Annotated in this window: 50 protein-coding genes (1 of these 50 only partly in view); 31 read left to right on the top strand and 19 right to left on the bottom strand. The window is 61.9% G+C overall.

All coding sequences use genetic code 11. From position 1 onward, the window contains the following. Nucleotides 1-1,267 carry the 5' portion of a 30S ribosomal protein S12 methylthiotransferase RimO gene (rimO, locus tag AC07SI_RS00250; RefSeq protein WP_003231334.1) on the bottom strand. The gene continues 74 nt to the left of window position 1, outside the view, so the window shows 1,267 of its 1,341 coding nt (coding positions 1-1,267); the start codon lies at nt 1,265-1,267; its stop codon lies beyond the left edge, outside the window. 180 nt (nt 1,268-1,447) lie between these two features. Continuing rightward, nucleotides 1,448-1,783, bottom strand: a complete 336-nt coding sequence (locus AC07SI_RS00245) for an addiction module antidote protein (protein WP_495004884.1) — start codon at nt 1,781-1,783, stop codon at nt 1,448-1,450. A 498-nt stretch (nt 1,784-2,281) separates the two neighbouring features. On the opposite strand from AC07SI_RS00245, the gene AC07SI_RS00240 reads away from it, so the two are divergent. From AC07SI_RS00240 to AC07SI_RS00230, 3 genes are all read left to right on the top strand, one after another. Then, on the top strand, nt 2,282-4,183 hold the full coding sequence (locus AC07SI_RS00240) for a potassium transporter Kup (protein WP_065903251.1): 1,902 nt from the start codon (nt 2,282-2,284) through the stop codon (nt 4,181-4,183). 210 nt (nt 4,184-4,393) lie between these two features. Next, the gene (locus tag AC07SI_RS00235) at nt 4,394-5,500 is read left to right on the top strand and encodes an NADH:flavin oxidoreductase/NADH oxidase (protein ID WP_495004883.1); all 1,107 of its coding nucleotides are present in this window, start codon (nt 4,394-4,396) and stop codon (nt 5,498-5,500) included. A gap of 272 nt (nt 5,501-5,772) precedes the next feature. After that, complete coding sequence (locus tag AC07SI_RS00230) at nt 5,773-5,958, top strand: hypothetical protein (protein ID WP_106804989.1); 186 nt, start codon at nt 5,773-5,775, stop codon at nt 5,956-5,958. Nucleotides 5,959-6,010: 52 nt separating this feature from the next. Here AC07SI_RS00230 and AC07SI_RS00225 read toward each other — a convergent pair whose 3' ends face one another. The 9 genes from AC07SI_RS00225 to AC07SI_RS00185 all read right to left on the bottom strand — a co-directional run bounded on the left by AC07SI_RS00225 (nt 6,011) and on the right by AC07SI_RS00185 (nt 18,346). Then, nucleotides 6,011-7,636 (bottom strand): glucan biosynthesis protein D, encoded by a 1,626-nt coding sequence (locus AC07SI_RS00225; protein WP_106804988.1) that lies wholly within the window; start codon nt 7,634-7,636, stop codon nt 6,011-6,013. Between the two features lie 368 nt (nt 7,637-8,004). Next, complete coding sequence (locus AC07SI_RS00220; protein ID WP_495004882.1) at nt 8,005-9,867, bottom strand: NAD(P)/FAD-dependent oxidoreductase; 1,863 nt, start codon at nt 9,865-9,867, stop codon at nt 8,005-8,007. 119 nt (nt 9,868-9,986) lie between these two features. Further along, on the bottom strand, nt 9,987-11,411 hold the full coding sequence (locus AC07SI_RS00215) for a gamma-aminobutyraldehyde dehydrogenase (protein WP_282398213.1): 1,425 nt from the start codon (nt 11,409-11,411) through the stop codon (nt 9,987-9,989). Nucleotides 11,412-11,571: 160 nt separating this feature from the next. After that, complete coding sequence (locus AC07SI_RS00210; protein WP_065903232.1) at nt 11,572-12,381, bottom strand: ABC transporter permease; 810 nt, start codon at nt 12,379-12,381, stop codon at nt 11,572-11,574. Next, nucleotides 12,371-13,300: an ABC transporter permease gene (locus AC07SI_RS00205; protein ID WP_106804986.1), complete on the bottom strand. Its 930-nt coding sequence runs from the start codon at nt 13,298-13,300 to the stop codon at nt 12,371-12,373. The genes AC07SI_RS00210 and AC07SI_RS00205 overlap by 11 nt, the downstream gene beginning before the upstream one ends. Nucleotide 13,301: 1 nt before the next feature. Further along, a complete protein-coding gene (locus AC07SI_RS00200; RefSeq protein ID WP_065903225.1) occupies nt 13,302-14,336 on the bottom strand; it encodes an ABC transporter ATP-binding protein in 1,035 nt (344 codons plus the stop codon). A 207-nt stretch (nt 14,337-14,543) separates the two neighbouring features. Then, nucleotides 14,544-15,695 (bottom strand): putative ABC transporter substrate-binding protein YdcS, encoded by a 1,152-nt coding sequence (gene ydcS / locus AC07SI_RS00195; RefSeq protein ID WP_065903220.1) that lies wholly within the window; start codon nt 15,693-15,695, stop codon nt 14,544-14,546. A gap of 149 nt (nt 15,696-15,844) precedes the next feature. Then, a complete protein-coding gene (locus tag AC07SI_RS00190) occupies nt 15,845-17,302 on the bottom strand; it encodes a gamma-aminobutyraldehyde dehydrogenase (protein ID WP_065903215.1) in 1,458 nt (485 codons plus the stop codon). Between the two features lie 132 nt (nt 17,303-17,434). After that, nucleotides 17,435-18,346: a LysR family transcriptional regulator gene (locus AC07SI_RS00185; protein ID WP_065903213.1), complete on the bottom strand. Its 912-nt coding sequence runs from the start codon at nt 18,344-18,346 to the stop codon at nt 17,435-17,437. A 168-nt stretch (nt 18,347-18,514) separates the two neighbouring features. Here AC07SI_RS00185 and AC07SI_RS00180 point away from each other — a divergent pair, with 168 nt between their 5' ends. From AC07SI_RS00180 to AC07SI_RS00105, 16 genes are all read left to right on the top strand, one after another. Further along, entirely contained in the window at nt 18,515-19,222 is a 708-nt protein-coding gene (locus AC07SI_RS00180; RefSeq protein WP_120447764.1) for a tellurite resistance TerB family protein, read from the top strand. 211 nt (nt 19,223-19,433) lie between these two features. Next, complete coding sequence (locus AC07SI_RS00175; protein ID WP_065903210.1) at nt 19,434-21,056, top strand: methyl-accepting chemotaxis protein; 1,623 nt, start codon at nt 19,434-19,436, stop codon at nt 21,054-21,056. Continuing rightward, on the top strand, nt 21,056-21,568 hold the full coding sequence (locus tag AC07SI_RS00170) for a chemotaxis protein CheW (protein ID WP_065903208.1): 513 nt from the start codon (nt 21,056-21,058) through the stop codon (nt 21,566-21,568). Before AC07SI_RS00175 ends, AC07SI_RS00170 begins: the two co-directional genes overlap by 1 nt. Then, entirely contained in the window at nt 21,565-22,827 is a 1,263-nt protein-coding gene (locus tag AC07SI_RS00165) for a CheR family methyltransferase (protein ID WP_282397579.1), read from the top strand. Before AC07SI_RS00170 ends, AC07SI_RS00165 begins: the two co-directional genes overlap by 4 nt. Next, nucleotides 22,824-23,525, top strand: a complete 702-nt coding sequence (locus AC07SI_RS00160; RefSeq protein WP_262134502.1) for a chemotaxis protein CheW — start codon at nt 22,824-22,826, stop codon at nt 23,523-23,525. Before AC07SI_RS00165 ends, AC07SI_RS00160 begins: the two co-directional genes overlap by 4 nt. Beyond that, nucleotides 23,522-25,807 (top strand): hybrid sensor histidine kinase/response regulator, encoded by a 2,286-nt coding sequence (locus AC07SI_RS00155; protein WP_065903197.1) that lies wholly within the window; start codon nt 23,522-23,524, stop codon nt 25,805-25,807. Before AC07SI_RS00160 ends, AC07SI_RS00155 begins: the two co-directional genes overlap by 4 nt. Next, nucleotides 25,804-26,814 (top strand): chemotaxis response regulator protein-glutamate methylesterase, encoded by a 1,011-nt coding sequence (locus AC07SI_RS00150; RefSeq protein ID WP_106804980.1) that lies wholly within the window; start codon nt 25,804-25,806, stop codon nt 26,812-26,814. The genes AC07SI_RS00155 and AC07SI_RS00150 overlap by 4 nt, the downstream gene beginning before the upstream one ends. Nucleotides 26,815-26,865: 51 nt before the next feature. Further along, nucleotides 26,866-27,867, top strand: a complete 1,002-nt coding sequence (locus AC07SI_RS00145) for a response regulator (protein ID WP_065903189.1) — start codon at nt 26,866-26,868, stop codon at nt 27,865-27,867. Between the two features lie 264 nt (nt 27,868-28,131). Beyond that, nucleotides 28,132-29,227 (top strand): peptide chain release factor 2 gene (gene prfB, locus AC07SI_RS00140; RefSeq protein WP_098465888.1). Its coding sequence is split into 2 segments (ribosomal slippage): nt 28,132-28,203 and nt 28,205-29,227, totalling 1,095 coding nucleotides; the frame shifts between segments, so codons are not numbered across the junction. Nucleotides 29,228-29,320: 93 nt separating this feature from the next. Continuing rightward, a complete protein-coding gene (gene lysS / locus AC07SI_RS00135; RefSeq protein ID WP_106804979.1) occupies nt 29,321-30,820 on the top strand; it encodes a lysine--tRNA ligase in 1,500 nt (499 codons plus the stop codon). Nucleotides 30,821-30,972: 152 nt separating this feature from the next. Beyond that, the gene (locus AC07SI_RS00130) at nt 30,973-31,689 is read left to right on the top strand and encodes a TetR/AcrR family transcriptional regulator (RefSeq protein ID WP_065903180.1); all 717 of its coding nucleotides are present in this window, start codon (nt 30,973-30,975) and stop codon (nt 31,687-31,689) included. A 123-nt stretch (nt 31,690-31,812) separates the two neighbouring features. Further along, on the top strand, nt 31,813-32,361 hold the full coding sequence (locus AC07SI_RS00125; RefSeq protein ID WP_495004881.1) for a hypothetical protein: 549 nt from the start codon (nt 31,813-31,815) through the stop codon (nt 32,359-32,361). Nucleotides 32,362-32,381: 20 nt separating this feature from the next. Further along, nucleotides 32,382-33,659: a flavohemoglobin expression-modulating QEGLA motif protein gene (locus AC07SI_RS00120; RefSeq protein WP_065903174.1), complete on the top strand. Its 1,278-nt coding sequence runs from the start codon at nt 32,382-32,384 to the stop codon at nt 33,657-33,659. Nucleotides 33,660-33,797: 138 nt separating this feature from the next. Further along, nucleotides 33,798-34,703 (top strand): alpha/beta hydrolase, encoded by a 906-nt coding sequence (locus AC07SI_RS00115; protein WP_106804977.1) that lies wholly within the window; start codon nt 33,798-33,800, stop codon nt 34,701-34,703. Next, entirely contained in the window at nt 34,700-35,026 is a 327-nt protein-coding gene (locus tag AC07SI_RS00110) for a PA3694 family proteiin (RefSeq protein ID WP_064054946.1), read from the top strand. The genes AC07SI_RS00115 and AC07SI_RS00110 overlap by 4 nt, the downstream gene beginning before the upstream one ends. A gap of 170 nt (nt 35,027-35,196) precedes the next feature. Then, a complete protein-coding gene (locus tag AC07SI_RS00105; RefSeq protein ID WP_495004880.1) occupies nt 35,197-35,544 on the top strand; it encodes a hypothetical protein in 348 nt (115 codons plus the stop codon). A gap of 381 nt (nt 35,545-35,925) precedes the next feature. Here AC07SI_RS00105 and lptF read toward each other — a convergent pair whose 3' ends face one another. From lptF to AC07SI_RS00090, 3 genes are all read right to left on the bottom strand, one after another. After that, complete coding sequence (gene lptF / locus AC07SI_RS00100) at nt 35,926-36,711, bottom strand: lipotoxin F family OmpA-related lipoprotein LptF (RefSeq protein WP_065903166.1); 786 nt, start codon at nt 36,709-36,711, stop codon at nt 35,926-35,928. A 55-nt stretch (nt 36,712-36,766) separates the two neighbouring features. Beyond that, nucleotides 36,767-37,177: a DUF4398 domain-containing protein gene (locus AC07SI_RS00095; RefSeq protein WP_177343934.1), complete on the bottom strand. Its 411-nt coding sequence runs from the start codon at nt 37,175-37,177 to the stop codon at nt 36,767-36,769. 289 nt (nt 37,178-37,466) lie between these two features. Next, on the bottom strand, nt 37,467-37,811 hold the full coding sequence (locus AC07SI_RS00090) for a pilin assembly protein (protein WP_065903159.1): 345 nt from the start codon (nt 37,809-37,811) through the stop codon (nt 37,467-37,469). A 185-nt stretch (nt 37,812-37,996) separates the two neighbouring features. Here AC07SI_RS00090 and ppc point away from each other — a divergent pair, with 185 nt between their 5' ends. From ppc to AC07SI_RS00055, 7 genes are all read left to right on the top strand, one after another. Next, nucleotides 37,997-40,642 (top strand): phosphoenolpyruvate carboxylase, encoded by a 2,646-nt coding sequence (gene ppc / locus AC07SI_RS00085; protein WP_495004879.1) that lies wholly within the window; start codon nt 37,997-37,999, stop codon nt 40,640-40,642. 279 nt (nt 40,643-40,921) lie between these two features. Then, nucleotides 40,922-41,569 carry an adenylate kinase gene (gene adk / locus AC07SI_RS00080; RefSeq protein ID WP_065903153.1) on the top strand — a complete coding sequence of 216 codons (648 nt, stop codon included), beginning with the start codon at nt 40,922-40,924 and terminating at the stop codon, nt 41,567-41,569. An 89-nt stretch (nt 41,570-41,658) separates the two neighbouring features. Continuing rightward, nucleotides 41,659-42,345 carry a tRNA (adenosine(37)-N6)-threonylcarbamoyltransferase complex dimerization subunit type 1 TsaB gene (tsaB, locus tag AC07SI_RS00075; protein ID WP_120447768.1) on the top strand — a complete coding sequence of 229 codons (687 nt, stop codon included), beginning with the start codon at nt 41,659-41,661 and terminating at the stop codon, nt 42,343-42,345. A gap of 160 nt (nt 42,346-42,505) precedes the next feature. Then, entirely contained in the window at nt 42,506-42,808 is a 303-nt protein-coding gene (locus AC07SI_RS00070) for a hypothetical protein (protein ID WP_065903149.1), read from the top strand. Next, entirely contained in the window at nt 42,808-43,668 is an 861-nt protein-coding gene (locus AC07SI_RS00065; protein ID WP_065903147.1) for a DUF72 domain-containing protein, read from the top strand. Before AC07SI_RS00070 ends, AC07SI_RS00065 begins: the two co-directional genes overlap by 1 nt. Nucleotides 43,669-43,695: 27 nt before the next feature. Then, complete coding sequence (locus AC07SI_RS00060; RefSeq protein WP_495004878.1) at nt 43,696-44,523, top strand: isocitrate lyase/PEP mutase family protein; 828 nt, start codon at nt 43,696-43,698, stop codon at nt 44,521-44,523. Between the two features lie 27 nt (nt 44,524-44,550). Beyond that, nucleotides 44,551-45,225 carry an extensin-like domain-containing protein gene (locus tag AC07SI_RS00055; RefSeq protein WP_495005044.1) on the top strand — a complete coding sequence of 225 codons (675 nt, stop codon included), beginning with the start codon at nt 44,551-44,553 and terminating at the stop codon, nt 45,223-45,225. A 2-nt stretch (nt 45,226-45,227) separates the two neighbouring features. On the opposite strand, the gene AC07SI_RS00050 is transcribed toward AC07SI_RS00055, so the two are convergent. Then, the gene (locus AC07SI_RS00050; protein ID WP_495004877.1) at nt 45,228-45,848 is read right to left on the bottom strand and encodes an energy transducer TonB; all 621 of its coding nucleotides are present in this window, start codon (nt 45,846-45,848) and stop codon (nt 45,228-45,230) included. A 96-nt stretch (nt 45,849-45,944) separates the two neighbouring features. On the opposite strand from AC07SI_RS00050, the gene AC07SI_RS00045 reads away from it, so the two are divergent. Further along, nucleotides 45,945-46,727 carry a class I SAM-dependent methyltransferase gene (locus AC07SI_RS00045; RefSeq protein ID WP_065903133.1) on the top strand — a complete coding sequence of 261 codons (783 nt, stop codon included), beginning with the start codon at nt 45,945-45,947 and terminating at the stop codon, nt 46,725-46,727. A gap of 70 nt (nt 46,728-46,797) precedes the next feature. On the opposite strand, the gene AC07SI_RS00040 is transcribed toward AC07SI_RS00045, so the two are convergent. Continuing rightward, nucleotides 46,798-47,433: a TetR/AcrR family transcriptional regulator gene (locus tag AC07SI_RS00040; RefSeq protein WP_262134484.1), complete on the bottom strand. Its 636-nt coding sequence runs from the start codon at nt 47,431-47,433 to the stop codon at nt 46,798-46,800. A gap of 93 nt (nt 47,434-47,526) precedes the next feature. Between AC07SI_RS00040 and AC07SI_RS00035 the strand changes: the two genes are divergently transcribed. The 3 genes from AC07SI_RS00035 (at nt 47,527) to AC07SI_RS00025 (ending at nt 52,839) form a co-directional block, all read left to right on the top strand. Beyond that, nucleotides 47,527-48,627 (top strand): efflux RND transporter periplasmic adaptor subunit, encoded by a 1,101-nt coding sequence (locus tag AC07SI_RS00035; protein WP_065903129.1) that lies wholly within the window; start codon nt 47,527-47,529, stop codon nt 48,625-48,627. A gap of 6 nt (nt 48,628-48,633) precedes the next feature. Next, nucleotides 48,634-51,699 carry an efflux RND transporter permease subunit gene (locus AC07SI_RS00030; RefSeq protein WP_495004876.1) on the top strand — a complete coding sequence of 1,022 codons (3,066 nt, stop codon included), beginning with the start codon at nt 48,634-48,636 and terminating at the stop codon, nt 51,697-51,699. 546 nt (nt 51,700-52,245) lie between these two features. Beyond that, a complete protein-coding gene (locus AC07SI_RS00025; RefSeq protein WP_065903126.1) occupies nt 52,246-52,839 on the top strand; it encodes a LysE family translocator in 594 nt (197 codons plus the stop codon). 79 nt (nt 52,840-52,918) lie between these two features. On the opposite strand, the gene AC07SI_RS00020 is transcribed toward AC07SI_RS00025, so the two are convergent. From AC07SI_RS00020 to plsB, 3 genes are read right to left on the bottom strand one after another with little or no spacing between them, the layout of a single operon-like run. Further along, nucleotides 52,919-53,608, bottom strand: coding sequence for a DUF4197 domain-containing protein (locus AC07SI_RS00020; RefSeq protein WP_495004875.1), 690 nt, complete (start codon nt 53,606-53,608; stop codon nt 52,919-52,921). Nucleotides 53,609-53,648: 40 nt separating this feature from the next. Further along, nucleotides 53,649-54,050 (bottom strand): YbaY family lipoprotein, encoded by a 402-nt coding sequence (locus AC07SI_RS00015; protein ID WP_065903124.1) that lies wholly within the window; start codon nt 54,048-54,050, stop codon nt 53,649-53,651. 51 nt (nt 54,051-54,101) lie between these two features. Further along, the gene (plsB, locus tag AC07SI_RS00010; protein WP_065903120.1) at nt 54,102-56,606 is read right to left on the bottom strand and encodes a glycerol-3-phosphate 1-O-acyltransferase PlsB; all 2,505 of its coding nucleotides are present in this window, start codon (nt 56,604-56,606) and stop codon (nt 54,102-54,104) included. A gap of 181 nt (nt 56,607-56,787) precedes the next feature. Here plsB and AC07SI_RS00005 point away from each other — a divergent pair, with 181 nt between their 5' ends. Continuing rightward, nucleotides 56,788-56,997, top strand: coding sequence for a cold-shock protein (locus tag AC07SI_RS00005; RefSeq protein ID WP_003219353.1), 210 nt, complete (start codon nt 56,788-56,790; stop codon nt 56,995-56,997). The last annotated feature ends 105 nt before the right edge of the window (nt 56,998-57,102 follow it).

The following is a 57,102-nucleotide window of genomic DNA, read 5'->3' as shown; positions in this document are numbered from 1 at the left end:
TCAAACCGCTGGCATCGTCGATAAACACGTTACCGTCGATCTCCGGGGCATCGAAGAAGCAGCGGCCGACCGCGCCTTGCTCGTCGACTTCGTCGATCAGCACTTCGATTTCCTTGCCGATGCGCAATTGCAGGCGCGCCGAACTGATGGCCTGCTGGTGCGCCATGAACCGCTCCCAACGGTCCTGCTTGACGTCGTCCGGCACCACGGCCAGGTCCAGCAGGTTGGCCGGAGCGCCTTCCACCGGCGAGTACTGGAAACAGCCGACGCGGTCCAGTTGGGCCTCGGTCAGCCAGTCCAGCAGGTACTGGAAGTCTTCTTCGGTTTCGCCGGGGAAGCCGACGATAAAGGTCGAGCGAATGATCAGCTCCGGGCAGATCTCGCGCCAGTTCTTGATACGCGCCAGGGTCTTGTCTTCGAAAGCCGGGCGTTTCATGGCTTTCAGGACTTTCGGGCTGGCGTGCTGGAACGGGATGTCCAGGTACGGCAGGATCTTGCCGGCGGCCATCAACGGGATCAGCTCGTCTACGTGCGGATACGGGTAAACGTAGTGCAGGCGCACCCACACGCCGAGGCTGCTGAGGGCTTCGCAGAGTTCGGTCATGCGGGTTTTCACCGGCGCGCCGTTCCAGAAGCCGGTGCGGTATTTCACGTCGACGCCGTAGGCGCTGGTGTCCTGGGAGATCACCAGCAGCTCTTTCACGCCGGATTTGACCAGGCGCTGGGCCTCGTCCAGTACATCACCGACCGGGCGGCTGACCAGCTTGCCGCGCATCGAGGGGATAATGCAGAAGCTGCAGCTGTGGTTGCAGCCTTCGGAAATCTTCAGGTACGCATAGTGGCGCGGGGTCAGCTTGATGCCCTGCGGCGGCACCAGGTCGATCAGCGGGTTGTGGTCCTGGCGCGGCGGCACGACTTCGTGCACGGCGTTGACCACCTGCTCGTACTGCTGCGGGCCGGTCACGGCCAACACGCTTGGGTGCACGTTGCGGATATTGCCTTCTTCCACGCCCATGCAGCCGGTCACGATGACCTTGCCGTTTTCCTTGATGGCCTCGCCGATCACTTCCAGCGACTCCGCCTTGGCCGAGTCGATGAAGCCGCAGGTGTTGACCACCACCACGTCGGCGTCCTGATAAGTGGACACCACGTCATAACCTTCCATGCGCAGTTGGGTCAGGATGCGTTCGGAGTCGACCAGAGCCTTCGGGCAACCCAGGGAAACAAAGCCAACCTTGGGGTTGGCCTTTGCGATGGTGGTGGACATGTCTAACCTCGGTATTGAATGACGCCGCCAGTCGGGCACGACAGGGCTGCGGACGGGCACTTGGTGTGCCTCTGATCAAAAAGTGCGCAATTCTAGCGACGGGCAACGCACTTGACCAGCTTTATGCAGGGAAATGCGACGAGTGCTGCGTTGGGTAATTCGCAGAGCCCTTCCACGCTCTCAAGCCCGCACGTTCTGCTCCGTGCGGTGCGCGACGACTTTGGACATGCCCACCCCCAACGCCTGGAGCACTTTCAGCAGGGTGGAAAGTTTTGGGTCGCCGCCGACGGCAATGGATCTGTAGAGATTAGCTCTATTGAGCCCGGTGTTCTGCGACAAGCTGAGCATTCCGCCACGAGCTTCCGCCACTCGACGAATAGCGACAAGAAACGCGTCCTCACCCCCCGCTTCATCGATTTCCTCAAGTGCGACGGATAGATATTCCAGGGCAAATGCTTCGTCGTCTCGGAGCATTTCAAGAACACTCTCTTCATGAGAACGAGTACGAATGGTCATTTTTGCTGCTCCTTGTAGGATTTGCAGAGCGCCTTGGCCTGATTGATGTCTACGCCGTTGACTGACAGGACGTGTTTCACTTCGTACATAAGGAATGTACCTTAAAAGAGACAGGTCGAAGATTGAGTTTTTGTATCGACTGCGCGCCGCAGGGGCACGATTGATGGATCAGGTAAGCCGGTCAAGGAAACCCCGCTTGCACCGCTAAAGGCAGCATTGCTAAGCCGGGCCCAAAATATACGGTCGGCCGTGATGCGCTCAATGCAGGCAAATAGGCCCCAAAATGCCTTGATCTCTTTTAATGACGGCAGAAAACGCCACCCCTATCACTTGAGCAGGGAAATGCGACGAGTGCTGCGCTATGCTTCGCGCCGTTGCACATGGGTAGAACCCCTGGGTCAATAAAACGTCTGTTACGAGAAGTAAAACAGCGCATGCTAGGGTCAGCTTAGGCGCGTTGTTTATAAAAGACCTCAGGTCAAAGGGCAGGAGTGGTTGATGGGTCACGCGAGTAGTCAGGCAGCAGGTGCCGAGCATTCAAACGCCAAGCCGATTGGTATGCTGGTGGCAGCGGTCGGGGTGGTTTATGGCGATATCGGCACCAGCCCGCTCTACACCCTTAAAGAGGTGTTCAATGGGGGGTATGGGGTTCAGGTCAACCATGACGGGGTGCTGGGGATCCTGGCGCTGATCTTCTGGTCACTGATCTGGGTGGTGTCGATCAAGTACATGCTGTTTGTACTGCGTGCGGACAACCAGGGCGAGGGCGGCATCATGGCGCTGACCGCGCTGGCGCGTCGCGCGGCGGGGGAGCGCAAGAAGCTGCGCAATTTCCTCGTGGTCTGTGGCTTGTGCGGGGCTGCGCTGTTCTACGGCGACAGCATGATCACCCCGGCGATTTCGGTCTTGTCGGCCATTGAAGGTCTGGAACTGGCGTTCGATGGCCTGGATAAATGGGTCGTGCCCATCGCGCTGGTCGTGTTGGTGGCGTTGTTTCTGATCCAGAAACACGGCACCGACCGCATCGGCAAGCTGTTCGGACCGGTGATGGTGACCTGGTTCCTGGTGCTGGGTGGCCTTGGTGTGTATGGCATCACCCTGCACCCTGAAGTGCTCAACGCCTTGAACCCGATGTGGGGCGTGCGTTTCTTCGAGGCTCACCCAGGTATTGGCGTGGCGATCCTGGGTGCGGTGGTGCTGGCTTTGACCGGTGCCGAGGCGCTGTACGCAGACATGGGGCACTTCGGCCGCAAGCCCATCGCCCGCGCCTGGTTCATCCTGGTGCTGCCGGCGTTGGTGCTCAATTATTTCGGCCAGGGCGCGATGCTGCTCGGCGATCCGGAAGCTGCGCGCAACCCGTTCTACTTGCTGGCGCCGAGTTGGGCGCTGATCCCGCTGGTGGTGCTGTCGACCCTGGCCACGGTGATTGCGTCGCAGGCGGTGATTTCCGGTGCGTTCTCGTTGACGCGCCAGGCGATCCAGTTGGGTTATATCCCGCGCATGCACATCCAACACACGTCCAGTGCCGAGCAGGGCCAGATCTACATCGGCGCGGTGAATTGGTCGCTGATGGTCGGCGTGATCCTGCTGGTGCTGGGCTTCGAGTCCTCCAACGCACTGGCGTCGGCCTACGGTGTAGCCGTGACCGGTACCATGCTGATGACCACGATCCTGGTGTCGGCGGTGATGCTGCTGCTGTGGAAATGGCCGCCGATCCTGGCCGTGCCGGTATTGGTCTGCTGCCTGCTGGTCGACGGGCTGTACTTCGCCGCCAACGTGCCGAAGATCATCCAGGGCGGCGCCTTCCCGGTCTTGGCGGGGATCGTGCTCTTTGTGCTGATGACCACGTGGAAGCGCGGCAAGCAGTTGCTGGTCGAGCGCCTCGACGAAGGCGGCCTGCCGTTGCCGATCTTTATCAGCAGCATCCGTGTGCAACCGCCGCATCGCGTGCAGGGTACGGCGGTGTTCCTCACCGCGCGCCCGGACGCCGTGCCCCATGCGCTGTTGCACAACCTGCTACACAACCAGGTGCTGCACGAGCAAGTGGTGCTGCTGACGGTGGTCTACGAGGACATTCCACGCGTACCGGCCGCCCGCCGCTTCGAGGTGGATGCCTACGGCGAGGGGTTCTTCCGGGTGATCCTGCACTTTGGCTTTACCGATGAGCCGGACGTGCCTGAAGCGCTGAAGCTGTGCCACCTCGACGAGCTGGATTTCAGCCCGATGCGCACCACCTACTTCCTCAGCCGTGAAACGGTGATCGCCTCGCGCATCAAGGGCATGGCCCGTTGGCGTGAAGCGCTGTTCGCGTTTATGTTGAAGAATGCCAACGGCAACCTGCGGTTCTTCAAGCTCCCGGTCAACCGCGTGATCGAACTGGGCACCCAGGTCGAGATGTAAGCCTGTGCACGACGGGAGCCGGCAATCGGCTCCCGCTTTCGTTCTGAACCCTGTGCAATCCAACGTTGTCGACTAGGCTGTAGGAGCAAGCTTGCTCGCGAAAAACGTCAATTAAAACGCGTTGATCCTGAATACACGCGGCGCCGGTGAGTCTTTCGCGAGCAAGCCTGCTCAGTTAAAAGAGCCCAAAAAGCCCAGAAGAGGTGCGCCATGAGTCAGCTGCTCGAACCCTATACCCTGCGCCAATTGACCCTGCTCAACCGCATCGCCGTGTCGCCGATGTGCCAATACTCCAGTGTCGATGGCCTGGCCAATGACTGGCACCTGGTCCACCTTGGCAGTCGCGCAGTCGGCGGCGCCGGGCTGATCTTCACCGAGGCCACCGCGGTGACCGCCGATGGCCGTATCACTGCCGAAGACCTGGGCCTGTGGAACGACGAACAGATCGAACCGCTGCAACGCATCACGCGGTTTATCGCAGCCCAAGGCGCCGTGGCCGGGATCCAGCTGGCCCATGCCGGGCGCAAGGCCAGTACTCATCGGCCATGGATCGGCAAGCATGGCAGCGTCAAGCCGGAGGACGGCGGGTGGGTGCCGGTGGGGCCGTCGCCGATTGCCTTTGACCCCAATCACACGCAGCCCCGGCAGTTGGACGAAGGGCAGATCCAACAGGTGATCGCCGACTTTGTCGCCGCCGCCAAGCGCGCGCTCACGGCCGGGTTTGAAGTGGTGGAAATCCATGCGGCTCACGGTTACCTGCTGCATCAATTTCTCTCGCCGATCAGCAATCAACGCCAGGACCAATACGGCGGCTCTTTTGAAAACCGTATCCGCCTGGTGCTGCAAGTCACCGAAGCCGTGCGTGCGGCCTGGCCTCAGGACCTGCCGCTGTTTGTGCGGGTGTCGGCCACCGACTGGGTGGAAGATGGCTGGAACCCTGATGAAACCGTGGAATTGGCGCGCCGCTTGAGGGATTTGGGTGTGGACCTGATCGACGTGTCCTCTGGTGGCACCGCCGCCAATGCCGAGATTCCGACGGGGCCTGGCTACCAGACGCGCTTCGCCGAACGGGTACGCAAAGAGTCGGGCATCGCCACCGGCACGGTGGGCATGATCACCGAACCGGCACAGGCTGAGCACATCCTGCGCACCTGCCAGGCCGATATTATCTTCCTGGCCCGTGAACTGCTGCGGGACCCGTACTGGCCGCTGCATGCCGATGATGACCTCGGCGGGCGCAAGGCGACCTGGCCGGCGCAGTATCAACGGGCAACCCATCGAGACCAGCCGATTCATGAGTCTGACTTGAGGGATTGATCCGCTTCGCGCTGCACTCGAAACCCACCCTGAACCGGTGGGTTTTTTTTGCATGATGCTGTGGGAAAAGTCCGTAGGTGATTGTTACTCAAGAGATTTTTTAAGTGAATGCTCTAAAAAAATCCCACACGTGACCAGATTGTTTCTACGCTTAGGGTAAGTCTGATTTCTGGCCCAGGGAGTCAGTCCGTTTGTCCGCGCAGGCCTTGTGCTTAAGGGGATGCAGGTGATGGGCGCCAGGAGTATTTGATCGATATCAGGAGAAACAGTCCATGGCCAAGTCCTATGGTGTTGCGGGTGCAGTGGTGTCTTTTCTGGCCCGCAGGGTGTTCATGCGTGGCTGCAGGTTGAGTTCGGACGAGGCTGAATTACTCGCGCAGTATCGCGCCCTGAACGAGAGTGACCAAGTGGCGATGCGGTATCTGATTGGGGCAATGAAGAGTGTGTCGCGGTTCTGAGGCGGGCATTTGAGTCCTGTGGGAGCGAGCAACCTCGCTCCCACAGGTGGCATCACGTGTATTTACGCGCCTCGGGTGCCGGCGGGAAGTACTGATACAGCCAGGTTTCACTCAAGGTGCGGTCCTGGGTGCGGATGAACAGGCGCAGTTCCACCGGCTCGACGCTGTCGCTGGTCGGGTACCAGTCGAACAGGATCCGATAGCCCTTGATGTTGTCGAGCACCAGCACGCTGAAGTCTTTCACTTCGCCGTGGGAGCAGGTCACCACCGGCTCGATCCCGGTGCCGGCCGGCAGGCGATCGAGGCCGCCGCCCTTGAAGTCCACGGCAAACCGACGCGCCCACACCTCTGGGTAATGCTCGCCCGGTGCCCAACCTTCAGTGAAGCCGCCCATGCCCGAACGGGTCGCGTCGACCTGCGCCAACGGCGTGCTCACCGGTGGCAACGCGCTCCAGTAGAGCTTGTAGCCATAGTTGAGCGAATCGCCAGGCGCCACCGGTTTTTTCGGGGTCCAGAAGGCCACGATGTTGTCCAGGGTCTCGCCGGTGGTAGGGATCTCCAGCAGGTCGATCGAGCCTTCGCCCCAGGCGGTGGTCGGTTCTACCCACAGGCTTGGGCGCTTGCTGTACCAGTCCACGGTGTCCTGGTAGCTGGCGAACTCATGGTCGGTCTGCACCAGGCCGAAGCCTTTCGGGTCGGTGTCGGCGAATGCGTTGAACTGCAGCTTGGCCGGGTTGTTCAGCGGGCGGCAAATCCACTCGCCATTGCCACGCCACATCGCCAGGCGATCCGAGTCGTGGATTTGCGGGTGGATGGTGTCGCACATGCGGCGTTCGTGGGTGCCGCAACTGAACATACTGGTCATCGGCGCGATGCCCAGTTGTTCGATGGCGGTGCGCGCATTGATGTTGGCGTCGATCGCCATCACCACCTGGTTGGCCTGGCAGTCGATATCGAAGCGATAGGCGCCGGTGGCGCTCGGCGAGTCGAGCAGGGCGTAGACCACAAAGCGGGTGGCGTTCTTGTCCGGGGTCTCGAACCAGAACTGCGTGAAGTCGGGGAACTCTTCGCGCTTCTTCGCGTAGGTATCAATCGCCAGGCCCCGTGCGGAAAGGCCGTACTGGCCGGTGGAATCCACCGCGCGGAAGTAGCTGGCGCCGAGAAACGACAGCACGTCGTGGCGATCCAGTTCCGGTGCCTTGAACAGCTTGAAGCCGGAGAAACCCAGGTCGCCGGTCAACTGTTTGGTGTCGACGGTGGTTTTTTCATAGTTGAACAGTGACGGGCGGAAATGCACTTCGCGGGCTTCACGGGTCTTGGGGTCGACACTGTGCATGCGCACCGGCGTCTTGAACCCCATGCCGACGTGGAAGAACTGCACGTCCAGTTGGCCGTTCAATTCCTTCCACAGCGAATGGTTGCCGTCGTACCCGATGGCGTTGAAATTCTGCGGGGTCATGGTCGCCAGGGTGGGCGGGAGTACCTGTTTGGTGTCTTTATACGCGGTCCCGGCGAGCTGCTTGGCCTGGGCCTTGAGCGTTTCAAAATCAAACGCCACGGCCTTGCCATCGGCGGCGCGATTCCCGGCCCAGGCCTGCGCGGCGAGCAGGCCGCTGGCCGACAAACCGGTGTAAGCCGCAATGGCCATGGACGCTTTGAGCAAATTCCTGCGGTGCATAGAGACAACCTGTCGTGAGCAAATCCCGCGCCGTTCCTGGCACGTGCTGGATCAGAAAGTACGGTTCGGACATGCCTTCGGCCAAACGCAACGGACAATAAACAGACGTCGGATAGCTTAAGCGGTTCGATGACGTAGGAAAAATGATTGATAGCGGCGTGATGGCGTTGCATATGAAACAAGGTATTTCTCAGGAGCAGACAGTCCCCCTGTGGCGAGCGGGCTTGCCCCGCGTTGGGCTGCAAAGCAGCCCCAATACCCGACATCCGGTGTGTCTCAAAGAGCACCGCTGCCTCGAAGGGGCTGCTGCGCAGCCCAACGCGGGCCACGCCCTGCTTACCACAGGAAGCCTTCGCCACACGTGGCCTTCAACTCACCTCGCCGACCGCCCGGTACGCCTCATCAATTGCCGCATGGGCGTACGCACTCCATGCCGCATCCGAGTTGGCGATGCTCACGTGCCCCAGCGGCTTGCGCGCCAGGTTCATCAGCGCTTCGCTCTCGCCGGCGTTGTCGAACAAGCTGTTGGAAAAGTATGCATAGCCATGGGACCAGCGATTCACCGTGATCCCGAGGATATCGGTCTTGTGGTTGAACCCACCCGGGCCGAGCATGCGTTGCAGTTGGTCACGCAATTGCGTTTCCAGTTGCTCGAAGGTCTGCGCATACAACTTGCCGCGCCCGGCGCGTGCCTGGTCGCGGGCGTTCATGCCGCTGTTGGGGCTGGTGGGCACGTAGACCATGTGCAAGCCAATCGGCTGTGTCGGGTCGCGCGGGTGGTCGTAGCCGCCCATGCTCACCGGGTAGTCCAGTTTGATGCGGCTGTACGGTTGGGTGGCCGCGTAAATCTCATGCACGCCAAGTTTCTGGAACGACTGCCAGTTGCGGATCACCACCTTGGTGTACACCAGCGGGAATTTCACGTTCTGGCTCAAGGCGTGGGCCTGGGGGGCCGGCAGGTCCTTGAGCAGGTACGGGATCATCATGTTGTAGCAGGCCAGGATGCAGCGTTTGCCACGCACCTGTGTGAGTTGTCCGCCACGGCTGTAGCCGATATGCACGCTGTCGCCCACGTTGCGCACGCTGACCGCCGTGCTGTTCAAGCGCACCCGTACCGGCGCCTTGGGTTGATCGAGCTTGGCGTAGTCAAACGCTGCCAGCACGATATCGTCCATGGTGTGCCCGGGTGCCACGCCGGGGACCAGGCTGCGCACCAGCAGGCGTGCGAGTGACGCGTTGCCATCCGGGAAGTGGTAGATGTAGGGCTCTTCCATTTCGGCGGCGGCTTCTTCGCTGATTGGTGCCAGGTTCATGCCGCCGAAACCTGGGAATCCCACGTTATAGGCGTCGGACGATGCCACGGCATCGATGCTCAAGGCCATGAAGTCATTGGTGCGGCTCTGGAAGTACTTCACCGCGCCTTCCGATAATCCGACGTTCTTCAGCAGGAAATCGCGGTAACTGGTGACCGCCAGGTAGTCGGCCTTTTGCTCGGCCGTCTTGCCCGGCAGGTAATCCTTGGGCGCCGTGTGCAGCTCGATCAACGCCTGACGGTCGGCGGGTGGCAGCGGGAAGTCATTGATGAAATCGCTGATGGAGCGCGCATGCAATTGGTCGGGCGCGATGTCGTCGGCGACCATCGGCGTCGGGTCGCCGGTCACCAGTTTGTCTTCGCCAAAGTTCTCCTTGTCGAAGAACACCCCGCGCGACAGCCCCAGGCCCGGGTAGAACTGGCGGTTGAAGGCGGTCTCGAAGCGCTTGATGTTCACCCCGAGTTTTTTCAGCAGGCCATTCACTTGCTTGCTGTAGAGGTGGTTGGGCGACTGGAACGCCTCGCTGCCGCCGTAGCCGATGATCATGCGGCCGCCGGCCTGGAATTCATTGCGCTTGGCATGGCCGCCGAAGTCGTCGTGGTTTTCCAGGATCAGGATCTTCGCCTTGGGGTGCTTCTCGCGGTAGAACCACGCCGCCGACAGACCACTCAGGCCGCCCCCGACCACTACCAGGTCATAGTCCTCGGTGATCGGCAGTTTGTCGGTGTCGAAGACCTTCTTTTCCCAGCCCATCTGGTGCGCCACTTCGAACGAGCCGACATGGCTGCCGCGCAGGCCGGTGAGGGCGGGCGGGTAGTAGCGGCCGTCGGGCGCGGCCTGGAGGATTTGCAGCGGGGTCATGCCGGCGGCAATAGTGATGGCGACGCCGTTGAGGAAGTCGCGGCGGGTAATGTCCATGGGAACCTACGAATTATTTATTGTTATGAGGAGGTCCCCTGTGGGAGCGGGCTTGCCCGCGATAGCGTCGGCACAGACACGCCGCCATCGCGGGCAAGCCCGCACACAGGGGTAAAGCGTCAGTGCTTGAACATCACATGGCGTACGGTGGTGTAGTCCTCCAGCCCATACATGGACATGTCCTTGCCATACCCGGACAGTTTCTGACCGCCGTGGGGCATTTCACTGACGAGCATGAAGTGGGTGTTCACCCACGTGCAGCCATATTGCAAACGCGCGGCCAGGCGATGGGCGCGTCCGACATCGGCGGTCCATACGGATGACGCCAGGCCGTAGTCCGAGTCGTTGGCCCAGCCGAGCACCTGCGCTTCATCGGTGAATTTAGTCACCGACACCACCGGCCCGAACACCTCGCGGCGCACGATTTCGTCGTCCTGCTGTGCATCGGCCAGCACCGTCGGTTCAAAGAAGAAACCATTGCCTTCCACCGCCTTGCCGCCGGTCACCAGGCGGATGTGCGGCTGGGCCACGGCGCGTTCGACAAAGCCGGCGACGCGGTCGCGGTGCTGCGCGGTGATCAGCGGGCCGAGCTCGGTGGCCGGGTCATCCTGCAGGCCGTACTGGATGCTGGCGACTGCCGCGCCGAGCTTCTCGACAAACGCATCGTAGATGTCCGCCTGGGCATAGATGCGGCACGCCGCGGTGCAGTCCTGGCCGGCGTTGTAGAAGCCGAAGGTGCGAATGCCTTCGACGGCCGCGTCGATATCGGCATCGTTGAAGATGATCACCGGGGCCTTGCCGCCCAGCTCCATGTGCATGCGCTTCACGCTGTCGGCGGTGCTGGAGATGATGTTCGCGCCGGTAGCGATGGAGCCGGTCAGCGACACCATGCGCACTTTCGGGTGGTTCACCAACGGGCTGCCCACGGTCGGACCACGCCCGAACACCAGGTTGAGGACACCGGCCGGGAAAATATCGGCGGCCAGTTCGACCATGCGCAACGCCGTCAGCGGGGTTTGTTCCGACGGCTTGAGCACCACGGTATTACCGGCAGCCAGGGCAGGGGCGATTTTCCAGGCGACCATCATCAGCGGGTAGTTCCACGGCGCGATGGAAGCGATGACGCCCACCGGGTCGCGACGGATCATCGAGGTGTGACCGGGCAGGTATTCGCCGCCAGCCGACCCGCTCATGCAACGGCTGGCACCGGCAAAGAAGCGGAACACGTCGGCAATCGCCGGGATCTCATCGTTCAGCGCGGCGCTGTAGGGCTTGCCGCAGTTGTCCGATTCCAGCTTGGCCAGCTCTTCACCGTGGGCCTCGATCACGTCCGCCAGTTTGAGCAGCAGCAAGGAGCGGTCTTTGGGTGCGGTCTGCGACCAGCCTTCAAAGGCGGCATCGGCGGCGCGCACGGCGGCGTCGACCTGGGCTTCGCTGGCTTCCTTGATTTCCACCAGTACCCGACCCAATGCCGGGTTGAACACCGGCTGCGCAGGGCCTTCGCCTTCGACCAGATGGCCGTTGATCAGCAGTTTGGTTTGCATGGTTCTGTCCTCTTAAAGCTGCATCGTTTCCCCTGCCGAAACCGGTTCAAGTGTGGGAGCGGGCTTTCAGTTGATACATCACGTGACTGATACACCGCTTTCGCGAGCAAGCCCGCTCCCACATTTGAATCTCATTCCTTCAGTGGCAATGTGTTGTCAGTTATTTACCGCCACTCCCGGCCACGCTTTCACCGCCGCGCGTCAGGTAGTAGGCACCGAGAATCGGGAACATCGTCACCAGCATCACCAGCATCGCGACCACGTTGGTCACCGGCACATCGCGTGGCCGGCTGAGCTGGTTGAGCAGCCACAGCGGCAAGGTGCGCTCGTGGCCGGCGGTGAAGGTGGTGACGATGATTTCGTCGAACGACAGCGCAAACGCGAGCATGCCGCCGGCCAGCAGCGCCGAGCCGAGGTTGGGCATGATGATGTAGCGGAAGGTCTGCCAGCCGTCGGCACCCAGGTCCATCGAGGCTTCGATGAGGCTGTGGGAAGTACGCCGCAGGCGCGCGATCACGTTGTTGTAGACGATCACCACACAGAAGGTGGCGTGGCCGACGATGATGGTGAACATCCCGGGCTCGATGCCCAGCGTCTTGAACGTCGCCAGCAGTGCGATACCGGTGATGATCCCCGGCAGCGCAATCGGCAGGATCAGCATCAGCGACACACCTTGCTTGCCGAAGAATTCGCGCCGATACAGCGCCGCCGAGGCCAGGGTGCCGAGCACCATGGCGATCAATGTGGCGATGGCCGCGATCTGCAGCGACAGCTTGATCGCTTCGAGCACGTCGGGCCGGGCGAAGGCCACGCTGAACCACTTCAGGGTAAAGCCCTGGGGCGGAAAGCTGAACGCGGCTTCTTCGGTGTTGAAGGCGTAGAGGAAGATGATCAGGATCGGGAAGTGCAGGAAAACCAACCCGCCCCAAGCCGCTATTTTCAGGCTCCACGAAGCTTTTTCAGAGTGCATCGAAGGCCCCCAGGCGTTTGACGATGGACAGGTAAACCGCGATCAGCACGATCGGTACCAGGGTGAACGCGGCGGCCATGGGCATGTTGCCGATGGCACCTTGCTGGGCGTACACCATGCCGCCGACGAAGTAGCCCGGCGGGCCCACCAGTTGCGGCACGATGAAATCGCCCAGGGTCAGCGAGAACGTGAAGATCGAGCCGGCGGCAATGCCCGGCACCGACAGCGGCAAAATCACCTGCATGAAGGTTTGGCGCGGCTTGGCCCCGAGATCCGCCGAGGCTTGCAGCAGGGACGGCGGCAAGCGTTCCAGCGAGGCCTGGATCGGCAGGATCATGAACGGCAGCCAGATGTACACGAACACCATGAAGCGCCCCAGGTGCGAGGTGCTCAAGGTGCTGCCGCCCACGCCGGGGATGCCCAGCACGAACTGCAGCAGCGGTTCCAGCCCCAGGTGCTGCACGAACCACTGTGCGACGCCGCCCTTGGCCAGCAGCAAGGTCCAGGCATACGCCTTGACGATATAGCTGGCCCACATCGGCATCATCACCGCGATATAGAAGAACGCCTTGGTCTTGCCCGTGGTGTAGCGCGCCATGTAGTAGGCGATCGGGAAGGCGACGATGGCGCTGGCGATCGACACCACGATCGCCATGCTCAGGGTGCGCACGATGATGTCGAAGTTCGACGGCTGGAACAGGGCGGCGAAGTTGGCCAGGGTCAGGTCCGGCGTGACCGCCATGGTGAAGTCGTCGAAGGTATAGAAACCTTGCCACAGCAGGGTCAGCAGTGAGCCCAGGTAGATCGCGCCGAACCAGATCAGCGGCGGTACCAGCAACATTGCCAGGTACAGGTTGGGCTTGCGGTACAGCAGGTTGGAAAACCTGCGCATCGGCGGTTGGGAAAGGGCCGAAGTCATCTCACACCTCGCCTGCGATGTCGGTCAGCGGGGTCATGGCTTCCCGCGCCCAGCGCGCGGTGACGGTCTGGCCGACCTGGTGGCCGCTGCTGATATCCAGCCATTGGTTGTTCGCCTGGCTGATGTTCAGCGCCTGGCCGTTTTCCAGCTTCAGTTCATAGCGGGTGGCGCTGCCCTGGTACTGGATATCGTGCAGCAGGCCGCTGATTTCGACCTCACCGACGCCCAGCGGGCCTTCGGCAAAGCGCACGTGTTCCGGGCGGATCGAGAACGGTTGCGGGGTGCCGCTGAGGCGTTGGGCCAACTCGCCGCGAAGCACGTTGGAGGTGCCAACGAATTCGGCGACGAACGACGTGGCCGGCTTCATGTACAGGTTGCGCGGGGTGTCGACCTGTTCGATGCGGCCCTTGTTGAACACCGCCACCCGGTCGGACATCGACAGCGCTTCGGTCTGATCGTGCGTCACGAAGATAAAGGTGATGCCGAGTTGGCGTTGCAGCTTCTTCAACTCGCTTTGCATCTGCTCGCGCAGCTTGAGGTCGAGGGCGCCGAGCGGCTCATCGAGCAGCAGCACACGCGGGCGATTGACCAGTGCGCGCGCCAGCGCCACCCGTTGGCGCTGGCCGCCGGAGAGCTGCACTGGCTTGCGGTCGCCGTAGCCGCCGAGGGCGACCATACCCAGGGCTTCTTCGGCGCGGTTGAGGCGCTCGGCCTTGCCGACGCCCTTGACCTTGAGGCCGTAGGCCACGTTGTCGCGCACATTCATATGCGGGAACAGCGCGTAATCCTGGAACACGGTGTTGACGTCACGCTGATACGGCGGCAAGCCGGCGGCTTCCTCGCCATGAATGCGGATCGAGCCTGCGCTCGGCTGCTCGAACCCGGCGATCAGGCGCAGGCACGTGGTCTTGCCTGAGCCGGAAGGGCCGAGCATGGAAAAGAACTCGCCGTCCTGGATATCGATGGAAACCCGGTCAACGGCTTTCACTTCGCCGAACTGACGGGAAACGTGGGTGAATTGGACTGCAAGCGTCATGGTGCGGTGCTCCAAAAAGGCGCGGGTCGTCGCAGCGGCCCGGCCTGGACTTCTGAAAAAATTAACGCGGTGTTGAGGGCGACTCGGTCGAAATGTGGGAGCGGGCTTGCTCGCGAGTGCGGTGTGTCAGGCGGCGATGAATCAACTGAAAGTCCGCTTTCGCGAGCAAGCCCGCTCCCACATGGGGCCGGTGTCGCCTGGGAGGGCTTAGCGCCCGCCCATGATCGCGATGTAATCCTGGGTCCAGCGGCTGTACGGCACGAACTTGCCGCCTTCAGCCTGCGGGGTTTTCCAGAAAGCGATCTTTTCGAACTGGTCGAACCCGTTGGTCTTGCAGCCTTCGGCGCCGAGCAGCTCGCTCTCTTTACACGCCGCAGGCACCGCCGGCAGCGAGCCGAACCAGGCCGCGACATCGCCCTGGACCTTCGGCTGCAGTGACCAGTCCATCCACTTGTAGGCGCAGTTGGGGTGCTTGGCCTCGGTGTGCAGCATGGTGGTGTCGGCCCAGCCGGTGGCGCCTTCCTTGGGAATGGTCGAGGCGATCGGCTGTTTCTCGTTGACCAGGCCGTTGACCTGATACGGCCAGGCGCTGGAGGCCACTACGCCTTCGTTCTTGAAGTCGCTCATCTGCACGGTGGTGTCGTGCCAGTAGCGGTGGATCAACGGCTGCTGGGCGCGCAACAGTTCGAGCACGGCCTTGTACTGGGTTTCGGTCAGTTCGTAAGGGCTCTGGATGCCCAACTCCGGCTTGGTCGACTTGAGATACAGCGCCGCGTCGGCGATGTAGATCGGACCGTCGTAGGCTTGCACGCGGCCTTTGTTCGGCTTGCCGTCAGGCAGGTTCTGCGCATCGAACACCACGTTCCAGCTGGTGGGCGCGGTCTTGAACACGTTGGTGTTGTACATCAGCACGTTCGGGCCCCACTGGTACGGGGTGCCGTAGGTTTGCTGGCCGACCACATACCACGGCGCATCCTTGAGGCGCGGGTCGAGGTTTTTCCAGTTGGGGATCAACGCCGTGTTGATCGGCTGCACACGCTTGCCGACGATCAACCGCAACGAGGCATCGCCGGATGCGGTGACCAGGTCATAGCCGCCCTTGGCCATCAGGCTGACCATTTCGTCAGAGGTGGCGGCGGTTTTCACGTTGACCTTGCAACCGGTTTCCTTCTCGAAACCGGTGACCCAGTCGTAGGCCTTGTCGCTTTCGCCACGTTCGATATAGCCGGGCCAGGCGACGATATCCAATTGGCCTTCACCTGCCCCCACCGCTTTCAGCGGTTCGGCGGCCTGAAGGCTGGCGCTGGCCAGCAGCGCGGTGGTCAGGGCACTGAGCAGTGCGGTCTTGTGCGCGGACATGGGGATTCCCTCTTCTTTAATTATGGTCGGGGCAGTAAAAACAGGTATACGGGTTGATTATTGTTTTAGCGTAGCTCTTGGGGCTGAGCCGCAAGCAAAAGCAAAAGCAAAAGCAGATCCGCTTTTACTTGCAGCTTGCCGCTTGCCGCTTATAGCTGATGTCCATGTCTAGCCATGATGTGCCGCACCACGCTGTAGTCCTGAAGCGAATCACTGGACAGATCTTTCCCATACCCCGAGCGCTTCAAGCCGCCGTGGGGCATTTCGCTGACCAGCATGAAATGGCTGTTGATCCAGGTGCAGCCGTATTGCAGGCGCGCCGCCACCTGCATGGCTTTGTCCAGGTTCTGCGTCCATACCGACGAGGCCAGGCCGTATTCGGAGTCGTTGGCCCAGTCCACTGCCTGTTCCAGCTCATCGAAGCGGGTCACGGTGACCACCGGGCCGAAGACTTCGCGCTGCACGATCTCATCGTTTTGTTTGCAACCGGCGAGCAGTGTCGGCTGGTAATAGAAGCCGGCACCGGAATGTACGGCGGCACCCGTGACCCGCTCGATATGCGGCTGGCCGAGGGCGCGCTCGACAAAACTGGCGACGCGGTCACGCTGGCGTGTGCTGATCAGCGGGCCGAGTTCGTTGTCGGCATCACGCTTGCCGGCAAAGCGCAGGCTGCTGACGGCCGCGCCAAGCTCGGCGACCAATTTGTCGTGGATACCGGCCTGGGCGTAGATGCGGCAGGCCGCGGTGCAGTCCTGGCCGGCGTTGTAATAGCCGTAGGCACGCACGCCTTCGACCACGGCTTGCAGGTCGGCGTCGTTGCAGACGATCACCGGGGCCTTGCCGCCCAGTTCCAGGTGCGTGCGTTTCAGGGTTTTCGACGCGGCTTGCAGAATTTTCTGCCCGGTGACGATATCGCCGGTCAGCGACACCATGCGCACCTTGGGGTGGCTGACCAAATGGCTGCCGACGCCTTCGCCGCCGCCACACAGAATGTTGATGACCCCGCGCGGCAGCAGTTCTTTAAGGACGGGGGCGAGGGCCAGGATCGACAGCGGCGTATGTTCCGACGGCTTGAACACCAGCGTATTACCGGCGGCCAGGGCGGGAGCGATCTTCCACGCGGCCATCATCAACGGGTAGTTCCACGGCGCAATGGAGGCGACCACGCCAATCGGGTCACGGCGCACCATGCTGGTGTAGCCCGGCAGGTATTCGCCGCTGAGCTGGCCGGTCTGGCAGCGCACGGCCCCGGCGAAGAAGCGGAACACATCGACGGTGGCGCTCAAGTCATCCTGGCGTGCCAGGTGCAAGGGCTTGCCGCAATTGAGTGATTCGAGGCGGGCGAGGTAGTCGGCTTGTTTTTCGATGGCGTCGGCAATGCCCAGCAGGATGATCGAGCGTTGCTGCGGCGTGGTCCGCGACCAGCCGGCAAACGCGCGGTGCGCGGCAAGGATGGCGCTTTCGACCTGTTCGGTGCTGGCTTCGGCGATCTGGGTGAGGACTTCACCGGTGGCCGGGTTGAGGATCGGCTCGACAAAACCCTGGCCCTGGACCAGTTCGCCGTCGATCAGCAACGCAGTGAGCAGCGGGGTGGGCGCGCCGGACATTTTTCGCGATCTCTTTTCTTGTGTGGCCATGGGCGTTCTCTTACAAGGCGCCTGACCTTCTCTTATGGATGAGCTGAGAGTAGAGGTCGGGCGCGAGGTCAACAAATACTAAATACTGAATGCAGCATTCGATTAAATAGATGGCTTGCGCGGATGCGGCTGTTCGCGGGCCACGGTCAGGAACGGGTCCACCAGCGCCGGGCGCGCGGTGCCACGGCGCCAGGCCAGGCCCACGTCGAGGGTCTGGCTGAGGTCGGCAATCGGCCGCGCTTCAATAATGTCGCCTTCCAGGGACCAGGGCCGGTAGGTCATGTCCGGCTGGATCGACACCCCCAGGCCGGCAGCCACCAGGCTGCGCACCGCTTCGGTGGAGGCGGTGCGCAAGGTCACGCGTGGTTGCAGCGCGGCTGCAGTCCACAGGCGTTGGGCGTTGTGGCCCATTTCGTCGACATTCAGCTGAATCAATGGCTCGCGCGCCACATCGGCCAGGTTGATGCTGTCGTGCTCCAGCAACGGGTGCTGCGCCGGCAGCCACAGGCGATGGGGCGAGTGGGTGAGGACTTCAGTCTGCAGGGCGTGGCGGTCTTCGAGGTTGGACAGGATCAGCACCCCCACGTCGATCTCGCCGCTGACCAGCAAATGCTCGATGTACGGGCGTTCATCCTCCATCACGCGGATTTCCACATTCGGATAGGCGCGCTGGAAACGGGTGAGCAGGTCGGCAAGGTAATACCCGGCAACCAGGCTGGTCACGCCGATGATCAACTGGCCGGCAACCTGGTCGGTGCTCTGCTGCAGGCTGCGCTTGGCGTTGTCGACGGTGGCAAGAATCAGGTGCGCCTGGCGCAGGAACTGATGGCCCTGGTGGGTCAGGGTCATGCCCTTGGCGTGGCGGTTGAACAGGTTGACGCCGATTTCCTGCTCCAGTTGCTGGATGGCCAGGGTCAGGGTCGACTGGGAAATGAACGCGGTTTGCGCGGCGGCGGAGATCGAGCCCGTCTCGGCCACGGCGATGAAATGCCGGATTTGACGCAAGGTCATCATGCTGGAATTACCAGTGGGGTGTTTTTATAGATTTATCCGAGTGTATATCGATTTAAGCGAACGGCAGTGGCGTTACATCTGGAAGCACTCTAGATCGGGGCTTTTTGGCACTTAGTTTTACGCTGGGAGCCTATTGGTCCTACGAACCCAAGTGTCTGGAGGCTGCGAATGAATACCCGTGGATTGCTCGATCAACTGCTCAAGTCTGGCCAGGACATGTTGCAGAACAAGGCCGGCGGCCAGCGCAAGCCGGACGACAAAGGCGCCCTTGGCGGACTGCTGGGCGGTGGTGGCCTTGGCAGTCTGCTCGGCGGTGCCGGTGGCGGCGCCCTGGCGGCCGGGGCCATGGGCCTGCTGCTGGGGAACAAGAAAGCCCGCAAGTTCGGCGGCAAGGCCCTGACCTACGGCGGGCTCGCCGCGTTGGGCGTCATTGCCTATAAAGCCTATGGCAACTGGCAGGCAAACCAGGCCAGCGCACCTCAAGGCGAACCGCAAACCATCGACCGTTTGCCACCGGCCCAAGTCGAGCAACACAGCCAGGGCATCCTCAAGGCCCTGGTAGCCGCCGCCAAGGCGGACGGGCATGTGGATGAGCGCGAGCGCGCGCTGATCGAAGGTGAATTCACCAAGCTGGACGATGACCGCGAGTTGCACAGCTGGCTGCACGCTGAACTGAACAAACCCCTGGACCCGGCCGATGTGGCCCGCGCCGCCAGCACCCCGGAAATGGCCGCGGAGATGTACATCGCCAGCGTGATGTTGGTGGATGAGGAAAATTTCATGGAGAAGGCCTACCTCGATGAGCTGGCGCGGCAACTCAAGCTGGAGCCTGGCTTGAAGATCGAGCTGGAAAAACAGGTGCGGCTGGCGCAATAAACGCCTGCCCTGAAGCGATCAAACTGTGGGAGTGGGCCTGCTCGCGAATGCGCTGGTCAGTCATCGAATCTATTGACTGATCCTGCGCCTTCGCAAGCAGGCCCACTCCCACATTTGCATTCTGTGATCACTACAGCAAAACCCGTTGATTAATGAGGGCTTCTGCTCAGCTATACTCCCCTCCATTTGAATGGCCCTTCGAGGAATTACTGTGAAGAACTGGACCTTGCGCCAACGGATTTTGGCGAGCTTTGCGGTCATTATCGCGATCATGCTGCTGATGGTCGTGGTGTCCTACTCACGGTTGCTGAAGATCGAAGCCAGCCAGGAAGCGGTCCGCGACGACGCGGTGCCGGGGGTGTACCTCAGCTCGATGATCCGCAGCGCCTGGGTCGACAGCTATTTGCAGACCATCGACATCATTGGCCTGCGCGAGGATAAAACCTTCACCAATACCGACAAGAACGACTACAAGTCCTTCGAGACGCGTATTGAACTGCAGATGGCCAACTACGAAAAAACCATTCATGGCCAGGCTGACCGCATGGAGTTCGATAACTTCAAGGCGGCGCACATCAACTACAACAAAGTCCTGGCGCAGGTGCTGGAGCGCGTGCAAGCCAATGACCTGCCGGGGGCCAACCAATTGCTCGAGGAGCAATTGACGCCGATCTGGACCGAAGGTCGCATGAAGCTCAACGACATCATCACGGAAAACAAGAACGTGTCCGACCGTGCCACGGCGGCCATCGACGAGTCGGTGCTGTCGGCCAAGATCAGCATGGCCGTTTCGCTGATCATCGCCATCCTCGCGGCCGGCCTGTGTGGCCTGCTGCTGATGCGCGCGATCATGGCGCCGATGCAGCGCATCGTCGACATCCTCGAAACCATGCGTACCGGCGACCTGAGCAAGCGCCTGAACCTGGAACGCAAGGATGAGTTCGGCGCAGTCGAAACCGGCTTCAACGACATGATGACCGAGCTGACGGCCCTGGTGTCCCAGGCCCAGCGCTCGTCGGTGCAGGTCACCACCTCGGTGACCGAGATTGCCGCGACGTCCAAGCAACAGCAGGCGACCGCGACTGAAACCGCGGCCACCACCACCGAGATCGGCGCGACTTCCCGGGAAATCGCCGCGACGTCCAAGGACCTGGTGCGCACCATGACTGAAGTCTCCACCGCCGCCGACCAGGCCTCGGTGGCCGCAGGCTCCGGCCAGCAGGGCCTGGCGCGCATGGAAGAAACCATGCATTCGGTAATGGGCGCCGCCGACCTGGTCAATGCCAAGCTGGCGATCCTCAATGAGAAGGCCGGCAACATCAACCAGGTGGTGGTCACCATCGTCAAGGTTGCCGACCAGACCAACCTGCTGTCGCTCAACGCCGCCATCGAGGCGGAGAAAGCTGGCGAATACGGGCGCGGTTTTGCCGTGGTGGCCACCGAAGTGCGCCGCCTGGCGGACCAGACGGCCGTGGCCACCTATGACATCGAGCAGATGGTGCGCGAGATCCAGTCGGCGGTGTCGGCGGGGGTGATGGGCATGGACAAGTTCTCCGAGGAAGTGCGCCGGGGCATGTTCGAAGTGCAGCAAGTGGGCGAGCAGCTGTCGCAGATCATCCACCAGGTGCAGGCGCTGGCGCCCCGGGTATTGATGGTCAACGAAGGCATGCAGGCCCAGGCCACCGGTGCCGAGCAGATCAATCACGCCCTGGTGCAACTGGGCGATGCCAGCAGCCAGACTGTGGAATCCCTGCGCCAGGCCAGCTTTGCCATTGATGAGCTGAGCCAGGTGGCGGTGGGCCTGCGCAGCGGCGTGTCGCGTTTCAAAGTCTGATGAGCGACCTCGCGGCTAAACGCGGCGCCGTCCCGGCAGCGAAAAAGGCTTTGTTCCTGGTGTTTCACATCGGCGACGAACGCTTTGCATTAAGGGCCACCGAAGTGGCCGAGGTGCTGCCGCGCCTGCCTCTCAAGCCTATTGCCCATGCGCCGCTGTGGGTGGCGGGCATCTTTGCCCATCGCGGTGCGTTGGTGCCGGTCATCGACCTCAGTGCGCTGACGTTTGGACAGCCGGCCCAAGCGCGGACCAGCACGCGGCTGGTGCTGGTCAACTACCAGCCCGAACCCTGGGTTGCAGCCCGTTGGCTGGGGTTGATCCTGGAACAGGCCACCGACACCCTGCGGTGCGACCTCAGCGAGTTCAAGCCCTATGGCCTGGACAACCGCGAGGCGCCGTACCTGGGGCTGGTGCGTGAAGACGCCGCGGGCTTGATGCAGTGGATCGGCGTGAATGAATTGCTCACCGAGCCGGTGCGTGCGTTGCTGTTCTCCGCCGAGCTGAGCCTATGAGCAACGATCCGCGCTTCTTTGCCTTCCTCAAGGAGCGCATCGGTCTCGATGTCGCCTCCGTGGGCGAAGCCATCATCGAGCGTGCCGTGCGCCAGCGCAGCCAGGCCTTGCAGGCGCAGACGGCGGGCGAGTACTGGCAGCACCTGCAAAGCTCCCATGACGAGCAGCAGGCGCTGATCGAAGCGGTGATCGTCCCCGAAACCTGGTTTTTCCGTTACCCCGAATCCTTCGTGACCCTGGCCCGCCTGGCCAAGGCGCGCCTGGTCGAGATCAAGCAGATGCGCGCCCTGCGTATCCTCAGCCTGCCGTGTTCCACTGGCGAAGAACCCTATTCGATTGCCATGGCGCTGCTGGACGCGGGCCTCGCACCGCATCAGTTCAAGGTGCAGGGCATGGATGTCAGCCCGCTGTCGGTGGAGCGTGCCCGGCGCGGGGTGTACGGCAAGAACTCGTTTCGCGGGGGCGACATTGCCTTTCGCGACCGCCACTTCGTGGAACACGGCGACGGGTTCCACATCGCCGAGCGGGTGCGTGAGCAAGTGCGCCTGCAAGTCGGCAACCTGCTCGACCCGGCGTTGCTCGCCAATGAGGCCAGCTACGACTTCGTGTTCTGCCGCAACCTGCTGATCTACTTCGACCAGGCGACCCAGAAACAAGTGTTCGATGTACTAAAGGGCCTGACCCACGTTGACGGCGTGCTGTTTATCGGCCCCGCCGAGGGCAGCCTGCTGGGGCGCCATGGCATGCGTTCGATCGGTGCGGCGCAGTCGTTTGCCTTCAGTCGGCAGGCAGAGCCGCAGCAGCCTGCACCGGTGTTCGTGCCGCTGCCTGCGCCCATCCCGCAGCGCAGCGCGGCGCCGCTTCCGGTCAGGCCGCGCCCGTTCAGTACTGCCGCCACTGCGCAGGTCATACCGATCAAGGCCGCGCCGTCCGATGCCGCCGCCTTGCTCAGCCGCATCGCCACCCTCGCCAACGAAGGCAAGAGCCTGGAGGCGCGGGCTGCGTGTGAAGAGTATTTGAATCACCACCCGCCGGCCGCCCAGGTGTTTTACTGGCTGGGGCTGCTCAGCGATGTGGCCGGCAGTGCCCTGGAAGCCCAGGGCTATTATCGAAAAGCCTTGTACCTGGAGCCCCAGCATTCGCAGGCCTTGATGCACCTGGCCGCCTTGCTTGAGTCCCAGGGCGACAGCGCGGGAGCCCGCCGCCTGCAGGCGCGGGCCGCGCGTAGCGAGCGAGCTGACAGTGAGCACAAACCATGAGTAGCCCCGACGCGCTCGACACCACCGGCCTGGACCTGACCCTGGCTGACACGCAAGCCATCGACGATTGCTGGAACCGCATCGGCATCCATGGTGACAAATCCTGCCCGCTGCTGGCGGACCACATCCATTGCCGCAATTGCTCGGTGTACTCGGCAGCCGCCACGCGCCTGTTGGATCGCTATGCCTTGCAGCAGGACGACCGTCGGCCACAGGCAGCGGTCGAGCATGGCGCCGAGGTGGTCACGCGCTCGCTGCTGATATTCCGCCTGGGCGAAGAGTGGCTGGGCATCGCCACCCGCTGCCTGGTGGAAGTGGCCACGTTGCAACCGATCCACTCCCTGCCGCACCAGCGTTCCCGTGCCTTGCTCGGCGTGGCCAACGTACGCGGCGCGCTGGTGGCGTGCCTGTCGCTGGTGGAACTGCTGGGCCTGGATAACACCGGCAGTGGCGCCAGCGGTGGCCGGATCATGCCGCGCATGCTGATCATTGCCGCGCAAGATGGCCCGGTGGTGGTGCCGGTGGATGAAGTCGACGGCATCCACGCCATCGATGAGCGCACCTTGAAGGCTGCGTCAGCGCCCGGCAGCCAGGCGAGTGGCCGCTTCACCCAAGGTGTGTTGCAGTGGAAAGGCCGCAGCCTGCGTTGGCTGGACGAGGCGCAATTGTTGTCCGCCGTGACCCGGAGCCTCACATGACCCCCGACCAGATGCGCGATGCCTCGCTGCTGGAGCTGTTCAGCCTGGAAGCCGATGCACAGACCCAGGTATTGAGCGCGGGCCTGCTGGCCCTGGAACGCAACCCGACCCAGGCCGACCAGCTCGAAGCCTGCATGCGTGCCGCGCACTCGCTCAAGGGCGCGGCGCGGATTGTCGGGGTGGACGCGGGGGTCAGCGTGTCGCATGTCATGGAGGATTGCCTGGTCAGCGCCCAGGAAGGTCGCCTGTACCTGCAACCCGAACACATTGATGCGCTCCTGCAAGGCACCGACCTGTTGATGCGCATCGCCACGCCGGGCAATGACGTCGGGCCGGCGGATATCGAGGCGTATGTGGCGCTGATGGAGCGCCTGCTCGATCCGTCGCAACTGAGTGCCAAGGTCGCCCCGTCAGCCCCGCCGCCGCCTGAGTCGGCCCCGGCGCCCGTCGTCGAGGAGCTGCCGCCGGAGCCCGAGCCCGCGCCACCCGTCACCAGCGAGCCTGCGCGCCAGAACAAACGCATGACCGAAGGCGGCGAACGCGTGTTGCGCGTGACCGCCGAGCGCTTGAACAGCCTGCTCGACCTGTCGAGCAAGTCCCTGGTCGAAACCCAGCGGCTCAAGCCATACCTCGCCAGCCTGCAGCGCCTCAAACGCATTCAAAGCCAGAGCGCGCGGGCCCTGGATACACTGGACGGCCAGCTCAAGACCGTGGACTTGAACCTCGAAGCCCAGGAAGCCCTGGCCGATACCCGTCGGCTATTGAGCGAAGCCCAAGCGCTGCTGGCAGAAAAACATGCCGAGCTGGACGAGTTCGGCTGGCAGGCCGGGCAGCGCGCTCAGGTGCTCTACGACACCGCGCTGGCGTGCCGCATGCGCCCGTTTGCCGACGTATTGGCCGGGCAGGTGCGCATGGTTCGCGACCTCGGCCGCAGCCTGGGCAAGCAGGTGCGCCTGGAGATCGAGGGCGAAAAGACCCAGGTTGACCGCGACGTGCTGGAGAAGCTCGAAGCGCCGCTCACCCATTTGCTGCGCAATGCCGTCGACCACGGCATCGAAATGCCCGAGCAGCGCCTGCTGGCGGGCAAGCCGGCCGAGGGCCTGATCCGCTTGCGCGCGTCTCATCAGGCTGGCCTGCTGGTGCTGGAGTTGAGCGATGACGGTAACGGCGTCGACCTGGAGCGCCTGCGCGGCACCATCGTCGACCGGCACCTGTCGCCGCTGGAAACCGCCCAGCGCCTCAGCGAAGAGGAGCTGCTGACGTTCCTGTTCCTGCCGGGGTTCAGCCTGCGCGACAAGGTCACCGAAGTATCCGGGCGGGGTGTCGGCCTGGATGCAGTGCAGCATATGGTCCGCCAATTGCGCGGTGCGGTGGTGCTGGAGCAGACGGCGGGGCAGGGCAGTCGTTTCCATCTGGAGGTGCCGCTGACCCTGTCGGTGGTGCGCAGCCTGGTGGTGGAAGTCGGCGAAGAAGCCTACGCGTTCCCGCTGGCCCATATCGAGCGCATGTGCGACCTGGCGCCCGACGACATCGTGCAACTGGAAGGCCGCCAGCATTTCTGGCACGAGGGCCGGCATGTCGGCCTGGTGGCCGCCAGCCAGTTGTTGCAGCGCCCGGCGGGGCAGAATAATGACGAAACCTTGAAAGTGGTGGTGATCCGCGAACGCGATGCCGTTTATGGAATCGCCGTGGAACGCTTCATCGGCGAGCGCACCCTGGTGGTGTTACCGCTCGATGACCGCCTGGGCAAGGTCCAGGATATTTCCGCCGGCGCCTTGCTGGACGACGGCTCGGTGGTATTGATCGTCGACGTCGAAGACATGCTGCGCTCGGTCGACAAGCTACTCAACACTGGTCGCCTGGAACGCATTGCCCGGCGCAGCCAGCAGGCCACCGAAGCACCGCGCAAACGCGTGCTGGTGGTGGACGATTCGCTCACCGTGCGTGAGCTGCAACGCAAATTGTTACTTAATCGTGGTTATGAAGTGGCCGTGGCGGTCGATGGCATGGACGGCTGGAACGCGTTGCGCTCCGAAGACTTTGACCTGTTGATCACTGATATTGATATGCCTCGCATGGACGGTATTGAATTGGTCACACTCTTGCGCCGTGACAGTCGCCTGCAATCGTTGCCGGTGATGGTGGTGTCCTACAAGGACCGTGAAGAAGACCGACGTCGTGGACTGGACGCCGGCGCCGACTATTATTTAGCCAAAGCCAGTTTCCATGACGATGCCTTGTTGGACGCCGTGGTGGAGCTGATTGGAGGCGCGCGGGCATGAGGATTGCGATCGTCAACGATATGCCCCTGGCGGTGGAGGCCTTGCGCCGCGCCTTGAGTTTCGAGCCTGCGCACGAAGTGGTGTGGGTCGCCGGCAATGGCCTGGAAGCGGTGCAGCGCTGCGCCGAACTGACCCCGGACCTGATCCTGATGGACCTGATCATGCCGGTCATGGACGGTGTCGAGGCGACGCGGCAGATCATGGCCGAGACCCCGTGCGCCATCGTGATCGTCACGGTCGACCGCCAGGCCAACGTCAGTCGGGTGTTCGAAGCCATGGGCCATGGCGCCCTGGACGTCGTGGATACGCCGCCCCTGGGCGTCGGCAACCCCAAGGATGCGGCGGCGCCGCTGTTGCGCAAGATCCTCAATATCGGCTGGTTGATTGGCCAGCGCGGCAGCCGTGTGCGTGCCGAAACCACACCTGCGCGCAGCACCGGCAAACGCCAGAGCCTGGTTGCCATCGGCTCGTCGGCGGGTGGCCCGGCTGCCCTGGAAATCCTGCTCAAGGGCTTGCCCCGCGACTTTCCCGCCGCCATTGTGCTGGTGCAGCATGTGGACCAGGTCTTCGCCGCCGGCATGGCCGAGTGGCTGAGCAGCGCCTCCAGCCTGCCGGTGCGCCTGGCCCGCGAGGGTGAGCCGCCGCAACCCGGCGTGGTGCTGCTGGCCGGGACCAACCACCACATTCGTTTATTACGCAACGGCACGCTAGCCTATACCGCAGACCCGGTTAACGAGATCTATCGGCCTTCGATCGACGTGTTTTTCGAAAGCGTGGCCAGCCACTGGAATGGCGATGCCGTCGGCGTACTGCTGACAGGCATGGGCCGCGACGGGGCCCAGGGCCTCAAGTTACTGCGAGAACAAGGATATCTGACCATCGCCCAGGATCAGCAGAGCTCGGCGGTGTATGGCATGCCCAAAGCAGCGGCGGCGATTGACGCTGCTGTTGAAATTCGCCCACTGGACAGAATTGCGCCCCGATTGCTGGAGGTATTTTCGAAATGAGCCCTACCTCCCGCGGTGCTGGCTTGCAGGTAGTAATTCAGGTGACTGCAGATGAATGATTTACAGATCGACGACATCAAGACCGACGAAAATGCCGCCATGGTGTTGCTGGTCGACGACCAGGCCATGATCGGCGAAGCCGTGCGGCGTGGCCTGGCCCATGAAGAAAACATCGACTTCCACTTCTGCGCCGACCCGCACCAGGCCATTGCCCAGGCGATCCGCATCAAGCCGACGGTGATCCTGCAGGACCTGGTGATGCCCGGCCTCGATGGCCTGACCCTGGTGCGCGAATACCGCAACCACCCGGCCACTCAGAACATTCCGATCATCGTGCTTTCCACCAAGGAAGACCCGCTGATCAAGAGCGCGGCGTTCTCGGCCGGCGCCAACGATTACCTGGTCAAGCTGCCGGACAATATCGAGTTGGTGGCGCGCATTCGCTACCACTCGCGTTCCTACATGACCCTGTTGCAGCGGGATGCGGCCTACCGTGCGCTGCGGGTCAGCCAGCAACAATTGCTCGACACCAACCTGGTGCTGCAACGGCTGATGAACTCCGATGGCCTCACCGGGCTGTCCAACCGCCGGCACTTCGACGAGTACCTGGAACTGGAGTGGCGCCGTGCCATGCGCGACCAGACCCAGTTGTCGTTGCTGATGATCGACGTGGATTTCTTCAAGACCTACAACGACAGCTTCGGTCACGTCGAGGGCGATGAGGCCTTGCGCAAAGTCGCCGCGTCGATCCGTGAAGCCAGCAGCCGGCCGTCGGACTTGCCGGCACGTTATGGCGGTGAAGAGTTTGCGCTGGTGCTGCCCAACACCTCGCCGGGTGGTGCGCGACTGGTGGCCGAAAAGCTGCGCATGGCGGTGGCCGCGCTGAAAATCCCGCACATTGCCCCGACTGAAGGTTCGAGCCTGACGATCAGTATCGGCCTGTCGACCCTGACGCCGGCGCAGGGGACCGACTGCCGGCAACTGATCCTGGCAGCGGACAAGGGGTTGTACACGGCCAAGCATAATGGACGAAATCAGGTGGGGATCGAGTAGGGTTGTGTGTACATATGCGTTGCTGCGGTAACGGCTAACCCGGCGTCCTGCCGGGTTAGCCACGGATTCAAGCCTGCGTTCGGCCAGCGCCTACACGTATCCGCTTTTGATCCAACCCCTCAGGTCGGCTTTCGGGCACACCGGGCCCAGGCGAAGTGTCGAGTGGTGGGGCAAGAGCCCTTTTCGCCCAGCGGGCTGCCGCTCCCCCCCGTTTATCGTTATACTCGTCGGCTTTCAAAAGTTCGCCAACGAGTGCTGCCCGCCATGGAAATCAACCCGATCCTTAACACCATCAAGGACCTGTCCGAGCGCTCCGAAACTATTCGGGGGTATCTTTGACTACGATCAAAAGCATGAGCGTCTGACCGAAGTCAATCGCGAGCTTGAAGATCCGAGTGTCTGGAACAAACCTGAATACGCCCAGGAACTGGGCCGCGAGCGCGCTGCGCTGGCGCAGATCGTCGATACCCTCGACGAGCTGAACACCGGTCTGGCCGATTGCCGTGACCTGCTGGACATGGCCGTCGAAGAAAACGACGAAGGCGCAGTGGGCGATGTCGTCGCCGAGCTGGCCCGTCTCGAGGAAAACCTCGCCAAGCTTGAATTCCGCCGCATGTTCAGCCATGAAATGGACCCGAACAACGCCTACCTGGACATCCAGGCCGGCTCAGGTGGCACCGAAGCCCAGGACTGGGCCAACATCCTGTTGCGCATGTACCTGCGCTGGGCTGACAAACGCGGTTTCGACGCCACCATCATGGAGCTGTCGGCCGGTGAAGTCGCCGGCATCAAGGGCGCGACCGTGCACATCAAGGGTGAATACGCCTTTGGCTGGTTGCGGACCGAGATCGGCGTGCACCGCCTGGTGCGCAAGAGCCCGTTCGACTCCGGCAACCGTCGCCACACCTCGTTCTCTGCGGTGTTCGTCTCGCCAGAGATCGACGACAAGGTGGAAATCGAGATCAACCCGGCCGACCTGCGGATCGATACCTACCGTTCCTCCGGTGCCGGTGGCCAGCACGTAAACACCACCGACTCGGCCGTGCGTATTACCCACGTACCGACCAACACCGTGGTCAGCTGCCAGAACGAACGTTCCCAGCACGCGAACAAGGACACCGCCATGAAAATGCTGCGGGCCAAGTTGTACGAGCAGGAAATGCAGAAGCGCAACGCCGCGTCCCAGGCGCTGGAAGACACCAAGTCGGATATCGGCTGGGGCCACCAGATCCGTTCGTATGTGCTCGATGCCTCGCGGATCAAGGATCTGCGCACTAACATCGAACGCAGCGACTGCGACAAGGTGCTCGACGGCGATATCGACGAATACCTGGAAGCCAGCCTGAAATCAGGCCTGTAACAGGCTCCATACCGCGATCCCTGTAGGAGCCGGCTTGCCGGCGATCCCCGGCCGCAGGCCGGGGACAACGAACCAGATGGAATATTTAAAGACATGAGCGACCAACAACTCGACCAGGCCCTGCAACAGGAAGAAAACTCCCTGATCGCCCTGCGCAAGGAAAAGCTTGCTGCCGAGCGCGCCAAGGGCAATGCCTTCCCCAACGACTTCCGCCGCGACAACTACTGCGATGCCTTGCAGAAACAGTACGCGGACAAGACCAAGGAAGAGCTGGCTGAGGCTGCGATTCCGGTCAAGGTGGCAGGTCGCATCATGCTCAACCGTGGCTCGTTCATGGTGATCCAGGACATGACCGGTCGCATCCAGGTCTACGTCAACCGTAAAACCCTGTCCGAAGAAACCCTGGCCTCGGTGAAGACCTGGGACATGGGCGACATCATCGCCGCCGAAGGCACCTTGGCACGTTCCGGCAAGGGCGACCTGTATGTCGAAATGACCAACGTGCGCCTGCTGACCAAATCCCTGCGCCCGCTGCCGGACAAGCACCACGGCCTGACCGACACCGAACAGCGTTACCGCCAGCGCTACGTCGACCTGATCGTCAACGAAGACGTGCGCCAGACCTTCCGCGTGCGTTCGCAAGTCATTGCGCACATCCGCAGCTTCCTGATGAAGCGTGACTTCCTCGAAGTCGAAACCCCGATGCTGCAAACCATCCCGGGTGGTGCCGCAGCCAAGCCGTTCGAAACCCACCACAATGCGCTGGACATGGAAATGTTCCTGCGTATCGCGCCGGAGCTGTACCTCAAGCGCCTGGTGGTTGGCGGCTTTGAAAAGGTGTTCGAGATCAACCGCAACTTCCGTAACGAAGGTGTTTCGACGCGTCACAACCCTGAATTCACCATGTTGGAGTTCTACCAGGCGTACGCCGACTACGAAGACAACATGGACCTGACCGAAGAACTGTTCCGCGAGCTGGCGCAGCTGGTCCTGGGCAGCACCGACGTGCCGTATGGCGACAAGGTGTTCCACTTCGGCGAGCCGTTCGTGCGCCTGTCGGTGTTCGACTCGATCCTCAAGTACAACCCGGAGCTGACCGCTGACGACCTGACCGACATCGACAAGGCCCGTGCCATCGCCAAGAAAGCCGGCGCCAAGGTGCTGGGTTTCGAAGGCCTGGGCAAGCTGCAGGTGATGATTTTCGAAGAACTGGTGGAGCACAAGCTGGAACAGCCGCACTTCATTACCCAGTACCCGTTCGAAGTGTCGCCGCTGGCTCGTCGCAACGACGACAACCCGAACGTCACCGATCGTTTCGAGCTGTTCATCGGTGGTCGCGAAATCGCCAACGCCTACTCCGAGCTCAACGACGCGGAAGACCAGGCCGAGCGCTTCATGGCCCAGGTGGCCGACAAGGACGCCGGCGATGACGAAGCCATGCACTACGACGCTGACTTCGTGCGTGCCCTGGAATATGGCATGCCGCCGACCGCAGGCGAAGGCATCGGCATCGACCGCCTGGTGATGTTGTTGACCAACTCGCCGTCGATCCGCGACGTGATCTTGTTCCCGCACATGCGGCCACAAGCGTAAGCGTAGCGAAATCCGAAGCCGCCTTTTATAAGGCGGCTTTTTTATGCGGCATTAACAAGCGTCAAGCAAACAGCGCCAGGGGATCGTTCCCGTGCCCTGCGTGGGAATGCACACCGTGACGCCCCGCGTCACTCTAATAAGGAAGATCAGTCGTGAACCGCGTAACCGCTCAAGAAGGCGCCGCCGGCATTGCCGCTGCCGTGGCTGAAAGCGTCCAGTACCAGGGCCGCAAGGCCAGCCGTCGGGGCAGCGAGCAACGCAGGCAAGACATTCTCGATGCGGCCATGCGCATTGTGGTGCGCGACGGCGTGCGGGCCGTGCGCCACCGGGCGGTGGCGGCGGAGGCGGGGGTGCCGTTGTCGGCAACCACCTACTACTTCAAGGATATCGATGACCTGCTCACCGATACCTTCGCCCAATACGTGGAGCGCAGCGCTGCCTTCATGGGCAAGTTGTGGGTGCGCAACGAAGGCCTGCTGCGCGAGATGGTCGCCTATGGCGATGGCAGCCCGGCGTCGCGCTCACAGCTGGCCGATGACATTGCGCGACTGACTGCCGACTACGTCATGCGCCAACTCAGCAATCGCCGTGAACACCTGATGGCCGAGCAGGCCTTTCGCCAGGAAGCCTTGCTCAACCCGCGCCTGGCGGAGCTGGTGCGCTCCCACCAGCAGATCCTGTTGCAGGGCACCGGGCAGTTTTTCCAGGTATTGGGCTCCCGCGAGCCGCAACAGGATGCCAAAGTGTTGACGGCGATAATCAGTCGGATGGAATATCAGGGCCTGCTGGGCGGCGCAGAGCCTCTGACCGCTGACGAGATGCTTGAGATTCTCAAGCGCTACATGCATTTGGTCCTGGCCTCGGTCTAGCCTCATGTGGGCGCTGGCTTGTCGAATCGTCGCACTGCTGCGATAGCCTCACCGCGGTTTACCTGAAGCACCGCGGGGCCTGTATCGCAGGCGAGCCAGCTCCCACACTTTATGGAGTATGCAATGAAAGCCTGGCGTGTCGCGGTCATCGCTCTGTCGTTCCTGTTGCTCAGCGGTTGCCTGGTGACCTTCAAGGACCCGCTGCCGGCCCGGGAAGCCGCGCCGGAGGAACTGCTCGGCCAATGGACGAGCAAGAATGCCTGGGGCGAGCCGCTCAACCTGCACATCACCCACGCAGGCGAGCACCGTTATAAAGCCGTGAGCTACCCTACAGCCAAGCCGGGCCAGCGCGATGAGTACCTGTTTACGGTGTCGCGGCATGGCAGTCGCTGGTACCTGTCGGCGCCGTTGCCGGCCAAGCTGGGTGGCAATTACATCCTCGCGGGATTCGAGTTCGATGAAAAACACGAATTGGTGGTCTACAACCTCGACCTCGAGCAGATCCATCAGGCGATCGGCCAGCGCGCCTTGCACGGCAGCACCGTGGAGACCGTCGAAGGTGCCGGCGTGCGGGTGGACAGCCCCATGGACCAGGTGTTTGCCTACCTGGATGACCCGGCCAATGCCGATGTGTTCGTTGAAGCCGTGCGCTACCAGCGCGCGGGCAAATAACGTTTAAAGAGGAAGTAGCGGTGGACGATTACCAGCAGACGATACGCACCTTGTCTGATCGCATTGTGCTGGCGCAAACACCGATTCGCGTCCTCGACGCGGTGAAATGGGACGAGAACATTCGCCAGGGATTTCTCAAGGCCAAGGGCAAGGAACTGCCCGCCGTGGACCGCGACTATTATCTCAACCGGCCGCTGTCATTCGATTCCAGCGCGGTGAAGCTGGAGTTCCAGAACATTGAGCGTGACATCACGCGCCGCCTCGGCCAGTTCAGCCCGGTGGGGCAGATCATGCGCCGCATGTGCAAGGAGTACCGCATGGTGGTGCGCATGCTCGAGGCCCGTGGCACCGAGGACTTTGGCCTGATCTCCCAGGAACTGTACGGCGCCGCCTCCGATGCCTTTCACGCCGGCGACCCGACCCTGGCGGACCTGGGCCTGATGCTCTCCGACTACCTGAACAACATCGACGGGCGTGGCGACCTCAAGGACGAAGCCAAGACCCTCACCGCCAAGGACGCCGTGGCGCTGCTGCAAACCCGCCTGAACCGGGTGTTTGGCGAGGCCGAAGAGACCATCCGCGTGTTCGAGTCCGACGGTATCGTCGCCGATGCAGCGGCGGGCGCCGACTACATCAAGATCCGCGCCGACGCGATGTTCAACGAGCGCGACGTGCGCGCGCTGGAAGTGCATGAAGGCCTGGTGCACGTCGGCACCACGCTCAATGGCCAGAACCAGCCTATCTGCACCTTTCTGTCCAAGGGTCCGCCGTCGTCGACCGTGACCCAGGAAGGCCTGGCGATATTGATGGAGATCATCACCTTCGCCTCCTACCCGAGCCGCCTGCGCAAGCTCACCAATCGCACCCGCGCCATCCACATGGTGGAAGAGGGCGCCGACTTCCTGCAGGTGTTCGAGTTCTTCCGGGAGCAGGGTTTTGAGATGGCCGAAAGCTACGGCAACGCCAGTCGCGTATTCCGTGGCTCGGTGCCGACCGGTCTGCCTTTCACCAAGGACTTGTCCTACCTGAAAGGCTTTATCATGGTCTACAACTACATCCAGCTGGCTGTGCGCAAGGGCAAGCTGGAACAAGTGCCGCTGCTGTTCTGCGGCAAGACCACGCTGGAAGATATGCGCACCCTGCGCCAGCTGGTGGACGAGGGCCTGGTGGTACCGCCCAAGTACCTGCCCGAGCAGTTTCGCGACATGAATGCGCTGGCGGCGTGGATGTGCTTCTCCAACTTCCTCAACCACTTGAGCCTGGACCGGATCGAGGCGGATTACTCGAATATCCTTTAACACCGATCTAGCTGTAGTTGGCGGCTTGCCGACGATGGCTGCAGGAGACCGCGTTGCCTGCATCGCCGGCAAGCCGGCTCCTACAGGGTTTCGGCGTTATTCAGATGTGTTGTTTAACTACTCACGAGGCTTCAACGGATGAGAATCCTCGGCATTCTATGCCTGCTACTCACATTGAACGGCTGCAGCTCACTGCTGTTCTATCCCGAGCCCGGCCTGCCGTTCACGCCGGAAAAAGCCCACCTGGACTACCGCGACGTCACAGTCACCACCGCCGACGGGGTCAAGCTGCATGCCTGGTGGCTGCCGGCCAAGCCCGGCGTGCCGCTCAAGGGCACAGTGCTGCACCTGCACGGTAACGGCGGCAACCTGGCCTGGCACCTGGGTGGCAGTTGGTGGTTGCCGGAGCAGGGCTACCAGGTGCTGCTGCTGGACTATCGCGGTTATGGGCTGTCGCAGGGCAAGCCGTCATTGCCGGCGGTCTATCAGGACGTTGATGCTGCCTTCAGCTGGCTCGACCAGGCCCCCGAGACCCGGGGCCAGCCGCTGATCGTCCTCGGTCAAAGCCTCGGCGGCGCGCTGGCGGTGCATTACCTGGCGGCCCACCCGGAACGACAGGCGCAGCTCAAGGCCCTGGTGCTGGACGGCGTGCCCGCCAGTTATCGTGACGTAGGACAATTCGCCCTGAGCACCTCCTGGTTAACATGGCCGTTTCAGGTGCCGTTGTCCTGGCTGGTGCCGGATGGCGACAGTGCGATCCGCGCCATGCCGCAACTGACCGGTGTGCCCAAGCTGCTGTTCCACAGCCTGGATGACCCGATTGTGCCGGTGGCCAACGGCATCCGCCTGTACCAGGCCGCGCCGCCGCCTCGAGTGTTGCAGTTGACGCGCGGTGGCCACGTGCAGACCTTTGCCGACAAGACCTGGCAAACCGTGATGCTGCGTTACCTGGATGACCCGCAGCACTTCAACGGCCTGCGTCGCCTGGGCGAAATCCCGAATTATCCCGATTCTAAAGTTGATTCATCAGAGAGCCCGCAATGAGCGAAGAACGCAACATGATCCCGCTGATCCTCACCGGCATCGGCACCATCATCGGTACTGTCGGCTGCCTGTGGTACTACGGCTACCTGCACTTCGCCAAGCCGGAAGATGCGCTGCTGCTCAGCGATTTCACCCTGCTCAAGACCGTGCCCGGCGAAGACTACAAGATCTCGCTGACCCCGGCCGCGCAGGTGGCGCAGTGCGTCGACGGCGTGCTGGTGATGTTCGACACCGAGCAAAAAGGCTTGAGTGGCGTGCTGGTTAATAACAAGAAGCAGGCGGTACGTTGCCTGGGCCAGGAAACCCCGCAACTGCAGCAGTGACCTGGCACATCGCCCCGTGGGAAAACGCCATTGAACCTGGCGATTAGTCCCTTGCTGCATGTGCGACCCGTAGCTGACCGGAACCATCTTTATTTACCCGCCACAGACTAAGGACTGATCGGAGCGACTGATCAGTCCTTTTTTAATTAATGAGTCTGGAGTTTGCATTTATGTCAGGTATCAACGGTGTATCGGGTTCAACGGGCTTGTCAGGCATTGGTGGTGGCCAAGGTCCCCAGCAAAGCCTTGATCAGCAGATTCAGGACGTACAAAACAAAATCAAGCAACAGTCACAAGGTTCCCAGGGCAGCCAGGGAAGCGGTGGAGCTGGGGGCGGGGGTGGCCTTGAAGAGCTGGAGAAGCTACTGAAGAAACTGCTTGCAGAAAAAGCTCAAGGTGCTCAGGGCGGTGAAGGTGCACAAAATGGCCAGGGCTCACAAGACAGTCAAGGTGGCTCACAGGGCGGCGGCCAAATCCAGTCGCCCGACTACCAGGGTTCCAGCAAAGTCGGCGGCTGATTGCCATCTCTGCAAAGCCCGCCCGCCATGGGCGGGATTTGGTCAACGACCGAACGATAATGCTGAGCCAAGATTTTTTGGAACCATATCGCGTAAGGCGCCACACAAAGCGGTGTAACTTACTCAGATCAGGGCCGAGAAAGTGGCGATAATTGCAAATCCTGTACCTCCCGTACATCCGGCAAATCCTGAAAGTCAGGCATTTCGCAACCTGCTGAATATGAGCCGGTGCCATGTAGATCTTGAGCGGCGGACCGCGCAGGACCAGAAACAGGACCAGAAGATGAAGATGCCAGACGAGGACACACACCGTCCTATCCAGTTTGGCAATCCATAAAAAAACCCACCGTAAGGTGGGTTTTTTTATCCAGCATCAGGCCATCAGTTCGCTACGGACGAACGTGGTTTGACTGGCTGGTTGTCGTTGGAGATGGTCACTTCGACGCGGCGGTTCATGGCACGGCCCGATACGCTGCTGTTATCGGCAACCGGGTATTCCTTGCCATAGCCCTGGGTCACGATGCGCGAGATGTCCACGCCTTGCTGAGCCAGTGCACGCTGCACGGAAGCTGCACGACGCTCGGACAGGCTCTGGTTGTACGAGTCGGAACCGGTGCTGTCGGTGTAGCCTTCGACGATCACTTTGCGGTCCGGGTTGTCGCGCAGGAACTGCGCCAGCTTGGTGATGTTCACCAGGCCGCTGGATTTCAGGTCGGACTTGTTGGTGGCAAACAGCACGTCACCGAAAGTGACCAGCGTACCGCGATCAGTCTGCTTGGCATTCAGGCTGTCCTGCAGTTGCTTGATCTGCGCGTCACGGGCTTGCAGCAGGGCGCGAGCACGTTCGTCGCCGGCGTTTTTCAGCTTGGCTTCGGATTCGCGCAGCACGATGGTGTCTTTCGCCACTTCAACGCGCTGGTTGGTCAGGTAGGCCAGTTGGTCGACTTTCTTCTGGTCTTCCTTGTCGCGGTAGGCCTTGTCAGCCTTGTCCAGCCAGTCCTGGGCGTCCTTGGTTTCCAGCGCCGCTACCTTGGTGGCATTCGGATTGGCTTGCAGGGCCGAGAAGTTGGTCCGTGCATTTTCCAGGTTCGCGTTCGGCGGGGTGGAGCACGCCGCCAAGGCAACGCTCATCGCCAGCAGGGCAGGGATCATCAATTGTTTACGCATAGTCGTGTCGTCCTTTCAATTCGATATCGGGTGCATTGCAATCAGGGGCGGCGGCTTATTGCTGCTTGATAACAGCCGGGCGCATGCCTTCCTGACGCAGCTCCTGAACAGCTTTCTGGGAGTCCTTCACAGCCTGTTCGGCTTTGGCGGCCTGGGCTTTACGCTCAGCGACGCGAGCGTCCCACTCGGCTTGTTCAGCCAGGCGACGGGCTTCGTCGTAGTTCTTGTCGTGCATGGCAATCTCGGCTTGCTTGAGCTTGTCCTGGGCCGACTTCATTTCTACGGCTGCGTACTCGGTGCCGCCGGCGCTGACAGCGCTGTTCACCGCCGATTGAGTAACTGCGTACTGCTCGGTCGGCGGGTTGCCGGCGCAGCCAGCCAAAACGAAGCTGGTGCCGATTGCCAGCGCGGCCAACTTGAGCCCGCGCAGATGGTTAAACGAGGATTTGGCAGTGCTGGTCTTCATCGTCTTCAACTCCATTGGGTAACTCCTGAAAAACATCAAAATCCATGTCACTGGTCAGCGGTGCGGGGCCCGGCGGTAAAGCACGAAAAGCCCTTTCAAACGGCCGTTCCAAGTGATGGCTTACTGGCTGTGACCGGAGGCTTTTTTCAAAAGTTCAGAAGAGATGGCGATTTGCCTAAAAAAATAACTGACTGAATGGTCAGCCTGAAAAACTTGGAACTTTTGCCGCGCGCGGAGGTAGGTCGGGCCCGTGAAGGGCCCGGATTACAAGGGGAAGAAGGGGGTGGGATCAGTGTTTCTGCTCGTCCGAACTGCTCGACATATCGTGCAGATAGCGTCGCGACAGCGTCAGGAAACGTGGGGTAGGGCCGACGTCTTCGTAGAGCGGGTCGCCCTCTTCATCGGTGGCAACCACCTGTTGTCCCTTGATATAGGGAAAGCTGGCTTCCAGCTCTTCGAGGGCGGCGCCGATCAGCTCGCCGAGCAGTTCTTCGGTATGGCGCTTGGGGTACATTTCCGCGATGGCCGCCAGCCTTGCGGCGGACTCCACATCCAGATGGATGGCGTACTCGGTCTTGGTCAAGCGACCCTTGGCGTTCTCTTCCCAATGCTGGGCCAGTTCTCGGATTTTCATGGCAACCTCAATAAAGCCCGCGATGGCAGGCGGTGATGAGTGTCCAGCCGCGTGCGTGGATAAACACAGGCGACTCACAGTTGAGACTAGCTGCAAGTCACAAGGTTTAAAGTCTTGTCATAAACCGATGCTGGCGGCACTCTGGAAAACCTGCGCGTCCCGGATTTCTGGCTGGAGATTGGCTGATGAGTGATATCGATGCACGCTTGCGTGAGGATGTTCACCTCTTGGGTGAGCTGTTGGGCAACACCATTCGAGAGCAGTACGGCGATGATTTTCTCGACAAGATCGAGCAGATCCGCAAGGGCGCCAAGGCCGACCGGCGTGGCGCGGTCGCGGAGAAAGCCGCGGGCGATGAACTGAGCGCCAGCCTCAATCAGTTGAAGGAAGACGAACTGCTGCCCGTCGCGCGGGCCTTCAACCAGTTTCTCAACCTGGCCAATATTGCCGAGCAGTACCAGCTGATTCACCGGCGTGATGAATCGCAACCTGCGCCGTTCGAATCCCGGGTGCTGCCGGAGTTGCTGGCGCGCCTGCAAAGCGAAGGCCACAGCAACGAGTCCCTGGCCCGCCAGTTGGGCCGCCTGGAGATCGAGCTGGTCCTTACTGCCCACCCGACCGAGGTGGCGCGCCGCACCCTGATCCAGAAATACGATGCGATTGCCGCGCAGCTGGCATTGCAGGATCACCGCGACCTCACCACCGCCGAGCGCGAGCAGATCCGCCAGCGCCTGCAGCGCTTGATCGCCGAAGCCTGGCACACCGAAGAAATCCGCCGCACTCGCCCCACGCCGGTGGACGAGGCCAAGTGGGGCTTTGCGGTGATCGAGCATTCTCTGTGGCATGCCATCCCGAATTATCTGCGCAAGGCTGACCAGGCCTTGCATGCCGCTACCGGCCTGCATTTGCCCCTGGAGGCGGCGCCGATTCGGTTTGCATCGTGGATGGGGGGCGACCGCGACGGCAACCCGAATGTCACCGCGCCGGTCACCCGCGAAGTACTGCTGCTGGCGCGCTGGATGGCGGCCGATCTGTACCTGCGCGATATCGATCACCTGGCGTCCGAATTGTCGATGCAGCACGCCAGCGCGGCGTTGCAGGCCAAGGTCGGTGACAGCGTCGAACCGTACCGTGCGCTGCTCAAGCAATTGCGCGAACGCCTGCGCGCCACGCGCAGTTGGGCGCATGCCTCATTGACGACCAGCACCCCGGCGCCGGCAGAAGTGTTGCAAAACAACCGCGACCTGCTCGACCCGCTGGAGCTGTGCTACGAGTCGCTGCACGAATGTGGCATGGGCGTGATCGCCGATGGTCCGCTGCTCGACTGCCTGCGCCGCGCGGTGACTTTTGGTCTATTCCTGGTGCGCCTGGACGTGCGCCAGGACTCCAGCCGGCATTCGGCGGCCATGACGGAAATCACCGACTACCTCGGCCTCGGTCGTTATGAAGACTGGGACGAAGAGGCACGCATCAGTTTCCTGACCAAGGAGCTGGGCAATCGCCGCCCGCTGCTGCCGGGGTATTTCAAACCGTCGGCGGACACGGCCGAGGTGTTGAATACCTGCAAGGAAATCGCCGCCGCGCCGGCGGCATCGCTGGGTTCCTACGTCATCTCCATGGCCGGCGCCGCGTCGGACGTACTCGCGGTGCAACTGTTGCTGAAAGAGTCGGGCGTGCAACGGCCGATGCGCGTGGTGCCGTTGTTCGAAACCCTGGCTGACCTGGATAACGCCGGGCCGGTGATGGAACGCCTGCTGCAACTGCCGGGCTACCGCGCCCGTTTACAAGGCCCGCAGGAAGTGATGATCGGCTATTCGGACTCGGCCAAGGACGCCGGCACCACCGCCGCAGCCTGGGCGCAGTACCGGGCGCAGGAACGCCTGGTGGATATCTGCCGCGAGCAACAGGTGGAACTGCTGTTGTTCCATGGCCGTGGCGGCACGGTCGGGCGCGGTGGCGGCCCGGCTCACGCGGCGATCCTGTCGCAGCCGCCGGGTTCGGTGGCGGGGCGTTTCCGCACCACTGAACAAGGCGAAATGATCCGTTTCAAATTCGGCCTGCCGGACATTGCCGAGCAGAACCTCAATCTTTACCTGGCAGCGGTGTTGGAAGCGACGCTGTTGCCGCCGCCTCCGCCGGAACCGGCCTGGCGCCATTTGATGGACGAATTGGCGGCGGATGGTGTCAGCGCTTACCGCGCGGTGGTGCGGGAAAATCCGCAATTCGTCGAGTATTTCCGCCAATCCACACCGGAGCAGGAGCTCGGCCGCTTGCCCCTCGGCAGTCGCCCGGCCAAGCGCCGTGCCGGCGGCATCGAAAGCCTGCGCGCCATCCCGTGGATCTTCGGCTGGACCCAGACCCGCCTGATGCTGCCGGCATGGCTCGGCTGGGAAGCAGCGTTGAGCAAGGCGCTGGAACGTGGCGAAGGCGAACTGCTCGGGCAGATGCGTGAGCAGTGGCCGTTCTTCCGGACCCGCATCGACATGCTCGAAATGGTCCTGGCCAAGGCGGATGCCGACATTGCGCGGCTGTATGACGAGCGCCTGGTGCAGCCGGACCTGTTGCCATTGGGCGCGCACTTACGCGACCTATTGTCGCAGGCGTGCGCGGTGGTGCTTGGCCTGACCGGCCAGTCGCAACTGTTGGCCCATAGCCCCGACACCCTGGAGTTCATCCGCCTGCGCAACACCTACCTTGACCCCCTGCACCTGCTGCAGGCTGAGTTGCTGGCGCGCTCGCGCCAGCAGGAAGCGGCGCAGGACAGCCCTCTGGAACAGGCGCTGCTGGTGTCTGTGGCCGGTATCGCCGCCGGTTTACGCAACACCGGTTGAGGTTTTACGCGTGTTCTCAAAGGCTTGCAGATGAAGTACGCCAGCCGCCAGAAAATGGGCGGTTGGCGTTTGTACGGCCGGGTTGCACTCAGGCACACCCCACCTATGGTGCATGTATGGCGCGGGTTCTTGCGACTTTCGGCGGCTTGTGTGCTTAGGGTCTGCTGTGTATCTTGATCAGCCTTTGGCCGTTTGTGCGGCCCGAATCCTATTTTTACGAGATTGGCCCCACGCGGCGAATCCGAGCGTCATCTCTATAAAAAATTGAGGAGCACATCGATGCGCGTCATTCTGCTGGGAGCTCCCGGGGCCGGTAAAGGTACTCAGGCAAAGTTCATCACTGAAAAATTCGGCATTCCACAAATCTCCACCGGTGACATGCTGCGCGCTGCGGTAAAAGCAGGCACCGAGCTGGGCGTCAAGGCCAAGGGCATCATGGATGCCGGCGGCCTGGTGTCCGATGACCTGATCATCGCCCTGGTCCAGGACCGTATCGCGCAGCCAGATTGCGCCAAGGGTTTCCTGTTCGACGGCTTCCCACGCACCATTCCCCAGGCTGAAGCCCTGGTGACGGCTGGTGTCGAGCTGGATGCCGTGGTCGAAATCGCCGTTGAAGACGAAGAAATCGTCCAGCGTATCGCCGGTCGTCGCGTTCACGAGGCCTCGGGCCGCGTGTACCACACCGTCTACAACCCGCCAAAGGTTGAAGGCAAGGACGATATCACCGGCGAAGACCTGGTGCAGCGCAAGGACGACACCGAAGAAACCGTGCGTCATCGCCTGTCGGTCTACCATTCCCAGACCAAGCCGCTGGTGGATTTCTACCAGAAGCTGTCTGCTGCCCAAGGCAAGCCGAAGTACAGCCACATCCCTGGCGTCGGCTCCGTGGAAGCGATCACCGCCAAGGTGCTGCAAGCCCTGAGCTGATCAATCGCTCGGCTTCACAGTAACGGCCCGCTTGCGGGCCGTTGTTGTTTATACTGGCGCACTTTTTTTCGACTTGGACACCTACACCGATGAGCACCCTGCTGGCCCTGGACACCGCGACTGAAGCTTGCTCCGTTGCCTTGCTGCACGATGGCAAAGTAACGAGCCACTACGAGGTGATCCCACGCCTGCACGCGCAGAAGCTGTTGCCGATGATCAAGCAACTGCTCGAAGACGCCGGCACGACCCTGGCTGCCGTGGATGCCATCGCCTTCGGCCGTGGCCCGGGTGCGTTTACGGGCGTGCGGATCGCCATCGGTGTGGTCCAGGGCCTGGCGTTTGCGCTCGAGCGCCCGGTGTTGCCGGTCTCCAACCTGGCGGTGCTGGCGCAGCGTGCCTTGCGTGAGCACGGCGCACGGCAGGTGGCGGCGGCGATTGATGCGCGCATGGATGAAGTCTATTGGGGCTGCTACCGCGAAACCGCTGGCGAAATGCGCCTGGTTGGCGTGGAGGCCGTGCAGTCGCCGGAATCAGCGGCATTGCCAAGTGACGCCAGTGGCGACTGGTTCGGTGCTGGCACCGGTTGGGGGTATGGCGAGCGTATCGCGGTGCCGCTGGTGGGCCAGGACGCCACACTGTTGCCCCATGCCGAAGACCTGCTGACGCTGGCACGCTTTGCATTCGAGCGCGGCGAGGCGATTCCTGCCGACCAGGCGGCCCCGGTGTACCTGCGCGATAAGGTCGCGCAAACCAAGGCTGAGCGCGGGATAATTTGACGTCAAAAATGCTGGCAATTTGGGACTAAAGTCGCCAATCGTCAGAATTTGCCGGCGTTTTTAAACCTTTTACAAATTATGTGTTCTAGTTATCACCAGAGCATTTGCGCGCTACGGATTGCGCCACTAAAATGCCATCACCGATACCGAGTTCGCATCGATGCGTATAGACGGCTTTTCCTCACAGTCCTACCCCATCAAGCGCAAGCCACGTAAGGCGAACGTCACGGTAGACGAGTCCGTCGAGGATTCACCGGACTTCATCGAAGTCCAGTCTGAAGCATCATCCAGCCAGCAAGGTCCTGCAGGTGCCCGCACCAGCGGCCTTCCGGCCCGTCAGCAAGACATGGTCTTCCCTCGCTCCATGAGCAAAAGCGTCGCCACCGCCCTGGCCAGCTACCTGACCACCGCCGGTTTTGTCGAATGGGATATGGAAGTGCTGGGCCTCGACATCCACATCTGATGCGCCTGCCTTATTTCATCGGTTGCCCGTCCTGGAGCGAAAACGCCTGGCGCGAGTACCTGTACCCCGTCGATGCCCGTTCCAGCGACTACCTCGCGCTGTATTCCCAGGTCTTCAACGCCGTTGAAGGCAATACCACCTTTTATGCCCGCCCCTCGGCCGCCACTGTGCAGCGCTGGGCTGAGATCATGCCGGAGGATTTTCGCTTCACCGCTAAATTTCCCGGTGACATCAGCCACGGCGGCGACCTGCGTGAGCAGTTGCCGGCAGCGGAAAGCTTCGTCGGGCTGATGAGCCCGCTGGGTGAGCGCGTCTCGCCGCTGTGGCTGCAACTCTCGGCCAGCTTTTCGCCGCAACGGCTGGGCGAGCTGGCGGGTTTTATCGATGCGCTGGAGCGGCCGCTGGCGGTCGAAGTGCGGCACCCGGAGTTCTTCGCCAAGGGCGATGCCGAGCGCATGCTCAACCGTCTGCTGCGCGACCGCGGGGTCGAACGCATCTGTCTCGACCCGCGTGCATTATTCAGTTGCACCTCCACCTCAGCTGCCGTGCTGCATGCCCAGTCGAAAAAGCCCAAGGTGCCAACACGGCCTGCGGCACTGACCCAGTTTCCCCAGGTGCGTTTTATTGGTCATCCGGAGCTTGAGGCCAATGACCCGTTCCTGATCCCGTGGGTGGAAAAAATCGCCGGCTGGATTGAAGAAGGCCGGACCCCCTACGTGTTCCTGCACACCTCGGACAACCGCCTGGCCGCGCAATTGGCCCTGCGCTTTCACGCCAAGCTGATGGCGCGCTTGCCCGGCCTGCCGGCGTTGCCGACCCTGCATCGAGAACCCGCAGCGGAGCAACTGGGGTTACTCTAGGGCTCCTTTTTCCGCCAGGAGTCAGTCATGGATGCCCAAACCCTTCGCGCCGAAACTTTCAAGGCCTTGCATGAGCGCGACCGCGCGTTTGTGATGCCCAACCCGTGGGATGCTGGCTCGGCGATCATGCTCGCCAGCCTCGGCTTTGAAGCCCTGGCCACTACCAGCGCAGGGTATGCCTTCAGCCTGGGGCGGCCGGATGCCGAAGGGGCACTGTCGCTGGAAGACACACTCGCCAATGCCGGCGTCATTGCCCGGGCGACCACGCTGCCGGTGGCGGCCGACCTGGAAAACGGCTTCAGCGACACGCCCGACGGCTGCGCCCAGACCATTCTGCGTGCGGCTGCCAGCGGGATCGTCGGTGGCTCCATCGAAGATGCCACCGGCATTGCCGTCGACCCGATCTATCCCTTTGATCTGTCCGTAGAGCGTATGGAGGCTGCAGTCGCCGCTGCGCGCAGCCTGCCATTCCCGTTCATGCTCACCGCCCGTGCGGAAAACCTCCTGCATGGTCGCCTGGATTTGCCTGACACCATCCGCCGGCTGCAGGCCTACGCCGAAGCCGGTGCCGATGTGCTGTATGCGCCCGGCCTGCGCAGTGCCGAGGACGTGCTGGCGGTGGTCAAGGCCGTCGCGCCCAAGCCTGTGAATGTGCTCATGTCCGGTGGGTTGAAACTGAGCGTGGCGCAATTGAGCGAAATGGGCGTCAAGCGCATCAGCGTGGGCTCGGCCATGGCGTTGGCGGCGTATGGCGAGTTCTACCGGGCCGCGCAGGAAGTCTATTCGTCGGGCACGTTTACCTTCACTGAACGCTCGATGCCCTACAGCCAGGCGACGCAATTCTTCAAGGACTGACCCGTGCGTTTTTTTACCGTGGTGGGGATGCTGCTGTTGTTGGCCGGCGTAGCGGTGCTGGGTGTCTGGCGCGGCTGGGTGCCTTTACCGGCGGAGTGGAACCCCTGGGCGCCGTTGGATGTGCGTGCCGCCCCGAACCTGCTGACGCGGTTCAAGCTCGGGCGGTTGCAGGATGATCCCGCGCTGTGCGACCAGGTACTGAAAACGTCCGGCCTGCGCGTCAGCCATCAAGCGGATACACCGGCCGATGCGGCGTGCCCACTGCGCAATGTGCTGCGCGTGCAGGGTGCCGACGTGGGCTTGAGCAGCAGCTTTCTCGCCAGTTGCCCGTTGGCCGTGGCGTTTGCGCTGTTCGAGCGCCACAGCCTGCAACCGGCGGCCCAGGCGGTGTTTGGCCAGGCGGTGACGCGGGTCGATCACTTGGGCAGCTTCGCTTGCCGCAACATGTATAACCGTGCCGAAGGGCGACTCAGCCAGCATGCGTCGGCGAATGCCGTGGATATCGCCGGCTTTCGCCTGGCAGACGGGCGCAGCATCAGTGTGCTCAAGGATTGGCCGGGAGAGGGCGACGCCGCGCGCTTTTTGCGCCAGGTGCGCGAGGGCGCCTGCAACGATTTCAATGTGGTGTTGAGCCCGGACTACAACGCCGCGCACCGCAACCATTTCCATCTGGACATGGGGCGCTGGTGGGTGTGTCGCTAGGTTTACGCGGCCAAGCGCAGGTTGTGGGTGATCAGTGGGCGAGCCCAGTAGTAATCGAAATCCAGGGCTTTTTGCTGCGCCACCAACTCCTCTTCGGGGTATGGCGTGGCGGCCGGCGGCAACAGGTCCATTTCGAACTCGGCAATCGGCAAGTGCAGTGGCCGTGGCTCAGGCGCCGGGCCCGGTTCGGGCAGTGGCTGGCCGGCGGTCAGCACGATCGGGCGGATCCAGCCGCTCTCGAAATTCTGCTGGCGTTGCTGGGCGACGATTTCTTCCGGTGGGAACGGGGTTGCCGGCGGTGGCAGCAACTCGGTTTCAAATTCTGCAATCGGCAGGAACAGCGGCTCAGGCGGGGCGATTTCGGTGTCTTTCACCTCGCATTCACGCTGGGTCAGAATCTGCGACAACAGGTCGGCACCTTCGCTGGGCTCGACCGCCGGGTCCAACGGCTCAGGCGCCTTGGCGGCGAGCGCGTCCGGCGTCTCACCGAGCTGCTCGGCCAGCGCGCGGGCGAAGAAGTCCTGCCACACATGACTCACCCCGGCCAGCGCTTGAGTATTGCGCAGGCCGTAGTGGTTATGGGTCGGCAGTACACCGATGGTTAGGGGAAGAATGTCTGACATTTTTCTCGGTCGACGCTCAGCTCTGGCAAAATACCTGACTGTTGTTTTTATCGGCCGACTTTTGCCGATCCTTAATATTTTTGAGCGTAGTGATTGATGAGCGAACAACCCGCGGCCAGCCGCATCCAGGTCGAGGCCTTGGCCGAAGGTTTCAAGGACCGCGCCGCGCAGTGGGCTGCGCTGCTTGGCTTGCCGTTGCAGCTGGACGAGGCGGACTTTTCCCTGCAGGTTGGCGAGCAGGGCCTGCAGCTGCAACAGCTAGGCCCTGACGCACCGGGGCCAGTGCGCGTGGACTTCGTGGAAGGCGGTGCTGCTCATCGCCGGTTATACGGCGGCGGCAGCGGCCAGATGATTGCCAAGGCGGTGGGCATCGCCCAGGGCGTGCGTCCGCGCGTGCTGGATGCCACGGCCGGGCTGGGCAAGGACGCGTTCGTGCTGGCCAGCCTCGGCTGCGAGATGAGCCTGATCGAGCGCCAGCCGTTGATCGGCGCCTTGCTCGAAGACGGCCTGGCGCGCGCTGCGCAGGATTTTGACGTGGCGCCAATCGTGGCGCGCATGACCTTGCTCAAGGGCAATTCCATCGACGTGATGCTCAACTGGCAAGGCGAGCCGCCCCAGGTGATCTACCTCGACCCGATGTTTCCCCATCGTGAGAAAACCGCCCTGGTGAAGAAGGAAATGCGCTTGTTCCGTCCACTGGTCGGCGATGATCCGGACGCCCCGGCGTTGCTCGCTGCCGCCCTGGCCCTGGCCAGCCACCGCGTGGTGGTCAAGCGTCCACGCAAGGCACCGTGCATCGACGGGCCCAAGCCGAGCCATGCGCTGGATGGCAAGTCAAGCCGGTATGACATCTACCCCAAGAAGGCGCTCAAGCCTTAAGCCTTCATTGATCTGGAGGGCCCTATCGCTGGCAGGCCAGCGATAGGACCGGTCAAGACAGCACAGCGCTTCAGGCCCGGTAAGCGCGCATAAACAACCCCACCACCTCCTGCACATGCGCTTCGGCGTCTGCGTCGCTCAAGTGTCCGCCGCAGCCATACAACAGGCAGAAATTCGCCGTGCCCTTGAGCAGGCAGAAGAAGTGTTCGGCTGCCCTGAACGGTTTGTCGATGGCCAGGGCGCCGCTCTGGTCGATCCTGCTCAGCAGCCGCTCCATGCCTTGCAGCATGCGCATGGGCCCGGCCTCGAAGAAGATCTGTGAGAGTTTCACGTCCTGATTGCCGGTGGTCATCATCAGGCGATGCAGGTTCACCGATTCCTCGCTGTTGATCAGCCGATGAAACCCCCGCGCGATATTCAGCAACACCGTCTCCACCGGCAGCCCTTCGGGCAGTTCGAAATACATCACCGGCAATTGTTCTTCGCACGTGGCCACCACGGCAGCGGTGAACAAGGTTTCCTTGTCGGTGAAGTGGCTGTAGACGGTCAGCTTCGACACGCCGGCTTCAAGCGCCACGGCATCCATGCTGGTGCTGGCGTAGCCATTGCTCAAGAACAGGATCTTCGCTGCCGAGAGGATAGCCTGGCGTTTTGCCATGTCCTTGGGACGCCCGGGGCTATTGGTGTTTACAGGATTGTCGGACATTTTCACCTTTAATACTGGACTGGTGAGTTTGGTATTAATAACATACCGGCCAGTATAATTATTCCTAGCTCCATTTGCGAAAGGTCCTTCAGCATGCGCAGTACTTTCCTGCCTCTTGCGTTGCCTGTCAGCTTGGTCTTCCTGTTGGCCGCCTGCGGCCATGAAGAAGCGGCCCAGACCACCCTCCGCCCAGCCATGGTGGTGCAGCCGCAGCCATCGGCGCAGGCGACCGACAGCTACCCAGGTGAAGTGCGTGCCCGCTACGAGCCGGACCTGGCCTTTCGCATCGGCGGCAAAGTCAGCAAACGGCTGGTGGAGGAGGGCGAGCGCGTCAAGGCCAACCAGCCGCTGGCGGAACTCGACCCGCAGGACGTGCGCCTGCAACTGGAGGCCACCCGCGCCCAAGTGGCCGCTGCCGAGGCCAACCTGAGCCTGGTGCGCGCCGAGCGGGATCGCTACAAGACCCTGATGGACCGTCAGATGGTCAGTCGCTCCCAGTACGATAATTCCGAAAACCTCTACCGATCCGGTGAAGCACGCCTCAAGCAAATCAAGGCTGAATTCGACGTGTCCAGCAACCAGGCCGGGTACGCCGTGCTGCGTGCGCCCCAGGATGGTGTGGTCGCCAAGCGTGCGGTAGAGGTCGGCCAGGTGGTGTCCGCCGGGCAGACGGTGTTCACCCTGGCCACCGATGGCGAGCGCGAAGTGCTGATCAGCTTGCCGGAGCAAGGGTTCGGCCGCTTCAAGATTGGCCAGCCGGTGTCGGTCGAACTGTGGAGCCAGCCGGACCAGCGTTTCGCCGGGCGCATTCGTGAACTGTCACCGGCTGCCGATCCCAAGTCGCGCACCTTTGCTGCCCGCGTCGCCTTTACCGGTGGCAAAGTCCCGGCCGAGTTGGGTCAGAGTGCCCGGGTCTTCATACAGGCCGACGGCGTAATTCCGTTGTCGGTACCGCTGTCTGCCCTCAGTGCGGAGAACGGTGAGTCCTACGTCTGGCGTGTACAGCCGGACAATACCCTCAAGCGCACCCCCGTGCGCATCGGCGCCTTCGGTGAAAAGACCGTCCCGGTGCTGGAAGGCTTGAGCCCTTCTGATTGGGTGATAGCTGCCGGTGTGCATGTGCTCCACGAGGGCCAGCAAGTGCGCCCGGTGGATCGCTCCAACCGTGTGGTGAATCTGGCGGCCAAGGAGTAGTCCCCGATGGGTTTCAATCTTTCCGAATGGGCGCTGCGTAATCGCCAGATCGTACTGTTCCTGATGATCTTGCTGGCGGTGGTCGGCACCTTGTCCTACACCAAGCTGGGACAAAGCGAAGACCCACCGTTTACCTTCAAGGCCATGGTGATCAAGACCAACTGGCCCGGTGCCACGGCCCAGGAAGTTTCACGCCAGGTGACCGAGCGTATCGAGAAGAAACTCATGGAGACCGGCGACTACGAGCGCATTGTCTCGTTCTCGCGTCCCGGCGAATCCCAGGTCACCTTCATGGCCCGTGACTCCATGCACTCGGCGCAGATTCCCGAGTTGTGGTACCAGGTACGCAAGAAGATCAGCGATATTCGCCAGACCCTGCCACCGGATATCCAGGGACCGTTTTTCAATGATGAATTCGGCACCACCTTTGGCAACATCTACGCGCTGACCGGCGATGGTTTTGACTACGCCGTGCTCAAGGACTACGCCGACCGTATCCAGATTCAGCTGCAGCGCGTGCCGGATGTGGGCAAGGTCGAGCTGCTGGGCCTGCAGGACGAAAAGATCTGGATCGAGTTATCCAACCTCAAGCTCGCCACCCTCGGCCTGCCATTGGCGGCGGTGCAGCAGGCGCTGCAGGAACAGAACGCGGTGTCCACCGCCGGGTTCTTTGAAACGCCGAGCGAGCGTGTACAACTGCGGGTGTCGGGCAACTTCAAGACGGTGGACGAGATCCGCGCTTTCCCGATTCGGGTGGGTGATCGAACCTTCCGCATCGGTGATGTGGCCGACATCCACCGCGGCTTCAACGACCCACCGGCACCGCGCATGCGCTACATGGGCGAAGACGCCATTGGCCTGGCCGTGGCCATGCGCGATGGAGGCGACATCCTGGTGTTGGGCAAGGCGCTGGAAGGTGAATTCGCACGCTTGCAGAAGAACCTTCCTGCCGGCATGCAACTGCGCAAGGTGTCGGACCAACCGGCAGCGGTGAAAACCAGTGTCGGCGAATTCGTCCAGGTCCTGGCTGAGGCCCTGGCGATTGTTTTGCTGGTGAGTTTCTTCTCCCTCGGCATTCGCACGGGCATGGTCGTGGCGCTGGCGATTCCGTTGGTGCTGGCGATGACCTTTGCCAGCATGTATTACCTTGGCATCGGCCTGCACAAGATCTCCCTCGGTGCGCTGGTATTGGCCCTGGGTTTGCTGGTGGACGATGCGATCATCGCCGTGGAGATGATGGCGATCAAGATGGAGCAGGGCTACGACCGTCTTAAAGCCGCGAGTTTCGCCTGGACCAGCACGGCGTTCCCGATGCTCACCGGCACGTTGATCACGGCGGCGGGCTTTTTGCCCATCGCCACCGCACAGTCGAGTACCGGTGAATACACCCGTTCGATCTTCCAGGTGGTGACTATTGCGTTGCTGGCCTCGTGGGTCGCTGCGGTGGTGTTCGTGCCGTATCTGGGGGAAAAGCTCCTGCCGGACCTGGCGAAAATTCACGCAGCCAAACACGGCGCCGATGGTCCTGATCCCTACGGCACGCCGTTCTATCAGCGCGTAAGACGTTTGGTGGAGTGGTGCGTGCGCCGGCGTAAAACCGTGATCGTCCTGACACTGCTGCTGTTTATCGGCTCGGTGGCACTGTTCCGTTTTGTCCCGCAGCAGTTCTTCCCGGCCTCGGGCCGTCTGGAGCTGATGGTCGACTTGAAACTGGCCGAAGGCACCTCCCTGAGCAACACCGCCGATCAGGTCAAGCGCCTGGAAGCCCTGCTCAAGGAACATGCCGGCATCGATAACTATGTGGCCTACGTCGGTACCGGCTCGCCGCGTTTCTATCTGCCGTTGGACCAGCAACTGCCGGCGGCCAGCTTTGCGCAGTTCGTGGTGCTGGCCAAGACCATCGAGGAGCGCGAAAGCCTGCGCACCTGGCTGATCGAAACCCTCAACGAACAATTCCCCGAGCTGCGCTCACGTGTCACGCGCCTGGAAAACGGCCCGCCTGTGGGCTACCCGGTGCAGTTTCGCGTGACCGGTGAACATATCGAAGAAGTCCGCGCCCTCGCACGCAAATTGGCGGCCAAGGTGCGCGAAAATACCCACGTGGTCAATGTGCACCTGGACTGGGAAGAACCGAGCAAAATCGTCTACCTCAATATCGACCAGGACCGCGCCCGCGCCCTCGGTGTGAGCACCGCCAACCTGTCGAAATTCCTCCAGAGTTCACTCACCGGTTCCAGCGTCAGCCAGTTCCGCGAAGACAACGAGTTGATCGAAATCCTCCTGCGCGGCACCGTGCATGAGCGCACCGAGTTGTCGCTGCTGCCGAGCCTCGCCGTGCCGACCGACAACGGCAAAAGCGTGGCGCTGTCGCAGATTGCGACCCTCGAGTACGGCTTTGAGGAGGGCATCATCTGGCACCGCAACCGTCTGCCGACGGTGACCGTGCGCGCTGATATCTACGGCAAGGAACAGCCGGCGACGCTGGTCCAGCAGATCCTGCCGACCCTTGAAGAGGTGCGCGCCGAACTGCCGGATGGCTACTTGCTGGAAGTCGGTGGCACCGTTGAAGACTCTACCCGCGGGCAGAACTCGGTGAAGGCTGGCGTGCCGCTGTTCATCGTGGTGGTGCTGACCTTGCTGATGCTGCAGCTGCGCAGTTTCTCACGCACGGCGATGGTGTTTCTTACAGCGCCTCTGGGATTGATCGGTGTGACGCTGTTCCTACTGGTATTCCGCCAGCCCTTCGGGTTCGTGGCCATGCTGGGCACCATCGCGTTGTCGGGGATGATCATGCGTAACTCGGTGATCCTGGTGGACCAGATCGAACAGGACATCAAGGCCGGGCTGGCGCCGTGGCAGGCGATCATCGAAGCCACCGTGCGACGTTTCCGCCCGATTGTGCTCACGGCCCTGGCGGCGGTACTGGCGATGATCCCGCTGTCACGCAGTGTGTTCTTCGGGCCGATGGCCGTGGCGATCATGGGCGGGCTGATTGTGGCGACGGCATTGACGTTGCTGTTCTTGCCGGCGCTGTACGCGGCGTGGTTCCGGGTGAGGAAGGATGTCGTGTAGGCCTGAGAGTGACGTGGCGCGCTGATTGGGAACCTTTTTCTCTCGCGTGCCACACAAGGTTACCTGTCAGGCAGGTACTTTATTCGGTCGGTTTGATCGCGAAGATAAAGTTTCCATGACATTCATAGAGGCGGAAATCAGATGATTGGCAATTTGTGTATGATGGTGGGTCAAATGTTGTGTGGCCAGCTACCGCAAGCGAGCCACGGTTGTGACTCACATCAGCATAGGCAAAACCGGCTGGAGGAAAGAGTATCGAACATGGAAAACAGATCGATTAACTGGGCTGCGCAACCCACAAGCAGTATCTCGATCCAGAACACCAACACAAACACCCTCATCAGCCGCTGAATGCTTTGATTGTCTGCGTGCGTCTTTTCGCACTCTGCAATTGCAAGAGCCCCGAACACCACGGGGCGTTTGCTTTTTTCACGATAAATAACCGCCTCTGTGATACAACGCCCCCAACACTTTGTTCGCCAGGTTGGCAGCCGTAACCGCCATCGGCGCAAAGACCATTGATCATGACCGACTTAGGATAATTTCATGCTGGGTACCGTTTCGGCGCTGGTGCTGCTCCTGGCTGTGCCCGGGCCGACAAATACCCTGCTGCTGCGCGCGGGCATGCTGCTTGGTTTTCGGACGTCGTGGAAACTGGCCTTCGTCGAGTGCTTGGCCTACGTGCTGCAAGTCTCCCTGTGGGGCGTTGCACTGGTTTATCTGGCCGCGTATTCGCCTTGGGCATTGAAGGCTACGCAAATGGCCGCGGCCTGTTACTTGCTGTACGTTTCCTACCAGCTATGGCAACGCAAGGGCGAAACCATCACCCCAGGCAAGGATCGATTCTCCGGGCTTTATTTCTTCTGGCTGACAGTGATGAATCCCAAGGGCCTGTTGATCGTTTCCTTCATCGCTCCAGCGCACACATTTACCGCGCTGGCGGACTACGCGCTCTTCATGACTACGCTGGCGCTGGTAGTGATACCCGTCGGGTCGGCCTGGATCATGCTCGGCGGTCAATTCGAGGGTATCCGCAAGACCTGGCTGACGCCCTTGAAGATCAATCGTGCGACCTCTGTGGCCATCTGCTGTTTTGCCACGCTCATGATAGGGCGACTGGCTGACTCGCTCTTTTATTGAGCCGGTGACATAAAAACGCCAGGCATCGTGATGAACGATCCTGGCGTTGTGAGGGGGGCACCCAACGGGCGATCTGGAATTACAACGCGCCAAACACCTTCTTCGCCAGGCTGGTCGCCGCTGCGGCCGGGTTCTTGCGAATCGTCTCTTCCTGCTGCGCAATCATCTTGAACAAACCGTCCAGTGCCTGCTCGGTCACGTAGTTTTCGACGTTGGCGCTCTTGGCATCCACGGCGCCAAAGGCTGCGGCCTTGCCGGCCAGGGCGTTGTACTGCTGGGCCACGCCGACCTTGTCGGTGGCGGCCTTGACGATCGGCAGGAACTTGGCGCGGATTTCTTCGCGGCTGCTTTTGTTCAGGTACTGAGTGGCCGAGTCCTGGCCGCCGGTGAGAATGCCCTTGGCGTCGGTCACGCTCATGTTTTTCACGGCATTGACCAGGATCGGCTGGGCCTGGGTCACGGCGGTTTCGGCGGCCTTGTTCATGCTGGTTTCCAGCTGGGTGACCTGGTCGCCCATGCCGAACATTTTCAACTTGTCGGCGACTTTGCCGAGCTTGCCTGGCAGAACGATCTTCACTTCAGGGTTGTTGCTGAAACCGCCGGGCACGCCCAGTTGTTTCACGGCGATCTGTGCGCCCTGGGTCAGTGCGTCCTTGAGGCCGCCGGTGGCGTCGCCCTGGGACAGGCTGCCAAGGTTCAAGGCCATGGCGTTGGCGCCGAACAGCAGGCCGGCGCACAGGGCAGTGAGGCGAAGGGAATTACGGAGCATGGGCGCTTCCTTATGTGCGTAAATCAAGTGTTCGATGAATTCACTGAGCGACCGCATCAACCCGCAGGCGCAGCGGCTGTGGATCCTGGCCGTTGAGCTGCACAGCGTGCCGTTCGGTGGTGATAAACAGTAGCTTGCCATCCAGTTCGATGCGAGCACTCACCGCATAACTGTGGCCCGGCTTGACCTGGGCCGGGTCGTAGCTGAGGTGAAACGGCAGCGGCACCTGGCCTTTGACCGGGCCTTTCTGCTCGGCCAGGACCACCGCGGGCGCGTCTGCCAGGGACACGTCCTGCAGGCTGACGCTCAAGGTGGCGGCGGGCGGCAGGGCAATGCGCTGCAGGTAGAACACTTCGCCATCGAGGTTGGCCTTGGGGGGCGGGCTCATGGATTGGCAGGCTCCGAGCAAGGCGGTGAGGCCCAGGAGGATGATCTTTTTCATGGTACAGCTCCTTTTCAACGGCGCCGGCATCTAACCGACGCCTTATTCAATCTAGCGGCTTTCTTCGGTTTCGACAGGCGCCTCAGCCGCACCGTCCACACGATGCAAGGCCACCTGGCGGATCGACAGGCGAATGTCCGCCGGCAACACGCGTTTGGCGGCGCCTTCGGCGAGTTCACCGAGCAGGTCGTGGTAGCTCAACTTGCCGGCCTCGTCGCGGCGCAGCACATCTTGCTCCAGCAAGGTCTGGATGAAATGTCGGAAAAGGCTCTTGTCGAAGAATTCCGGGGCGTTGAGGCCATGCAGGATCGACAGGCGCTGGGCCATGATCGTGCACAGGTCTTCCAGCTCTTCGGCGCTGATGCTGTTCTGGCCGCTGTTGAGCAACAGCGATATCGCCATGTAGAAGCGTTGCAGGGTCTGGGCGATGCTCTTGGACAGCAGTGTCAGCAGCACGAAGTGCCGCGAACTTGGCGCCGGGCGCAGGTACACGTTGTTCTCGAAACGCAGCAGGCCCTGTTCGACAAACGCCTCCAGCCATTGGTCGATCACACTGTCCAGTTCTTCCAGCGACCAGCGGATAAACAGTTCCGATTGCAGGTACGGGTAGAGTGCGTGAGTGTAGCGCAGGATCTGCTCGCGGCTCATCCGCGAACTGCTCTGGAAGAAGCTCGCCAGCAGCGCCGGCAGGGCGAAGATGTGCAGCACGTTGTTGCGGTAGTAGGTCATCAGGACGGCGTTCTGCTCGTCCAGGTACAGAATCTTGCCGAGGGCGTCGCTCTGTTCCGACAGCAGGTCCATGTCCTTGACGTGCTTGATCAGCGCCAGGCCATCGCCTTCGGGCAGGGTGGTGTGCGGCGAATACGGCACGCGGCGCAGCAGCGCCAGGTACAGGTCGAGCTGGCGGGCCATGGCCTGTTCATCCAGGGCCAGGCGCGTGGTGGACAGCAGCGCCAGGGCCACCAGGTTCACCGGGTTCACGGCTGCCGCTTCGTTAAGATGGCGGGCCACCTGCTCGCCGAGGCGGTTGGTGGTTTCGTTGAGCCAGGCCGGCTTGTAGGTCGGTCCCAGTTCCTGGGCGCGCCAATCCGGTTGTTCGGCGTCGAGAAACTCCGCCAGCTTGATCGGCTCGCCAAAGTTGACCGCCACCTGGCCGAAGCGCTGCTTGAGTGCGCCGACCACTTTGAAAATATCGAAGATCGACTCTTTCTTCTTGCTCGCGCCCCGCAGCTCGCCGAGGTAGGTGCGGCCTTCGAGCACGCGCTCGTAGCCGATGTACACCGGCACGAACACGATGGGCATGCGCGAAGAGCGCAGGAAGCTGCGCAGGGTGATCGCCAGCATCCCGGTCTTCGGCTGCAGCATGCGCCCGGTGCGCGAGCGCCCGCCCTCGACGAAGTACTCCACCGGGAAGCCTTTGGTGAACAAGGTATGCAGGTATTCGTTGAACACCGAGGTGTACAGCGGGTTGCCCTTGAAGGTGCGGCGCATGAAAAACGCACCGCCACGGCGCAACAGGCTGCCGATCACCGGCATGTTGAGGTTGATCCCGGCGGCGATATGCGGCGGCGTCAGGCCGTTCTTGAACAGCAGGTACGAGAGCAGCAGGTAGTCGATATGGCTGCGGTGGCAGGGCACGTAGATCACCTCGTAGCCCTGGGCAACCTTTTGCACACCTTCGATGTTATTGACCTTGATGCCGTCGTAGATCTTGTTCCAGAACCAGCTCAGCACCACTTCGAGGAAGCGGATCGCGGTGTAGGTGTAGTCCGAGGCGATCTCGTTGCCGTAGCGCAGGGCCTGGGCCTTGGCTTTTTCCGGGCTGATCTTTTCGCGCTCGGCCTCGTCGGCAATGGCCTGGCGTACCAGCGGCATGTTCACCAGGCCCTTCACCAGATTGCGGCGGTGGGACAGGTCGGGGCCGATCACCGCAGTCTTCAGGTTACGAAAGTGCACACGCAGGATGCGCTGGGCCATGCGCACGGTGCGTTCGTGCCCTTTATTGTGCTCGATCAATTCACGCAGGTTGATAGGCGCAGAGAATTGCACACGGGTCTTGCGACCGAGGATCAGGATGCTCAACAGCCGGCGCAGACGCCCGGTGACCGCCCAGCTGTCGGCGAACAGCAGCTTCCATGGGCTGGACTCGCTCTCGGGGGACTGCCCCCAGAACACGCTGACCGGAATGATTTGTGCATTCTCTTCGGCGTGCTCGGTCAGGGTGTTGACCAGGCGGGTCAGGGTCGGCGGCGCACCGCGCTTGTCCTGGCGGCCGAGCCAGTCTGGTTCCGGCGTGAGGTAGAAGAATGCGGCGGGCTCCATCAGCGGCCCCACCGACACCGGCAGCACCGGGCGCGGCAGGCCGGCCTTGGTGCACTCGGCATCGACCACGGCGAGTTCGCTGAGGGAGGGCGATTGCAGGACGTAGAACACCGGCCGGCTGCGGTCCAGGTTAAGGGTAAGGGACGACTGGTTGATCGTCTCCGAGCGAACCCAGAGGTACAACAGTCGGCGCAAGGTGCCAAACACCAGACGGCGGAACGGGGAGCGGGTCATAGGCGAGCTGCTTCAAGTGGAAAAAACCGAGCAGGCGCTCGGGTGAGTAGTGTGCCGTATTCGCCGAAAATCGGCAAAAAAGCAGCGATGTAAACTTGAGTTGATCGTTTTTGAGCCTGTCATATACTCGGCAGTTCCAGTGAGCGACTCAACAATAAAAAAGCATGTGGGAGCAAAACAGATGGCAACGCGCGAAACCGGTAATGTGAAGTGGTTCAACGATGCAAAGGGCTATGGCTTTATTCAACGCGAAGACGGCAAGGATGTGTTTGTGCACTACCGCGCCATTCGCGGTGAAGGCCACCGTTCGTTGGCTGAAGGCCAGCAGGTGGAGTACGCCGTGGTGACCGGCGAGAAGGGGTTGCAGGCGGAGGATGTGGTGGGGCTGTAACCTGGGTTTTTGCTACACCGTTGAAACCCTGTGGGAGCGGGGGGGGGGGGGGGGGGGGGGGGGGGGGGGGGGGGGGGGGGGGGGGGGGGGGGGGGGGGGGGGGGG

The organism is Pseudomonas sp. GW821-FHT05D12 (assembly GCF_059419825.1).
The sequence above is the reverse complement of the archived record's forward strand: the minus strand, read 5'-3'. Positions and strand labels throughout refer to the sequence as shown.

Excerpts from the sequence above, each read along its gene's own strand:
- AC07SI_RS00245 (WP_495004884.1), bottom strand. The coding sequence starts at position 1,783 with ATGACCATTCGTACTCGTTCTCATGAAGAGAGTGTTCTTGAAATGCTC.
- AC07SI_RS00240 (WP_065903251.1), top strand. The coding sequence starts at position 2,282 with ATGGGTCACGCGAGTAGTCAGGCAGCAGGTGCCGAGCATTCAAACGCC.
- AC07SI_RS00235 (WP_495004883.1), top strand. The coding sequence starts at position 4,394 with ATGAGTCAGCTGCTCGAACCCTATACCCTGCGCCAATTGACCCTGCTC.
- AC07SI_RS00230 (WP_106804989.1), top strand. The coding sequence starts at position 5,773 with ATGGCCAAGTCCTATGGTGTTGCGGGTGCAGTGGTGTCTTTTCTGGCC.
- AC07SI_RS00225 (WP_106804988.1), bottom strand. The coding sequence starts at position 7,636 with ATGCACCGCAGGAATTTGCTCAAAGCGTCCATGGCCATTGCGGCTTAC.
- AC07SI_RS00220 (WP_495004882.1), bottom strand. The coding sequence starts at position 9,867 with ATGGACATTACCCGCCGCGACTTCCTCAACGGCGTCGCCATCACTATT.
- AC07SI_RS00215 (WP_282398213.1), bottom strand. The coding sequence starts at position 11,411 with ATGCAAACCAAACTGCTGATCAACGGCCATCTGGTCGAAGGCGAAGGC.
- AC07SI_RS00210 (WP_065903232.1), bottom strand. The coding sequence starts at position 12,381 with ATGCACTCTGAAAAAGCTTCGTGGAGCCTGAAAATAGCGGCTTGGGGC.
- AC07SI_RS00205 (WP_106804986.1), bottom strand. The coding sequence starts at position 13,300 with ATGACTTCGGCCCTTTCCCAACCGCCGATGCGCAGGTTTTCCAACCTG.
- AC07SI_RS00200 (WP_065903225.1), bottom strand. The coding sequence starts at position 14,336 with ATGACGCTTGCAGTCCAATTCACCCACGTTTCCCGTCAGTTCGGCGAA.
- ydcS (WP_065903220.1), bottom strand. The coding sequence starts at position 15,695 with ATGTCCGCGCACAAGACCGCACTGCTCAGTGCCCTGACCACCGCGCTG.
- AC07SI_RS00190 (WP_065903215.1), bottom strand. The coding sequence starts at position 17,302 with ATGTCCGGCGCGCCCACCCCGCTGCTCACTGCGTTGCTGATCGACGGC.
- AC07SI_RS00185 (WP_065903213.1), bottom strand. The coding sequence starts at position 18,346 with ATGATGACCTTGCGTCAAATCCGGCATTTCATCGCCGTGGCCGAGACG.
- AC07SI_RS00180 (WP_120447764.1), top strand. The coding sequence starts at position 18,515 with ATGAATACCCGTGGATTGCTCGATCAACTGCTCAAGTCTGGCCAGGAC.
- AC07SI_RS00170 (WP_065903208.1), top strand. The coding sequence starts at position 21,056 with ATGAGCGACCTCGCGGCTAAACGCGGCGCCGTCCCGGCAGCGAAAAAG.
- AC07SI_RS00165 (WP_282397579.1), top strand. The coding sequence starts at position 21,565 with ATGAGCAACGATCCGCGCTTCTTTGCCTTCCTCAAGGAGCGCATCGGT.
- AC07SI_RS00160 (WP_262134502.1), top strand. The coding sequence starts at position 22,824 with ATGAGTAGCCCCGACGCGCTCGACACCACCGGCCTGGACCTGACCCTG.
- AC07SI_RS00155 (WP_065903197.1), top strand. The coding sequence starts at position 23,522 with ATGACCCCCGACCAGATGCGCGATGCCTCGCTGCTGGAGCTGTTCAGC.
- AC07SI_RS00150 (WP_106804980.1), top strand. The coding sequence starts at position 25,804 with ATGAGGATTGCGATCGTCAACGATATGCCCCTGGCGGTGGAGGCCTTG.
- AC07SI_RS00145 (WP_065903189.1), top strand. The coding sequence starts at position 26,866 with ATGAATGATTTACAGATCGACGACATCAAGACCGACGAAAATGCCGCC.
- lysS (WP_106804979.1), top strand. The coding sequence starts at position 29,321 with ATGAGCGACCAACAACTCGACCAGGCCCTGCAACAGGAAGAAAACTCC.
- AC07SI_RS00125 (WP_495004881.1), top strand. The coding sequence starts at position 31,813 with ATGAAAGCCTGGCGTGTCGCGGTCATCGCTCTGTCGTTCCTGTTGCTC.
- AC07SI_RS00115 (WP_106804977.1), top strand. The coding sequence starts at position 33,798 with ATGAGAATCCTCGGCATTCTATGCCTGCTACTCACATTGAACGGCTGC.
- AC07SI_RS00110 (WP_064054946.1), top strand. The coding sequence starts at position 34,700 with ATGAGCGAAGAACGCAACATGATCCCGCTGATCCTCACCGGCATCGGC.
- AC07SI_RS00105 (WP_495004880.1), top strand. The coding sequence starts at position 35,197 with ATGTCAGGTATCAACGGTGTATCGGGTTCAACGGGCTTGTCAGGCATT.
- lptF (WP_065903166.1), bottom strand. The coding sequence starts at position 36,711 with ATGCGTAAACAATTGATGATCCCTGCCCTGCTGGCGATGAGCGTTGCC.
- AC07SI_RS00095 (WP_177343934.1), bottom strand. The coding sequence starts at position 37,177 with ATGAAGACCAGCACTGCCAAATCCTCGTTTAACCATCTGCGCGGGCTC.
- AC07SI_RS00090 (WP_065903159.1), bottom strand. The coding sequence starts at position 37,811 with ATGAAAATCCGAGAACTGGCCCAGCATTGGGAAGAGAACGCCAAGGGT.
- ppc (WP_495004879.1), top strand. The coding sequence starts at position 37,997 with ATGAGTGATATCGATGCACGCTTGCGTGAGGATGTTCACCTCTTGGGT.
- adk (WP_065903153.1), top strand. The coding sequence starts at position 40,922 with ATGCGCGTCATTCTGCTGGGAGCTCCCGGGGCCGGTAAAGGTACTCAG.
- tsaB (WP_120447768.1), top strand. The coding sequence starts at position 41,659 with ATGAGCACCCTGCTGGCCCTGGACACCGCGACTGAAGCTTGCTCCGTT.
- AC07SI_RS00070 (WP_065903149.1), top strand. The coding sequence starts at position 42,506 with ATGCGTATAGACGGCTTTTCCTCACAGTCCTACCCCATCAAGCGCAAG.
- AC07SI_RS00065 (WP_065903147.1), top strand. The coding sequence starts at position 42,808 with ATGCGCCTGCCTTATTTCATCGGTTGCCCGTCCTGGAGCGAAAACGCC.
- AC07SI_RS00060 (WP_495004878.1), top strand. The coding sequence starts at position 43,696 with ATGGATGCCCAAACCCTTCGCGCCGAAACTTTCAAGGCCTTGCATGAG.
- AC07SI_RS00055 (WP_495005044.1), top strand. The coding sequence starts at position 44,551 with ATGCTGCTGTTGTTGGCCGGCGTAGCGGTGCTGGGTGTCTGGCGCGGC.
- AC07SI_RS00050 (WP_495004877.1), bottom strand. The coding sequence starts at position 45,848 with ATGTCAGACATTCTTCCCCTAACCATCGGTGTACTGCCGACCCATAAC.
- AC07SI_RS00045 (WP_065903133.1), top strand. The coding sequence starts at position 45,945 with ATGAGCGAACAACCCGCGGCCAGCCGCATCCAGGTCGAGGCCTTGGCC.
- AC07SI_RS00040 (WP_262134484.1), bottom strand. The coding sequence starts at position 47,433 with ATGTCCGACAATCCTGTAAACACCAATAGCCCCGGGCGTCCCAAGGAC.
- AC07SI_RS00035 (WP_065903129.1), top strand. The coding sequence starts at position 47,527 with ATGCGCAGTACTTTCCTGCCTCTTGCGTTGCCTGTCAGCTTGGTCTTC.
- AC07SI_RS00030 (WP_495004876.1), top strand. The coding sequence starts at position 48,634 with ATGGGTTTCAATCTTTCCGAATGGGCGCTGCGTAATCGCCAGATCGTA.
- AC07SI_RS00025 (WP_065903126.1), top strand. The coding sequence starts at position 52,246 with ATGCTGGGTACCGTTTCGGCGCTGGTGCTGCTCCTGGCTGTGCCCGGG.
- AC07SI_RS00020 (WP_495004875.1), bottom strand. The coding sequence starts at position 53,608 with ATGCTCCGTAATTCCCTTCGCCTCACTGCCCTGTGCGCCGGCCTGCTG.
- AC07SI_RS00015 (WP_065903124.1), bottom strand. The coding sequence starts at position 54,050 with ATGAAAAAGATCATCCTCCTGGGCCTCACCGCCTTGCTCGGAGCCTGC.
- plsB (WP_065903120.1), bottom strand. The coding sequence starts at position 56,606 with ATGACCCGCTCCCCGTTCCGCCGTCTGGTGTTTGGCACCTTGCGCCGA.
- AC07SI_RS00005 (WP_003219353.1), top strand. The coding sequence starts at position 56,788 with ATGGCAACGCGCGAAACCGGTAATGTGAAGTGGTTCAACGATGCAAAG.